Annotated in this window: 55 protein-coding genes (2 of these 55 running past the window's edge); 23 read left to right on the plus strand and 32 right to left on the minus strand. The window is 69.2% G+C overall.

Annotation, left to right across the window (positions count from 1 at the left end; all coding sequences use genetic code 11):
- Positions 1-269, minus strand: partial view of a 30S ribosomal protein S15 gene (gene rpsO, locus F5X71_RS24875; RefSeq protein ID WP_167464201.1) — the 5' portion only. Its footprint begins 1 nt before the window's first position; the window shows 269 of its 270 coding nt (coding positions 1-269); the start codon lies at positions 267-269; only part of the stop codon is in view: it crosses the left edge, with 2 bases visible at positions 1-2.
- A 171-nt stretch (positions 270-440) separates the two neighbouring features.
- Positions 441-1,409 (minus strand): bifunctional riboflavin kinase/FAD synthetase, encoded by a 969-nt coding sequence (locus F5X71_RS24880; protein ID WP_167464202.1) that lies wholly within the window; start codon positions 1,407-1,409, stop codon positions 441-443.
- A gap of 279 nt (positions 1,410-1,688) precedes the next feature.
- On the opposite strand from F5X71_RS24880, the gene F5X71_RS24885 reads away from it, so the two are divergent.
- Complete coding sequence (locus F5X71_RS24885) at positions 1,689-2,357, plus strand: metal-dependent transcriptional regulator (protein ID WP_194250775.1); 669 nt, start codon at positions 1,689-1,691, stop codon at positions 2,355-2,357.
- Positions 2,358-2,363: 6 nt separating this feature from the next.
- On the opposite strand, the gene F5X71_RS24890 is transcribed toward F5X71_RS24885, so the two are convergent.
- Positions 2,364-3,443 carry a tartrate dehydrogenase gene (locus F5X71_RS24890; RefSeq protein ID WP_167464203.1) on the minus strand — a complete coding sequence of 360 codons (1,080 nt, stop codon included), beginning with the start codon at positions 3,441-3,443 and terminating at the stop codon, positions 2,364-2,366.
- On the minus strand, positions 3,440-4,909 hold the full coding sequence (locus tag F5X71_RS24895) for an NAD-dependent succinate-semialdehyde dehydrogenase (protein WP_167464204.1): 1,470 nt from the start codon (positions 4,907-4,909) through the stop codon (positions 3,440-3,442). Before F5X71_RS24895 ends, F5X71_RS24890 begins: the two co-directional genes overlap by 4 nt.
- Positions 4,910-5,055: 146 nt before the next feature.
- Here F5X71_RS24895 and F5X71_RS24900 point away from each other — a divergent pair, with 146 nt between their 5' ends.
- A complete protein-coding gene (locus tag F5X71_RS24900; RefSeq protein ID WP_167464205.1) occupies positions 5,056-6,297 on the plus strand; it encodes an aspartate aminotransferase family protein in 1,242 nt (413 codons plus the stop codon).
- 118 nt (positions 6,298-6,415) lie between these two features.
- Positions 6,416-6,910, plus strand: a complete 495-nt coding sequence (locus tag F5X71_RS24905; RefSeq protein WP_167464206.1) for a DUF3830 family protein — start codon at positions 6,416-6,418, stop codon at positions 6,908-6,910.
- Positions 6,911-6,985: 75 nt separating this feature from the next.
- On the opposite strand, the gene F5X71_RS24910 is transcribed toward F5X71_RS24905, so the two are convergent.
- Together F5X71_RS24910 and F5X71_RS24915 are read right to left on the minus strand one after the other, a co-directional pair.
- A complete protein-coding gene (locus F5X71_RS24910) occupies positions 6,986-8,371 on the minus strand; it encodes an amidase (RefSeq protein ID WP_203218372.1) in 1,386 nt (461 codons plus the stop codon).
- Positions 8,372-8,475: 104 nt separating this feature from the next.
- Positions 8,476-9,441 (minus strand): D-2-hydroxyacid dehydrogenase, encoded by a 966-nt coding sequence (locus F5X71_RS24915; RefSeq protein WP_167464208.1) that lies wholly within the window; start codon positions 9,439-9,441, stop codon positions 8,476-8,478.
- Positions 9,442-9,526: 85 nt separating this feature from the next.
- On the opposite strand from F5X71_RS24915, the gene F5X71_RS24920 reads away from it, so the two are divergent.
- The 3 genes from F5X71_RS24920 to F5X71_RS24930 are packed head-to-tail and all read left to right on the plus strand — an operon-like array spanning position 9,527 to position 11,684.
- The gene (locus F5X71_RS24920; RefSeq protein ID WP_167464209.1) at positions 9,527-10,267 is read left to right on the plus strand and encodes a maleate cis-trans isomerase family protein; all 741 of its coding nucleotides are present in this window, start codon (positions 9,527-9,529) and stop codon (positions 10,265-10,267) included.
- Positions 10,268-10,282: 15 nt separating this feature from the next.
- On the plus strand, positions 10,283-11,014 hold the full coding sequence (locus F5X71_RS24925) for a maleate cis-trans isomerase family protein (RefSeq protein ID WP_167464210.1): 732 nt from the start codon (positions 10,283-10,285) through the stop codon (positions 11,012-11,014).
- A complete protein-coding gene (locus tag F5X71_RS24930; RefSeq protein WP_167464211.1) occupies positions 11,001-11,684 on the plus strand; it encodes a GntR family transcriptional regulator in 684 nt (227 codons plus the stop codon). The genes F5X71_RS24925 and F5X71_RS24930 overlap by 14 nt, the downstream gene beginning before the upstream one ends.
- On the opposite strand, the gene F5X71_RS24935 is transcribed toward F5X71_RS24930, so the two are convergent.
- From F5X71_RS24935 to F5X71_RS24955, 5 genes are all read right to left on the minus strand, one after another.
- Positions 11,669-12,067, minus strand: a complete 399-nt coding sequence (locus tag F5X71_RS24935) for a hypothetical protein (RefSeq protein WP_238815456.1) — start codon at positions 12,065-12,067, stop codon at positions 11,669-11,671. The genes F5X71_RS24930 and F5X71_RS24935 overlap by 16 nt on opposite strands.
- 73 nt (positions 12,068-12,140) lie before the next feature.
- Positions 12,141-13,046, minus strand: a complete 906-nt coding sequence (truB, locus tag F5X71_RS24940) for a tRNA pseudouridine(55) synthase TruB (RefSeq protein ID WP_167464212.1) — start codon at positions 13,044-13,046, stop codon at positions 12,141-12,143.
- Entirely contained in the window at positions 13,046-13,714 is a 669-nt protein-coding gene (gene npt / locus F5X71_RS24945) for a 4'-phosphopantetheinyl transferase Npt (protein WP_167466712.1), read from the minus strand. Before npt ends, truB begins: the two co-directional genes overlap by 1 nt.
- 185 nt (positions 13,715-13,899) lie before the next feature.
- Positions 13,900-14,856: a metallophosphoesterase family protein gene (locus F5X71_RS24950; protein ID WP_167464213.1), complete on the minus strand. Its 957-nt coding sequence runs from the start codon at positions 14,854-14,856 to the stop codon at positions 13,900-13,902.
- A gap of 281 nt (positions 14,857-15,137) precedes the next feature.
- Positions 15,138-15,371, minus strand: a complete 234-nt coding sequence (locus F5X71_RS24955) for a hypothetical protein (RefSeq protein WP_167464214.1) — start codon at positions 15,369-15,371, stop codon at positions 15,138-15,140.
- A gap of 141 nt (positions 15,372-15,512) precedes the next feature.
- On the opposite strand from F5X71_RS24955, the gene F5X71_RS24960 reads away from it, so the two are divergent.
- Genes F5X71_RS24960 through F5X71_RS24975 form a run of 4 tightly spaced genes read left to right on the plus strand, consistent with a single transcriptional unit; the run spans position 15,513 to position 17,960 of the window.
- On the plus strand, positions 15,513-15,872 hold the full coding sequence (locus F5X71_RS24960) for a hypothetical protein (protein ID WP_167464215.1): 360 nt from the start codon (positions 15,513-15,515) through the stop codon (positions 15,870-15,872).
- Positions 15,869-17,371 carry a WXG100 family type VII secretion target gene (locus tag F5X71_RS24965; RefSeq protein ID WP_167464216.1) on the plus strand — a complete coding sequence of 501 codons (1,503 nt, stop codon included), beginning with the start codon at positions 15,869-15,871 and terminating at the stop codon, positions 17,369-17,371. The genes F5X71_RS24960 and F5X71_RS24965 overlap by 4 nt, the downstream gene beginning before the upstream one ends.
- The gene (locus F5X71_RS24970) at positions 17,371-17,673 is read left to right on the plus strand and encodes a hypothetical protein (RefSeq protein WP_167464217.1); all 303 of its coding nucleotides are present in this window, start codon (positions 17,371-17,373) and stop codon (positions 17,671-17,673) included. Before F5X71_RS24965 ends, F5X71_RS24970 begins: the two co-directional genes overlap by 1 nt.
- A complete protein-coding gene (locus tag F5X71_RS24975) occupies positions 17,673-17,960 on the plus strand; it encodes a hypothetical protein (protein WP_167464218.1) in 288 nt (95 codons plus the stop codon). The genes F5X71_RS24970 and F5X71_RS24975 overlap by 1 nt, the downstream gene beginning before the upstream one ends.
- Here the strand turns inward: F5X71_RS24975 and F5X71_RS24980 are convergent.
- Complete coding sequence (locus F5X71_RS24980; RefSeq protein WP_167464219.1) at positions 17,879-18,394, minus strand: hypothetical protein; 516 nt, start codon at positions 18,392-18,394, stop codon at positions 17,879-17,881. The two genes, F5X71_RS24975 and F5X71_RS24980, sit on opposite strands and share 82 nt — an antisense overlap.
- A 361-nt stretch (positions 18,395-18,755) precedes the next feature.
- On the opposite strand from F5X71_RS24980, the gene F5X71_RS24985 reads away from it, so the two are divergent.
- Entirely contained in the window at positions 18,756-19,193 is a 438-nt protein-coding gene (locus tag F5X71_RS24985; RefSeq protein WP_167464220.1) for a hypothetical protein, read from the plus strand.
- Positions 19,194-19,242: 49 nt separating this feature from the next.
- Here the strand turns inward: F5X71_RS24985 and F5X71_RS24990 are convergent, their stop codons facing one another.
- Positions 19,243-20,577 (minus strand): MATE family efflux transporter, encoded by a 1,335-nt coding sequence (locus F5X71_RS24990; RefSeq protein ID WP_167466713.1) that lies wholly within the window; start codon positions 20,575-20,577, stop codon positions 19,243-19,245.
- Between the two features lie 481 nt (positions 20,578-21,058).
- Between F5X71_RS24990 and F5X71_RS24995 the strand changes: the two genes are divergently transcribed.
- Positions 21,059-22,276, plus strand: coding sequence for an IS110 family transposase (locus F5X71_RS24995; RefSeq protein ID WP_167464221.1), 1,218 nt, complete (start codon positions 21,059-21,061; stop codon positions 22,274-22,276).
- Between the two features lie 125 nt (positions 22,277-22,401).
- Here the strand turns inward: F5X71_RS24995 and F5X71_RS25000 are convergent, their stop codons facing one another.
- From F5X71_RS25000 to rimP, 7 genes are all read right to left on the minus strand, one after another.
- A complete protein-coding gene (locus F5X71_RS25000; RefSeq protein ID WP_167464222.1) occupies positions 22,402-23,403 on the minus strand; it encodes a DHH family phosphoesterase in 1,002 nt (333 codons plus the stop codon).
- A 13-nt stretch (positions 23,404-23,416) separates the two neighbouring features.
- Complete coding sequence (rbfA, locus tag F5X71_RS25005; RefSeq protein ID WP_014986910.1) at positions 23,417-23,857, minus strand: 30S ribosome-binding factor RbfA; 441 nt, start codon at positions 23,855-23,857, stop codon at positions 23,417-23,419.
- A 54-nt stretch (positions 23,858-23,911) separates the two neighbouring features.
- Complete coding sequence (locus F5X71_RS25010; RefSeq protein WP_167464223.1) at positions 23,912-24,202, minus strand: DUF503 domain-containing protein; 291 nt, start codon at positions 24,200-24,202, stop codon at positions 23,912-23,914.
- Between the two features lie 72 nt (positions 24,203-24,274).
- Positions 24,275-27,274 carry a translation initiation factor IF-2 gene (infB, locus tag F5X71_RS25015; protein WP_167464224.1) on the minus strand — a complete coding sequence of 1,000 codons (3,000 nt, stop codon included), beginning with the start codon at positions 27,272-27,274 and terminating at the stop codon, positions 24,275-24,277.
- Positions 27,275-27,383: 109 nt separating this feature from the next.
- Positions 27,384-27,743, minus strand: coding sequence for a YlxR family protein (locus F5X71_RS25020; RefSeq protein WP_238816035.1), 360 nt, complete (start codon positions 27,741-27,743; stop codon positions 27,384-27,386).
- 146 nt (positions 27,744-27,889) lie between these two features.
- The gene (nusA, locus tag F5X71_RS25025; RefSeq protein WP_167464225.1) at positions 27,890-28,921 is read right to left on the minus strand and encodes a transcription termination factor NusA; all 1,032 of its coding nucleotides are present in this window, start codon (positions 28,919-28,921) and stop codon (positions 27,890-27,892) included.
- Positions 28,918-29,592, minus strand: a complete 675-nt coding sequence (gene rimP / locus F5X71_RS25030) for a ribosome maturation factor RimP (protein ID WP_167464226.1) — start codon at positions 29,590-29,592, stop codon at positions 28,918-28,920. Before rimP ends, nusA begins: the two co-directional genes overlap by 4 nt.
- A gap of 239 nt (positions 29,593-29,831) precedes the next feature.
- Here rimP and F5X71_RS25035 point away from each other — a divergent pair, with 239 nt between their 5' ends.
- Both F5X71_RS25035 and F5X71_RS25040 read left to right on the plus strand, forming a co-directional pair.
- Positions 29,832-30,437 (plus strand): hypothetical protein, encoded by a 606-nt coding sequence (locus tag F5X71_RS25035; RefSeq protein WP_342803739.1) that lies wholly within the window; start codon positions 29,832-29,834, stop codon positions 30,435-30,437.
- Positions 30,434-30,868 (plus strand): ferritin-like domain-containing protein, encoded by a 435-nt coding sequence (locus F5X71_RS25040; RefSeq protein WP_167464227.1) that lies wholly within the window; start codon positions 30,434-30,436, stop codon positions 30,866-30,868. Before F5X71_RS25035 ends, F5X71_RS25040 begins: the two co-directional genes overlap by 4 nt.
- Before the next feature lie 195 nt (positions 30,869-31,063).
- Here F5X71_RS25040 and F5X71_RS25045 read toward each other — a convergent pair whose 3' ends face one another.
- Both F5X71_RS25045 and F5X71_RS25050 read right to left on the minus strand, forming a co-directional pair.
- Complete coding sequence (locus F5X71_RS25045) at positions 31,064-32,815, minus strand: acyl-CoA dehydrogenase family protein (protein ID WP_167464228.1); 1,752 nt, start codon at positions 32,813-32,815, stop codon at positions 31,064-31,066.
- 159 nt (positions 32,816-32,974) lie between these two features.
- Entirely contained in the window at positions 32,975-34,732 is a 1,758-nt protein-coding gene (locus F5X71_RS25050) for a proline--tRNA ligase (protein ID WP_167464229.1), read from the minus strand.
- A gap of 58 nt (positions 34,733-34,790) precedes the next feature.
- Here F5X71_RS25050 and yaaA point away from each other — a divergent pair, with 58 nt between their 5' ends.
- Positions 34,791-35,534, plus strand: a complete 744-nt coding sequence (gene yaaA, locus F5X71_RS25055) for a peroxide stress protein YaaA (protein WP_167464230.1) — start codon at positions 34,791-34,793, stop codon at positions 35,532-35,534.
- Between the two features lie 243 nt (positions 35,535-35,777).
- Here yaaA and F5X71_RS25060 read toward each other — a convergent pair whose 3' ends face one another.
- A complete protein-coding gene (locus F5X71_RS25060) occupies positions 35,778-36,518 on the minus strand; it encodes an NADPH-dependent F420 reductase (RefSeq protein WP_167464231.1) in 741 nt (246 codons plus the stop codon).
- A 115-nt stretch (positions 36,519-36,633) separates the two neighbouring features.
- On the minus strand, positions 36,634-38,226 hold the full coding sequence (locus F5X71_RS25065; protein ID WP_167464232.1) for a PucR family transcriptional regulator: 1,593 nt from the start codon (positions 38,224-38,226) through the stop codon (positions 36,634-36,636).
- Positions 38,227-38,362: 136 nt separating this feature from the next.
- Between F5X71_RS25065 and F5X71_RS25070 the strand changes: the two genes are divergently transcribed.
- The 3 genes from F5X71_RS25070 (at position 38,363) to F5X71_RS25080 (ending at position 41,780) form a co-directional block, all read left to right on the plus strand.
- Positions 38,363-39,853 (plus strand): CoA-acylating methylmalonate-semialdehyde dehydrogenase, encoded by a 1,491-nt coding sequence (locus F5X71_RS25070; protein WP_167464233.1) that lies wholly within the window; start codon positions 38,363-38,365, stop codon positions 39,851-39,853.
- Positions 39,854-39,908: 55 nt separating this feature from the next.
- A complete protein-coding gene (locus F5X71_RS25075) occupies positions 39,909-41,279 on the plus strand; it encodes an aspartate aminotransferase family protein (protein ID WP_238815457.1) in 1,371 nt (456 codons plus the stop codon).
- A gap of 87 nt (positions 41,280-41,366) precedes the next feature.
- A complete protein-coding gene (locus tag F5X71_RS25080) occupies positions 41,367-41,780 on the plus strand; it encodes a PPOX class F420-dependent oxidoreductase (protein WP_167464235.1) in 414 nt (137 codons plus the stop codon).
- A gap of 16 nt (positions 41,781-41,796) precedes the next feature.
- On the opposite strand, the gene F5X71_RS25085 is transcribed toward F5X71_RS25080, so the two are convergent.
- Entirely contained in the window at positions 41,797-43,281 is a 1,485-nt protein-coding gene (locus tag F5X71_RS25085; protein ID WP_238815458.1) for an MFS transporter, read from the minus strand.
- A gap of 46 nt (positions 43,282-43,327) precedes the next feature.
- Entirely contained in the window at positions 43,328-44,524 is a 1,197-nt protein-coding gene (cobA, locus tag F5X71_RS25090; RefSeq protein WP_167466717.1) for a uroporphyrinogen-III C-methyltransferase, read from the minus strand.
- A 268-nt stretch (positions 44,525-44,792) separates the two neighbouring features.
- On the opposite strand from cobA, the gene F5X71_RS25095 reads away from it, so the two are divergent.
- Complete coding sequence (locus F5X71_RS25095; protein ID WP_167464236.1) at positions 44,793-46,166, plus strand: purine-cytosine permease family protein; 1,374 nt, start codon at positions 44,793-44,795, stop codon at positions 46,164-46,166.
- Positions 46,167-46,336: 170 nt separating this feature from the next.
- Here F5X71_RS25095 and F5X71_RS25100 read toward each other — a convergent pair whose 3' ends face one another.
- Positions 46,337-47,866, minus strand: coding sequence for a PucR family transcriptional regulator (locus tag F5X71_RS25100; protein WP_167464237.1), 1,530 nt, complete (start codon positions 47,864-47,866; stop codon positions 46,337-46,339).
- A gap of 85 nt (positions 47,867-47,951) precedes the next feature.
- Between F5X71_RS25100 and F5X71_RS25105 the strand changes: the two genes are divergently transcribed.
- Positions 47,952-48,425, plus strand: coding sequence for a nucleoside deaminase (locus F5X71_RS25105; protein WP_174817133.1), 474 nt, complete (start codon positions 47,952-47,954; stop codon positions 48,423-48,425).
- Positions 48,422-49,381: an isopenicillin N synthase family dioxygenase gene (locus F5X71_RS25110; RefSeq protein WP_167464238.1), complete on the plus strand. Its 960-nt coding sequence runs from the start codon at positions 48,422-48,424 to the stop codon at positions 49,379-49,381. The genes F5X71_RS25105 and F5X71_RS25110 overlap by 4 nt, the downstream gene beginning before the upstream one ends.
- A 16-nt stretch (positions 49,382-49,397) precedes the next feature.
- Here F5X71_RS25110 and F5X71_RS25115 read toward each other — a convergent pair whose 3' ends face one another.
- Entirely contained in the window at positions 49,398-50,726 is a 1,329-nt protein-coding gene (locus tag F5X71_RS25115; RefSeq protein ID WP_238815459.1) for a DoxX family protein, read from the minus strand.
- Positions 50,727-51,155: 429 nt separating this feature from the next.
- Between F5X71_RS25115 and F5X71_RS25120 the strand changes: the two genes are divergently transcribed.
- Positions 51,156-52,286 (plus strand): phosphotransferase family protein, encoded by a 1,131-nt coding sequence (locus F5X71_RS25120; RefSeq protein ID WP_167464240.1) that lies wholly within the window; start codon positions 51,156-51,158, stop codon positions 52,284-52,286.
- 9 nt (positions 52,287-52,295) lie between these two features.
- Positions 52,296-53,393 (plus strand): DUF7064 domain-containing protein, encoded by a 1,098-nt coding sequence (locus F5X71_RS25125; protein WP_167464241.1) that lies wholly within the window; start codon positions 52,296-52,298, stop codon positions 53,391-53,393.
- Between the two features lie 47 nt (positions 53,394-53,440).
- Here the strand turns inward: F5X71_RS25125 and F5X71_RS25130 are convergent, their stop codons facing one another.
- The 4 genes from F5X71_RS25130 to F5X71_RS25145 all read right to left on the minus strand — a co-directional run.
- Complete coding sequence (locus F5X71_RS25130) at positions 53,441-53,836, minus strand: cobalamin biosynthesis protein (protein ID WP_167464242.1); 396 nt, start codon at positions 53,834-53,836, stop codon at positions 53,441-53,443.
- Positions 53,837-54,198: 362 nt separating this feature from the next.
- Positions 54,199-55,965, minus strand: coding sequence for a cobyrinate a,c-diamide synthase (locus F5X71_RS25135; RefSeq protein WP_167464243.1), 1,767 nt, complete (start codon positions 55,963-55,965; stop codon positions 54,199-54,201).
- Between the two features lie 88 nt (positions 55,966-56,053).
- Entirely contained in the window at positions 56,054-56,668 is a 615-nt protein-coding gene (gene cobO / locus F5X71_RS25140) for a cob(I)yrinic acid a,c-diamide adenosyltransferase (protein ID WP_167464244.1), read from the minus strand.
- 87 nt (positions 56,669-56,755) lie between these two features.
- Positions 56,756-57,671 carry the final stretch of a VWA domain-containing protein gene (locus F5X71_RS25145; RefSeq protein WP_167466719.1) on the minus strand. Its footprint extends 1,076 nt past the window's final position, so 916 of the gene's 1,992 nt are visible here — the last part of the coding sequence; the start codon falls outside the window, past its right edge; its stop codon occupies positions 56,756-56,758.

A 57,671-nucleotide genomic window follows, 5' to 3' on the forward strand; every position in this document is an offset into this window, starting at 1 on the left:
TACCGCCGCAGGCCCAGGCGCTCGATCAGCGAGCGGTAACGCTGGATGTCCTTGGCGGCCAGGTACTTCGAGAGCCGACGGCGACGGCCGATGAGCGCGAGCAGGCCGTGGCGGGTGTGGTGGTCGTGCTTGTGCACCTTGAGGTGCTCGGTGAGATCGGAGATCCGCTTGGACAGCAGCGCGATCTGGGCCTCCGGCGAGCCGGTGTCCTTTTCGTGCAGGCCGTATTCCTTGAGGATGGCCGACTTCTGTTCGGTGGTCAGAGCCATGAGGCATCCACTCCCTTTTTCAGTGCCGCGCTCGAATTTCCGGTTACCCGGGTGCGGGTGCCGCCGCGGACCGCAGCAAACCCGAGGATCTACCCTACCGGACCGGCCTCGGCCGACCGAATCGCGGTCCGCGTGCCCGGTCGGCGCGGGGTTCTGGTCGTGGTCGCCGGTTCATCCGCCTTCGGCGGCGAGGACTTTTCGCGCGTTCTCGACGTCGCGGCCCATTGTTTCGATGAGTTCGTCGACGGAGTCGAATTTGCGTTGGCCGCGGACGTGGTCGACGAAGTCGACGGCGACATGCTGGCCGTAGAGGTCGGCTTCGCCGTCGAGTACATAGGCCTCGACGGTGCGGGCGCGCCCGGAGAAGGTGGGGTTGGTGCCGACCGAGATGGCGGCCATCGCGCGTTCGCCGGGGGTGACGGTGCCGATGGTCGGTCCCGGGCCGAGCACGGTGAACCAGCCCGCGTAGACGCCGTCGGCCGGGATCGCCGCGTGCATGGGCGGTGCGACGTTCGCGGTCGGGAAACCGAGTTGGCGCCCGCGCCCGTCGCCGTGCACGACGACGCCCTCGACGCGGTGCGGGCGGCCGAGCGCTTCGGCGGCGGCGGCCATGTCGCCCGCGTCGACGCAGGCGCGAATGTAGGTGGAGGAGAAGGTGACCGCGTGCTCACCGAGCAGTTTGACGCCGTCGACCTCGAAGCCCCAGCGTTTGCCGAGTTCGCGCATGGTGTCGACGGTGCCAGCGGCCTTCTTGCCGAAGGTGAAGTTGTCGCCGATCACCACCTCGGTCACGTGCAGCCGCTCGACCAGCAGGTCGTGCACGTAGCGGACGGGGGTGAGCTTCATGAAGGCCTGGGTGAAGGGCATCACGCAGAACACGTCGACGCCCAGTTCCTCGGCCAGTTCGGCCCGGCGGGTCAGGGTGGTCAGTTGCGCCGGGTGCGAGCCGGGGCGGACCACCTCCATCGGATGCGGGTCGAAGGTCATCAGCACCGCGGGCACCCCGCGCGCGGCCGCCTTGCGCACCGCTCTGCTGATCAACTGCGCATGTCCGCGGTGCACACCGTCGAACACACCGATAGTCAGTACACAACGGCCCCAATCCGCGGGCACGTCTTCCAGACCTCGCCACCTCTGCACACGCGCAGCTTATATCGCGCACGGAAACCCGGTCCGACCGAAGGCGCGTGCCCGAATCGCGGTGCCAGGCACGACGTACTCACGGGGTGGCTGATGTCACGCGCGGCTTCCGGTGTTGTGTACGGGTGATGAAACCCTGGTTCCACTGTGCGGCGAGCTGTGTCAATCCGGTCTCCTGTGCTTAAGCTCGAGTATGTGCCCGGTAAACGAGACATCGCCACGAGACGCGAGCTGACCGACGCCCCGGTGCCGGGCGAGGCCCGAGGCAGCACCGCGACGATCGCGCCGGTGCTCTCCTCGGTGGCCCAGGACTATCTGAAGGTGATCTGGACCGCGCAGGAGTGGTCGCAGGAGAAGGTGTCGACCAAGCTGCTCGCCGAGCGGATCGGGGTCTCGGCGTCGACGGTGTCCGAGGCGGTGCGCAAGCTCGCCGATCAGGGGTTGGTCGAGCATGCCCGCTACGGGTCGATCACGCTGACCGAGGGCGGCCGCCGCGCCGCGATCGCGATGGTGCGCAGGCACCGGCTGATCGAGACCTTCCTGGTCAACGAGCTCGGCTACGGCTGGGACGAGGTGCACGACGAGGCCGAGGTGCTCGAGCACGCGGTCTCGGAACTGCTGGTGTCGCGCATCGACGCGAAACTCGGCCACCCGGACCGGGATCCGCACGGCGATCCGATCCCGTCGGTGGACGGTGCGGTGCCGACACCGCCGGCCCGCCAGCTCAGCGATTTCCATGCGGGCGAGGCCGGGCGGGTCGCCCGGATCTCCGATTCCGACCCGGAGATGCTGCGCTATTTCGACTCGGTCGGCATCGCCCTGGACACCGCGATCACCGTGGTCGAGCGCCGGGATTTCGCGGGCACCATCGCGATTCGCATCGGCACCGGTGATCTGCCCACCGACCTCGGCCGTCCCGCGGCCGAGGCGATCTGGTTGACCGCCTGAGCGCGATCAGCGCGGTGACCTCGCGGCGACCGACGCGGTGGCACGGTCGGCGATCGCGGCGGTGAGTTCGTCCGTCGTGGCTGTACCGCCGAGGTCCGGCGTCCGCACCTCGCCCTGGGCGAGCACGTCGCAGACGGCCTGGTCCACCGCGGCCGCCGCGGCCGTTTCGCCGAGGTGGTCGAGCAGCATCGCGCCCGCGAGGATCTGCGCGATCGGATCGGCGATGCCCTGGCCCGCGATGTCGGGCGCGCTGCCGTGCACCGCCTCGAACATCGAGGGGGCGGTGCGCTCGGGGTTGATATTGCCCGATGGCGCCAGCCCGAGCCCGCCGGTCACGGCCGCGGCCAGGTCGGAGAGGATGTCGCCGAACAGGTTCGAGCCGACGATCACATCGAGCCGGTCCGGGTGCAGCACGATCTCGGCGGCCAGCGCGTCCACGTGCATCTGCCTGGTCCGCACGTCGGGGTAGTCGACGGCGATCCGCTCGAACACGCTGTCCCAGTACGGCATCGAATGGATGAGGCCGTTGGATTTGGTGGCCGAGCACAACCGGCCGCCGCGCTCGCGGGCCCGTTCGAAGGCGTACCGGATGATCCGTTCGCAGCCGAGCCTGGTGAATACCGATTCCTGGAGCACGAATTCGTCGGCGCGGCCCGGATTGTGCGTGCCGCCGATCTCGGAGTACTCGCCCTCGGAGTTCTCCCGCACGATCAGGATGTCCAGGTCGGCCGCGGTCCGCCCGCGCAACGCCGACTCGGTGCCGGGCAGCAACCGGACCGGGCGCAGGTTGACGTACTGACCGAAGGCGCGCCGCAACGGAATCAGCAGGCCCCACAGCGAAACATGGTCGGGCACACCGGGAAAGCCGACGGCGCCGAGCAGGATCGCGTCGAAACCGGCGAGCAGCTCTGGGCCGTCGGCGGGCATCATCCGGCCGGTGGTCAGATAGTTCGCGCAGGACCAATCGAATTCGGTCCACTCGAGGCCGGGCAGCACGGCGTCGAGCACCGTCACCGCGGCGGCGGTGACGTCGACGCCGATGCCGTCGCCGGGAATGGTCGCGATGCGGTACCTGGGCGCTGTCACAGTCGCACTCCGATGTATTTCGTCTCGAGGAATTCGTCGATGCCGGTGCCGCCGCCCTCGCGGCCGAGCCCGGATTCCTTGACGCCGCCGAACGGCGCGGCCGGGTTGGACACCACGCCCTGGTTGAGCCCGACCATGCCGGTCTCCAACGCCTCACAGACCCGCAGGCCGCGGCGCAGGTGCTCGGTGAAGACGTAACCGACCAGCCCGTAGGGCGTGTTGTTGGCGCGGGCGATCACCTCGTCCTCGGTGTCGAAGACCGCCAATGCCGCGACCGGCCCGAAGATTTCGGTGTGGCACAGCCGCGCGTCGTCGGGCACGCCGGTGAGCACGGTGGCCGGAAAGAAGTTGCCGGGCCCCTCGATCGCCTCGCCACCCGTTCGCACCTGCGCGCCGCGCCCGCGCGCGTCGGCGACCAGCTCGCCGACCTTGGTCACGGCGTCGGCGTCGATCAGCGGCCCGACCACGACCCCCGGCTCGGTGCCCCGGCCCATCGGCAGCGCCGCCATCCGCTCGGTGAGCCGGGCGGCGAACTCCTCGAAGATGCCGCGCTGCACGAAGATCCGGTTCGCCGCGGTGCAGGCCTGCCCGATATTGCGCATCTTCGCCGCGAGCGCGCCCTCGACCGCCTCGTCCAGATCGGCGTCGTCGAAGACGATGAACGCCGCGTTGCCGCCGAGCTCCATCGAGGTGCGCATCACCGTGCGCGCGCATTGCTCGAGCAGGCGTTTGCCGACGGCGGTCGAGCCGGTGAAGGACAGCTTGCGCGAGCGCTCGTCCAGGATCAGCGGTGTCATCAGCGCGCCGGGGTCGGCGGTGGTCACGACGTTGACGACGCCACGCGGCAGCCCGGCCCGATCGAGCAGATCGGCCAGCGCGAGCATCGAAAGCGGGGTCTGCTCAGCGGGTTTCACCACGCAGGTGCAGCCGGCGGCCAGCGCGGGCGCGATCTTGCGGGCGCCCATGGCCATCGGAAAGTTCCACGGCGTGATCAGCAGCGTTGGGCCCACCGGCTGCTTGGTCACCAGGAACCGCGCGCCACCCGTCGGCGCGGGCAGGTAGCCGCCGTCCAGCCGGACGGCCTCCTCGGCGAACCAGCGGAAGAACTCTGCGGCATAAGCGATTTCGCCGCGTGCCTCGGCCAGCGGCTTGCCCATCTCCAGCGTCATGATCAGCGCCAGCCGCTCGGCGTCGTCGAGCAGCGCGTGATGGGCACGCATGAGCAGATCGGCCCGCGCGCGCGGCGGGGTCGCCGCCCATCCGGCCTGGGCGGCGTGCGCCGCGGCCAACGCGTCCAGTCCATCCCCCGGGCTCGCGTCGGCGACCGCGCACAGCCGCGCGCCGGTGGCCGGATCCAGCACGGGCAGTTCGGCATTCGTCGCGCGCCACTGCCCGTCGAGGTACAAACCCGTTGGCACGGTGTCGATTACGGCCCGCTCGGCGGTGGACAAGGTCTCGGTGAGCATCGACGCCGGACTCCTTTCGCTGCCGGATGGCAGCCGCAGGCTATTGCTGCGACCTCCCTCGCCATGTTATGCATATTGTCAACAATCCGACAATAGACAATCTGCGGGCCGCTGCGATCGCACCACTTCCCGGGAGGCGGATCACCATGACCGAACTTTCGCCCGTTCTGCGCCAGGCCACCCCGGTGACCGTCGATCACGGCACGGGCTGCTATCTCTACGACACCGACGGACGCCGCTACCTCGACTTCACCGCGGGCATCGGGGTCACCAGCACCGGCCACTGCCACCCGCACGTGGTCGCGGCGGCCCAGGCCCAGGTCGCCAGCCTGATCCACGGCCAATACACCACCGTCATGCACCAGCCGATGCTGCGACTCGTCGAGCGCCTCGGCACGGTGCTGCCGCCGGGACTGGACTCGCTGTTCTTCGCCAACTCCGGCAGCGAGGCGATCGAGGCCGCGCTGCGGCTGGCCCGCCAGGCGACCGGGCGGCCGAATGTGGTCGTCTTCCATGGCGGTTTCCACGGCCGCACGGTCGCGGCGGCCACCATGACCACCTCGGGCACCCGGTTCTCGGCCGGGTTCAGTCCCCTGATGTCCGGCGTGCACGTCGCCCCCTTCCCCACCGCGTTCCGCTACGGCTGGACCGAGGCGGAGGCGACCGACTTCGCCCTGCGCGAGCTGGACTATCTGCTCGCCACGCTCACCTCGCCCGCCGAGACCGCGGCGTTCGTGGTCGAGCCCATGCTCGGCGAGGGCGGTTACATCCCCGGCAACACCGCCTTCTTCCGCGGTCTGCGCGAACGGGCCGACCGGCACGGCATCCTGCTCGTGCTCGACGAGATCCAGACCGGCTTCGGGCGCACCGGAAAGTTCTTCGGGCACCAGCATTTCGGCGTGCGACCCGACATCATCACCATCGCGAAGGGCCTCGCCAGCGGCTTCCCGCTCTCGGGCATCGCGGCCGCGCGCGAGCTGATGGCCAAGGCCTGGCCCGGCTCGCAGGGCGGCACCTACGGCGGCAACGCGGTGGCCTGCGCCGCCGCGGTGGCGACGCTGGAGGTCATCGAATCCGAGCGGCTGGTGGACAACGCCGCCGCCCGCGGCGACCAGCTGCTGGCCGGGCTGCGCGCGAGCGCCACCAAGGCGATCGGCGACGTGCGCGGCCTCGGCCTGCTGGCCGGATGCGAATTCACCACCGCGACAGGCGAACCCGACACCGAGACGGCAGGCGCGGCGCAGCGGCTCGCGGTCGAGAAGGGGCTGCTGCTGCTCACCTGCGGTGCGCATATGAACGTGGTGCGGATGATCCCGCCGCTGATCGTGACCGCGAGCCAGATCGATGACGCGCTCGCGATCTGGACCGAGGTACTGGCAGAGCTCTGACCCGGCCCGCCGCCACGGCGCGTGCACCCGGCCCGCGGCGGCGATAGCCTCGGGGCAGCCGAACAGACGCCCTGTGAGTCCCGCACATCGACCCGCGCGACAACAGAAAGCAGACCCTATGGCTCGCTACATCAGCATCACCCTGACCAAGGCCGGCGTCACCTGCCGCGCCCGGCTGCTCGACGCCGAGGCACCGCACACCTGCGCCGCCGTGTGGGACGCGCTGCCGCAGGAGGGCGATGCCTTCCACGCCAAGTACGCCCGCAACGAGGTGTACACCCTGGTGCCCCGGATCAGCGCGGCCCCACACCGGGAGAATCCGACAGTCACCCCCATTCCTGGCGATGTCTGCCTGTTCGACTTCGAGGCGTGGGAGATCGGCAACCCGGCCTACGGCTACGAGCCGGGCTCGACCGCGCATCACGATCAGGGCGCGACCGATCTGGCGATCTTCTACGGCCGCAACAACTTGCTGATCAACGGCGACATGGGCTGGGTGCCCGGCAACGTCTTCGCGACGATCGAGGACGGCCTGGCCGAGATCGCCGCGGCCTGCAACGACCTCTGGCTGCACGGCGTCGCCGGCGAGACGCTGGCCTTCGCCCGCACCTGAATCCAACTGTCGCGCACAATAATTCGCACGTAGTCACGAGATGCGCGCCGGTCGCCACCGCGGCCGGCGCGCATGTCACTGTGCCAGGACGTATTCGGCGTAGCGGGCCACGGCCAGCACCAGGTCGTCGGAGTGCCGCGGGCCGACGATCTGCAGCCCGACCGGCAGCCCGGCCGCGGTGCTGCCGACCGGGATGCTGATCGCGGGTTGCTGAGTCATGTTGAACGGGTACGTGAACGGCGTCCACTGCGGCCAGCTGGTCAGCCCGCTGCCCGGCGGCACATCGTGTCCCGCCTCGAACGCGGTGATCGGCATCGTCGGGGTGATCAACACGTCGTAGGCGGTGTGGAAGGTACCCATGGTGATGCCGAGTTGGGCCGCCTCGTTGCGGGCGTCGAGGTAGTCCACCGCGCGCACGGCATCGCCCTGCGCCCAGACCTCGCCCAGGGCCGGATCGACCCGCTCACGTGACCCCTCGGGGAACTTCGAGAGCATGGTGGCCGCACCGGCCGCCCACAGCAGCTCGAACGCCTCGCGGGGGTCGGCGAAGCCGGGATCGGCCGTGGCGACCCGCAATTCGGCCTCGCCGAGCTTGCCGACCGCGGCGTCGACGAGCGCGGCGACCTCCGGATCGACCCGCGCGTAGCCCAGCGTCGGCGAGTAGGCGACGGTGAGTCCACGCACGTCGCGCGCCACCTGACCGCGGAAGGTGGTCAGCGTGGGCGCGAGGCCGGTCGGGTCGCGCGGGTCGGGCAGCGAGAGGATGTCCATCAGCAGCGCCGCGTCCTCGACCGTGCGGGTCATCGGGCCCGCATGCGCCAGCGGACCGAACGGGCTCGCCGGATAGAGCGGAATCCGCCCGTGCGTCGGCTTGAAACCGACGATGCCGCAGAACGCCGCCGGGATGCGGATGCTGCCCCCGCCGTCGGTGCCGACCGAGACCGGTCCCATGCCGCCCGCGACGGCCGCCGCGCTGCCCCCGGACGAGCCGCCCGCCGTCGTCGCCGGGTCGACCGGGTTGCGGGTGATGCCGGTCAGCGGGCTGTCGGTGACGGCCTTCCACGCGATCTCGGGCGTCGTCGTCTTGCCGAGGAACACCATGCCGTCCTCGCGCAGCCGGGCCGCGACCGGGCTGTCCACCGTCCACGGACCGGCCGGGTCCACCGAGGTGGAGCCGCGCCGGGTGGGCCAGCCGTCGGTGAGGAAGATGTCCTTGATCGAGATCGGCACGCCGTCGAGCAGCCCGCGCGCGTGCCCGGAGTGCCAGCGCGCCTCGGAGTCCTTGGCCTGCACGAGCGCACGATCGGGATCGACCAGGCAGTACGCGTTCACCTGCGGGTCGCGCTCGGCGATGGCGGCCAGCACGGCCTCGGTCGCCTCGACCGGGGACAGCGCGCCCGCGGCATAGGCCGAGACCAACTGGACGGCGGTCATCGCCGCGGGCTCGGTCGGAATGTTGATGTCGGGATAGCTCATGGCCGCACCTCGCAGGCGCTCGGTCGCGCCAGGCGCACGGCACGCTGGCACACGATTCGCTCACGGCGTTCGCTCATGTTCGGGCTCCTTCAGCCGGGCACGTACCCCAGCTCTTTGTCGACCACGTTGCGCAGTGGCCGGCCGGCGATCCAGTTGTCGAAGTTCTCGGCGAACACGGTGACGATCTCGGTCCGCCAGCCGCTGAAATCGCCCGAGTTGTGCGGTGTGATCGACACGTTCGGTAGATCCCACAGCGGATGGTCGGGTGGCAGTGGCTCGGGGTGGACCACATCGAGCGCCGCCCCGGCGATCGACCCGGCGGCGAGGGCGGCCACCAGATCGTCGGTAACTACGAGTTCCCCGCGGCCCACGTTGACAAACCTCGCATGTGGTTTCATCGCGGCGAATTCCCTGGCGCCGAACATGTTCCGGGTCTGCGCGGTCAGCGGGGCGATCGCCACCACGTAGTCGGCCCCCGGCAACTCGGCGTGCAGGTCGGTGCCGACCGCGCCGAAATCCGGGTCCGCCGCGCGCATCCGCCTGCCCACCGCCCGAATATTCATCCCGGCCGCGCGCAACAGCCGCGCGATGGCACGGCCGATCGAGCCGGTGCCGACGATCAGCACGGTGGCGCCCGCGACCCGTTCGTTCTCGCGGTGCTCCCACTCGTGGCGCAGCTGCCTGCGCAGCGATCCGGGCAGGTCCTTGGCGAAACCCAGGATCTGCCCGAGCACGTATTCGGCGATGGCGGTGTCGAACAGCCCGCGCGTATTGGTGACCACCACCTCACTGGCCCGCAGCTCCGGGAACATCGCCGGGTCCACCCCGGTCGATCCCATGTGCAGCCAGCGCAGCCGGTCGGCGGCGTGCCACGCGCCGGGGATGGCCGTGGTCAGGAAGTCGTAGACGAACAGCACGTCGGCACCGCGCAACGCGGTCGCGAGACCGGCGGCCTCGGTGTAGCGCACAGTGACCCGCGCCGACACGGCGGCCATCAGCTCCGCCTCGGGCACGCGGTCACTGTGCAGGACGGTGACAATGGGGCCCGTTTCCACATTGACACACTAAGATCGCATCGTATGATTGTCAACAATCCGATCGCGTTCGGAGGTCTATCCAGCTGAGTGCGAGAGGGGCCGTATGGAACTCAGCTTCCCGGATATCGAGGGCCCTGTCGCACAGCGGGGCATCGGTATCATCGCGCCGTTCGACCTCGCGCTCGAGCGCGAGCTCTGGCGCTGGGCGCCGATGGAGGTCAGCCTCCATCTGGCCCGCACGCCGTACGAACCGGTCCCGGTCTCCTTGGCGATGGCCGAGCTGGTCTCGAATCCAGCGCATCTGACCACCGCCACGCGCGACGTGCTGCACGTCGAGCCGGAAGTGGTTGCCTACCTGTGCACCTCGGGCAGCTTCATCAAGGGAATCGACTACGAACGATCACTACGGGAAACCATCTGCGCGGCAGGCGCGCTGGACGCGGTGACCACCTCCGGCGCGCTGCTCGAGGCGATCCGGCACCTGGACATCACCCGGCTCTCGGTGCTCACCCCGTACGACGAGATCCTCACCAACAAACTGCACGACTTCCTCGGTGAGGCCGGGTGCACCGTCATCCGCTCCGACCACCTCGGCCTCGGCGGCGGTATCTGGAAGGTCAACTACCGCACCATCGCCGAGCGCATCGTCGGCGCGGACGACCCGAGGGCCCAGGCCATCTTCGTCAGCTGCACCAACCTGCCCACCTACGACGTGATCGAGCCACTGGAACAGGCACTCGGCAAACCCGTGCTCACCGCCAACCAGCTCACCATGTGGGCCTGTCTCGGCCGGATGAAGCTGCCGATGATGGGTCCGGGCAAATGGCTACTGAACGTCTTCTGATCGGGAGAACAGCACATGCACACCACCACAATCGGATTCATCTACCCCGATCACGCGGCCGAGGACGACTACCCGCGCGCCGCCGCCGCACTCGGCGTCGAACTGCCGGTGGCCCACATCTACGGCACCGACCTGCACGCCGTGCCCGAACTGCTCGACCTCGGCAGCCCGGACAAGCTGCGCCACGGCGCCGAACTGCTCGCACCGCACCGCCCGCACGCCGTCGTCTGGGCTTGCACCTCGGGCAGTTTCGTCTACGGCCCGCGCGGCGCCCGTGACCAGGTCGCGGCGCTGGCCACGGCCGCGGGCGTGCCCGCGACCAGCACCAGCCTCGCCTTCGTCGACGCGGTGCACGCGCTCGGCCTGCGCACCGTCGCCGTCGCCGCCAGCTACCCCGACGACGTCGCGCGGCTGTTCGTCGAATTCCTCGCCGACGCCGACATTCACGTCGTCTCGATGCGCAGCGCGGGCATCGACACCGCCGCCGAGGTAGGCACGCTCGACGCCGGGCAGGTCCGGCGGCTGGCCGAGGCCAACGATCATCCCGATGCCCAGGCGCTGCTCATCCCCGACACGGCCATGCATACCCTTGCCGTGCTGCCGGAGCTGGAAGCCGCCCTCGGCAAGCCCGTGCTGACCGCCAATCAGGTCACTATCTGGGCGGGGCTGCGACTGGCGGGCCGCGCCGCGACCTGCCCAGCCCTCGGCACCCTGTTCACAGAAAGGCATGCCCATGTCGCTCGTTGACATCGAGCCGGTCAACAGACAGTCCACGGCCGAGGTGATCGCCGATCGACTGCGCGAAGCGATCATGCGCGGCAGCTTCGCGCCCGGCGACCAACTCGGCGAGGCCGACCTCGCTGCCCGCTTCGACGTGTCCCGCGGTCCGGTCCGCGAGGCGATGCAGCGCCTCGTCTCCGAGGGCCTGCTGCACAGCATCCGGCATCGCGGCATCTTCGTCATCGACCTCACCCTCGACGATGTCGCCGACATCTACCACGCCAGGACCGCGATCGAGGGTGGCGCGCTGGAGCTGATCCTCGACGGCCGCAGGGAGATCGCCTACACGGCGCTCGGCGAGAGCGTCGAGCGGATGTGCGCGGCCGCCGAAAACGGTGACGCCGCAGCACTTTCCGATGCCGACCAAGCTTTTCACGTCGCGCTGGTCGACAGCGCGGGCAGCCCGCGGCTGGCCCGTGCGGCCCGCACGCTGCTGATCGAGACCCGAATGTGCTTGGGCGCCTTGCAGACCACCAACCCGGACCTGCGCGAGCAGGCCCGCGAGCACGTCGAACTGCGGGAGGCGATCGGCGCGGGCCCCGCCGTCCGCGCCCGCGAACTGCTGATCGAGCACATGCGGGGCGCCGTCCGGGCGATCGCCGCCGACCGCACCGGACAGATTCAGCAGGCGAAATAGTGCTTCAGGCCGGCGGGAACGCCGTCGGCGGCGGCCTTCGCCCAGCATTGGTCGTGCGGGAACGCCAAGTAGGTGGCCCAGCCGCCGGTGCCACTGCGAACAATGCGCTGGCTGTCGCCGGGGGCATCCCAGACGATGACGGCCCATGCGCCGTCGCAATAGTTCACGCTCGCCGAATGCTCGGTGAGCCTGCCGATGTCGTCGAGGTCGCGCGCGATCGCGCCAGGCGAGCATTGCGGCTGCTGGGTGTCCTCGAAGCGCAGCAGGCCTTCGCCCGTTTCGCCCGCGCGGACCAGGAACAGTTGGTGCATCCCCTCCGGGACCGGCTTCGTGCCCGGCGGCGGGGTGCCCATGCCGAACTGGTAACAGCCGAGCGGCACCACGAAGGTGGCCGATCCCGAGCGTGGTATCGAGCCGGATCTCGGCGGTGCCGCGGCACGCCGGAAAGACAGCCGACTACAGGTTGGACGGGCGCACGACCATCACCGACGCCGCGCGCTTACCGCTTTCCTGCAGCAGCGCGATCGCCCGGCCCGCCGGATCGATCGCCGCGTACACACCGCGCAGGCCGATCGGCTCGAGCCACCGGCCGTTGCGCAGGTCCTCGGCTTGGCTCTCGTCGATCTCGCGGTGCGGGAAGGCGGTGCGCACGGCCTCGTCCATGTCGAGGCTGAGCAGGTCGGCGTCCGACTCGGCGGCGGTCGCCAATTCGTCCAGGGTGCGGGCATGGTCGAGGGTGAACGGGCCGACCCTGGTGCGTCGCAACGCCGTCAGGTGCCCGCCGACACCGAGCCCGGCGCCAAGATCACGGGCCAGCGCCCGGATATAAGTGCCAGAGGAACATTCGACGACCACGTCGAGATCGACGAACTCCCCCTCCGGCACGTCCTTACGACCGAGAATGTCGAAGCGCGACACCGTGACCGGGCGGGCGGCCAACTGCACGTCCTCGCCCGCGCGATGCCGGGCATAGGCGCGTTCGCCGTCCACCTTGATCGCGCTCACCGTGGCGGGCACCTGCTCGATATCCCCGGTGAGTTTCGCGATGTGCGCGGCGATTTCGGCATCGGCGAGGTGCAGGGCGGGCGTGCTCGCGAGCACTTCGCCCTCGGCGTCGTCGGTGCTGGTGGCCCGACCGAGCCGGATGGTGGCGGTGTAGGCCTTGGTGGTGAGGGTGAGCAGGCCGAGCAGCTTGGTCGCCCGGTCCACCCCGAGCACCAGCACCCCGGTCGCCATCGGGTCCAGCGTGCCCGCGTGCCCGACCTTCTTGGTGCGCAACAGTTTCCGGCACTTCGCGACGACATCGTGACTGGTCCAGCCGCCGTCCTTGTCGACGATCAGCAGCCCGCCGAGACCGGCCATCAGACGTGCACGATCGCGGTCAGAATGAACCCGTCGACGATCTGCCACCTGCCGTCGAACGACGCCAGGGGCGTGCCGCCGTCGTTGGTCTGGCCGGGTACCAGGATCTTGCTGTGGAAGGTGCCGCGCCCGGCCCCGACCGAGTTGTCCTCGAGCTCGAAGGTGATGTGCGCGTCCTCGAAACCGAGCCAGCGCAGGGTGAGCGGCCACCACGCCTTGAACGTCGCCTCCTTCGCGCAGAAGATCAGCCGATCCAGGTGCAGCGGAGAGTCGGTGTCGCGCAACCACTCTCGCTCCGGCGCCAGCGTGACCGAATCGAGCACGCCCTCGGGCAGCTCGGCATGCGGCTCGGCGTCGATCCCGATCGAACGGAAGCGCAGCTTGTGCCCGAGCGCCGCGGCGCGGTACCCGTCACAGTGGGTGAGGCTGCCGACGATCCCGCGCGGCCAGATCGGCGCGCCCCGCTCGCCCTTGCCGATCGCCACCGGCGGCTCGCCGAGCTCGGCCAGCGCCAGGCGGGCGCAGTGCCGGGCGCCGATGAAGTCCCGGCGCCGCTTCTCCACAGCCTTCGCGATCAGATGTTCTTCGGCCGGATATGCCGTCAGATCCGGCGGATACTTCAGCAGCTCGGCCGAGGCGACACCCGCGGGCAGAATGTTCTCGATCAGCTCGTCCGCCTCCCCGCGAATTCAGGCCGGACTCGGGTGCCACGCTGCTTCGGCGGGCGTCCGGCGGTAGACACGTTGCAGAGTTCGCCGGTAACCGACGAGTTACTCATATACCCACCAAATCAGTAGTTGCGTCGGGAATCAAATCGCCGTGACGGGCACCGTTCCGCCGCGGCGGAACGGACTCACATTCCCCGGCGGCGCTGGGCCTTGGCGCGCATCTCGGCGGCGGCCGCTTCCATCTCCGGGGTGACCTTGAAGTGGCCGCCCCACTCGTTCAGCGTGCCCGGCGGGTACTCCGGGGCGGGCAGGATCTGACGGAGCAGGCGGTCGGGCAGGCCGCGGCGCTGCCACTCCCGCGGATAGCCCAGCGACACCTCTTCGAAGCGCACGCCGTCGTAGTGCGAGGTGCGCGGGATGTGCAGATGGCCGTAGACCGAGCAGACCACGTTGTAGCGGGTGTGCCAGTCAGCGGTCTGGTCGGTGCCGCACCAGAGCGCGAACTCCGGGTAGAACAGCACGTCCGTCGGCTGGCGGACCAGCGGGAAATGGTTGATCAGCACCAGCGGCGTGCCCTCGGGCATGGCGTCCAGCTTGCGCTTGGTGACCTGCACGCGGGCATTGCACCACGCGTCCCTGGTCAGATACGGGTCCGGGGAGAGCAGGTATTCGTCGGTGGCGACCACGTTGCGGTCCCGGGCGATCGCCAGGCCCTCGGCCTTGGTGGTCGCGCCCTCGGGGAGCCAGGTGTAGTCGTAGAGCACGAACATCGGCGCCAGCGTCACCGATCCGCCGTGCTTTTCCGATCCCGCGCCCGTCCACACCGGGAAGGGATCCTCGGGGGTCACCACGTCGAGGTCGCGGCAGATCGACACCAGGTAGTCGTAGCGGGCGGCACCGGTCATCTGCACCGGGTCCTTCGCCGTGGTCCAGAGCTCGTGGTTGCCCGGCACCCAGATCACCTTGGCGAAGCGGCCGCGCAGCAACTCCAGCGCCCACCGGATGTCGTCGGTCTTCTCCCCCACGTCCCCGGCCACGATCAGCCAGTCCTCCGGCGAGTCGGCCCGAATCTGCTCGACAACCGGCCGATTCCCCTGGTGCCCGACATGAATGTCGCTCACCGCCATCAACTTGGGTATCACCACACCCACCTTAAGCACACCCACCCCCACCCCGCCGCCCACCCCGCGCCCCGCGCGCGTGTCTTTTCGACAGACACGCGCGCGGGACCACAGGCCTGCGCGGCGTCGGCTAAACGCGACGTGGGTGCGAGCCGCGCCCGCTTCGCCCGACAGCACCGCAGGGAGGCTGTCGAAGGCGCTGTCCGACAACGCAGCTCGACATGTGCCCCGCCACCCGTCAACCGGGGACGAAGGAGTGGACGCGGACACGGCGATCGATCGGCCGGGCACAGGGTCGAGGGCTAGAGGATCCCGGATTCGCGCAGCTCGCCGATGCGTTTCCAGATCATGTCATCGGTGGTGAACGAGCGATCGGCGCCACGTGGCTGCTCCACGTCGTGGGGCTTTTCTCCGGTACCCCGAAGCCTGCCGACCACTTCCTTCAACCGCAGCACCATGTCTGGGTGCTCGGACCAGTAGCTTTCCGGGACTCGCAATGTCGCGACCAGCAGATCTCCCTTGCACGACCTGATCAACCACACCAGGCTCTCGGAGTATCTGCCGCCCCCTCAGCACTGCGAACTGACGAACGGGACCAGCCTGTTGGGTGGGCAGCGGGTCAGAGCGGATGCTGATGGACAACTGCACTGTTCCTGGTGCGGCGTTACCGACAGGTTATGGTCCTTGTCAGCTCAACGCTGACCGTGAAGGGGGACCTCGTGGCACTACTCCAAGCCGATATCGACAGACTCAATACGCTGGCCACGGCCATGGAGGACATCGCTAAACAGGTTGATGATATCGACGTCCGCACCTCCGCCAAGGAGATAGCCGCTGCATTGTCCGGCACGCCTATCGGTTCCGCCTGCGAGCTGGCCACCGAATATACCGAGGGAGCATGGCTGCGGGTGTCATGGCGGGTCGGGCAAGTCGCCTCGGCGATCCGGCAGACCGCCAACGATCTGGCCACCACCGATGAGAGCTTCGCGGCTCGTCTCGACGAGTTCGATTACCGGGTCGCGCAGGGGCCTCGATGAGCGGCTGGGACCTGACCCGAACCAACGTCACCAACTGGAACACCAGCCAGTTGGCCACCCTCGCTATCAAGCTCGCGACCAGCAACAACACCTTCGCTTATCAGATCGACCGCATGCCGCAGGAGTTCTCCAACTTCGGTGCCGACTGGGTAGGACGCGCCCACGACGCGGCCTATGGGCGGATCAGCGAGGATCACCTGCAAGCGCGCAAGATCAAGGAAGAGACCGGCGACCTGGTCACTGTCCTCGGCCAAGCCGCCGACGGCTTGTACTGGACGCGCGATGCCCTGCTGAAGAAGGTCTCCGACGCCGAGGCCCCGAACGCCGCCGGTGAAGGCGCGACCATGAAGGTCGAGAACAACTGGTCGGTCACGCTCACCATCGCCGATACGGTCCCGAGCGACAAGCACGCCGACATCCGCGCTGCCGCTCAGGACCATCAAGACCTGATCGCGAAAGCGTTCACGGAATTGCGTACTGCCGCCGAAGAGACCGACCGGCTCATCCGCGAAGCGGGTTGGCAGATTCGCTACGCCGGGAACCACTTCGGCGACGGCATCGATGCCCCGACCACCCCAGGGACTGCCGACCCCGGCGACTCTGTGTATCAACGGCAGCAGGCACCGGGCACCGAGGGGTTCAGCGAGGAACGCACCCAAGCCGCCGCGGCCGCATTCGAGGCGGTGTTCGGCCGACCACCGACCTCGCCGACCGACTGGCAGACCGCGCATATCCTGAACCCGAACAGCTACACACCCAAGTTCCAGGGCGTGGCACCGGTGATCCAGGTGGTCAAGATCGACAAGGTTCCTGGCCAAGGTGTGGTGCGTGCAGCACAGTACATCGAGCAGCGAGATGTCAGCAGTTGGCCTCCACCGAAACGAGATCTGGGCGATAACCGGACCGCCGACCCGCACTTCGATCCGGAGCATGCCAAGGTCAGCACCTATATCGACTATGAGAACGGGATAGTCGTTCTCCGGCAGAACCCGTCGGTTCGGCAGAACCCTGACGGTAGCCCGGGAGAGGTACAGATCGGTATTCCCCAGGGCGAGGTCTGGCAGGCCAACGACGGCTCGGTGCGCATCAAGTACGACGCAGGCAACCCGTTCGCCCCGGACTGGACCGCCAACGCGCCCGGCGACACCAAACTCGATCAGCACGGGGTCACGGTCAACGGGGATCTGGTCTTCAAGCCGGGGGCCAACGGTGTCGAAGTGCATGGCACCCGTACGGATTATCCCTCGCTCGAGGTGTATCAGGATGACCCGCAAGGCAATACGCGGACCGTTGTGCTCGATCCGGCTGTGAGCGGACGGTCATGGGGGCCGAGCGTGAACCTCCCGTTCCACCACGACATCGGACTCGGTGAAACGGCTACTCGCCCATTCCAGGAGTGGAACTCCACCTACGACGTCCCGGGGCCGGACAAGCCGTCGACCCCTATCGGGCCGACCACGAACCCACCACATGTTCCGCTTCCGAAAGGAACTGTTTGATGGCACAGGGCAGACTGGGCTCTCCGTACTGGGTCGGGGCCACCGCCGCCCTCGCGGTGGCGTGCGTTGTCGAGCTTTCGATGGTGGCGTTCATCCTGCGACTGCGTGATCCCGAATATCTTCGAATGCCAGCCATCGCCTTCCTGATTCCGGTGGGGATCGGACTGGCGGTCGCCGCGGTGTTGCGAAAGTCGGCGTCGAATACCGCGCGAGGATGTGCGCGCGGCGCGTTGGCCGTCTCGGTGATGATCGCCATTACCGGCCTGCTGGCTGGACTGCTGTATCGCGGAGGATGGATCTGATGGCTGACTTCGCCTCTCACAGTGCACAGCCGACCCCCGACCAGCAGTGGTTCGGCCCTTCCACGTTCACCGCTGCCGCAACCGCGATGTCGGTCAACATCGTTCCGGTACTGGTGATCCCGTATTTGTGGGTGCTGTACCTGGTCGTCATTCCCGTCGAGATCCTGACCGGTGGCCTCCTGCTTCTTCGGCCGGGGGCGGGCCGTCAAGCCGGGGCGGGCATCCTTACCGGCGTCCTGGCTTCCGCGGCGGCCACCGGTCTCGGCCTTCTGATCTTCAACGCGTAGCGCACGGAGGCGCTCATCGCAACGTGAAGTCGGGAGACCTGGTCTATCAACGCGTCGTCAAGCGAAATCGTCGCAGTAACCACACTCGACCTCGATATGCCGCTCACACCCGCCCCTTCGATCTCGACCAGTCTTCGATGCGCCTCTTTGACCGGCTGGCTGGGCTCGATCATGGTGTCGGTGTTGTCGGCCTCCTCGAGGTCGAGGATCTGCTCTCGTTCGACGAGTTCGCCCGGCAGCACGTAGTGCCGCAGTTCGGCCATCCCCGCAGCAACCTCTGCCTCGGTCAACCGGTATATCTCCGATCGTGGCCGGTGCTTGCGGTCGGCCCACAGGCGTATGAGGAACTGCTCCCCTTCGAGCGGGTGCTCGGTTTCGACGGAGTCGTGTAACTGCAGTTTGTCCTTGTTTCCGGTCACGGCGTCGGACCCCACACCGCGGCCCACCTAGAAGTCGGCATCCACCCCGAAATGGCTGGCTGGTTTGGCGATGTGCCGATGGCGACGCTGAAAGCTCGCCAAAGCGATTCACGCCCTCCAAATCCGCGAACTCGAAACCACAGATTTCGAGACTCTAGCGTGTCCAGGACGCAAGGTAGATACACCGATAGCCCCATTTGACACCCCTGGTCGCGCCTTCGGACGCAGACTGAGCCGATCTCGCTGGCCCTCAACCCGCGACAGTCCGCTCGCATACCCCGACGCTGACAGTCCCAGTCGAGCAACCACCACCATCACCGCCACGAGATTTGCGAAACTTTCGAATCGAAGCATCGGGCACGGTAGGTTGCGGGGCATGATCGCACGCAACACAATTCGAGGGTTTGTCGTAGCGTCATCGGCCGCGGCGGCCATCACCGCCGCTCCCGGTTTCGCCGGGGCGGCCATCACCATCCCGCCGAGCAGCGCGACCTTACTAGTCGAGGGCAGTGCCGTCACTGCCGCGTTGACCACGATCAGTTCCGATCTGCCCGACGCGCAGGTGCAGTGCACCCTGCTGATCGACGGCGATCCACAGCAGAACACGTTGTCCGAGCGTGCCGCCGCCCCGGCGGACTTCACGCTGCGCCGGGAGGTGGGTGCCGGCGACCATCTGGCCGTCACCTACTGCGCCGACTTCGCGGGCGACTCGCAGACACCCGGCACGTACCCGACCCTGGCCTGTGCCAAGGTATCGATGCCTGCGGCAACGATCGAGTCGTTACCGGTCGATCGCTGCTTCCTGCCCAGCTGAGCTACCGCACGGAACGCGAAACCCCGGGCCTTGCCCGGGGTTTCGTCCGTCAACGGGCCGGAACCTCCGCACCGACCCGCGCCCAGCGACCGGAAGCCGCCCGCCAGGACACCGCGCCGAGGCGCAGCACCATGAAGGCCACAAGCCCGGCCCAGATTCCGGCGATACCCCAGTCGAAGGCCAGCGAGAGCCAGATGGCGGGCAGGAAGCCGAGCATCGCCGACCCGAGGGTGCTGGTCCGCAGGTAGGCCGCGTCCCCCGCGCCGAGCAGCACCCCGTCCAGGGCGAACACGATGCCCGCGACCGGGATGATGCCGACGAAGAACCACCACGCCACGTGCGTGCGATCCAGCACCGCGGGATCGTCGGTGAACAGCTTCGGGATCAGCACGACGCCCGCGGCGAAGCAGGCGGCCAGCCCCAGTGAGAAGATCTCCGACCACCGGGTGACCCGCCGGGCCAGCGTGCGCGCGCCCGCCGCGTCGTGCGCGCCGAGGGCGGCGCCGACCAGCGTCTGCGCCGCGATCGCGAGCGAATCCAAGGTCAGCGCAAGGAAATTCCAGAGCTGCAGCACCAGTTGATGAGCCGCGACCGAGGCCGCGCCGAAGCGGGACGCGACCGCCGCGGCCGAGACGAAACAGGCCTGGAAGGCCAGGCTGCGCACGATCAGATCGCGCCCGAGCACCAGCTGGGCCCGCATCACCGACCAGTGCGGCGCGAGCGGAACCCGCGTGCGGACAAGCGTATTCACGAACAGCGCCGCCATCACCAGCTGGCCGATCACGTTCGCGACCGCCGACCCGGCCAGCTCCAGTCGCGGCGCGCCCAGCAGCCCATGCACCAGCACCGGACACAGCACGCCCGAAACCGCAAGCCCGGCAATCACATAGAGCAGCGGCCTGCGTGTTTCCTGGATACCGCGCAGCCATCCGTTGCCCGCCATGGAGATCAGGATGAGCGGCACCCCGAACAGCGCGATCCGTAGCCACGGCAGCGCCTCGCCCGCGATCTCCCCGCCACCGGAGATCGCGTTCGCCAGCGGCACCGCACCCACCTGGACCAGCACCAGGATCAACAGTCCGACCCCGATCGCCAGCCAGGTCGCCTGCACCCCTTCGGCCACCGCACCACGCTCGTCCCCCGCGCCGTGCCTGCGCGCCGCCCGCGCCGTCGTCCCGTAGGACAGGAAGGTCAGCTGCGAACTCACCTGCGCCAGAATCAATCCGCCGATCGCGAGCCCGGCCAGCGCGAGCGCGCCCAACCGCCCGACCACGGCGAGGTCGAACAGCAGATAGATCGGCTCGGCGACGAGCACACCGAGCGTGGGGATCGCCAGACCGAGAATCCGGCGCGGACCGGCTTGCGCCGCGGTCTCGGCGGGCACCGCCGCGGCACCCACAGCCGACGGCGCGGCACCTTCAGCCGGATCGTCCTCGACCGACGATTCACGTCCGCCGCTCACGCACGCACCTCGCCGACGCCCCACAGTAAGGCACGCGATGGCACGCGATGCCCACCCCGCACAGCCCCTTGCACGACTGATCGGACGGTACTTCGCCCGCTCATGCCTCCGCCTCGCCGACGCTCAGCTCCACCATGCGCGAAGACGCACTGCCACATGATTCGCTCACTACGTTCGCTCATGGGATCTCCATAAGGTTGTAGGTGTTCAGGACACGAGGTTCTGGATGCCCGGGACGACGGGGTGTGGCTGATGGGTTCTTGCCGTTTGGTGGTTCCGAAGGAGTAGCCGCCTCGCCGTTCTGGACGCCCTGGCTGCTGATTGAAATCTGCGGGTTGTCGCTGTTTATGGAGCTGCTGGCGGGTCGTCTTCGGGGTTGTAGGCGTGGGAGAGGACGAACCGCGTGGCGGTGCGTGAAAAAGTTTGGGTGGGAATCGATGTCGGCAAGGCCGCCCATCACGCGTGTGTGGTCGACCCTGCGGGCAAGGTGGTGTTCTCGCAGAAGGTTCCCAACACCCAGATCAAGATCGAGCAGTTGATCGCCCGGGTCGCGAAGGTCTCCGCCGATGTGGTGTGGGCCGTGGACATGACCTCCGGGGTGGCCGGGCTGTTGCTGATGTTGTTGACCGGGACCGGTCAGCCGGTGCTGTATGTGCCCGGTCGGGTGGTCAACCGGATGGCCGATGCGTTTCCCGGCGAGGCCAAGACCGATGCGCGTGATGCGCGCACGATCGCTGAAACAGCGCGTCTGCGTAGCGATCTCACCCCGATCACCAATCCGGATGTCGTCGTGACCGATCTGCAAGTCCTGACCGCGCGGCGCGAGGACCTGATGGCCGACTGGGTGCGCGGGGTCAACCGGCTGCGTGAGTTGCTGACATCGATCTTTCCTGCACTGGAAGCCGCCTTCGACTACACCGCTCGCTCGCCGCTGATCCTGCTCACCGGTTTCTGTACCCCCGAAGCGATACGCACCGCCGGCGCCACAGGAGTGGCCGAGTACCTCCATGCCCACGGCGCATGGACCAAAGGCATTGCGGGGATGGCGGATACGGCGCTGGGTGCGGCCCGCACGCAGACCCTCGCGGTGCCCGCCGAGGCCGTCACCGCGCCGCTGATCACGCGGCTGGCCCGTCAACTGCTGGACCTGGACCGCGAGATCAAAGACCTCGACAAGCAGCTCACCGGCCGATTCGCCGACCACCCCGCCGCCGAGTCGATCACCAGCATCGACGGGTTCGGTCCGATCCTGGGCGCCCAGCTCATCGCCGATACCGGCGGCGACATGATCACCGCGTTCGGCACCTCGGCCCGGCTCGCCGCTTACGCCGGGTTGGCGCCGGTGCCCCGCGATTCCGGCCGCGTACGCGGCAACCTGCACCGACCCATCCGCTACCACCGCGGCCTGCGCCGGGTGTTCTACCTGGCCGCTCTTTCCAGCATCAGACGTCCCGACGGCCCATCGCGCATCTTCTATCAGCGCAAACGATCCGAAGGCAAAATCCACACCCAAGCCTTGATCGCACTGGCTCGACGCTTGGTCGACCTCGTATGGGCCTTGATCCGCGACAACCGCACCTTCACCGCCGAGGCGCCGACCCCGATCACTGCTGCGGCTTGACACGGTCATTGAAACTCCCTCACCACAACACCTTCGGCTACCCGCGTCGTGCGCGGACCGAACACGCGCTTCACCCTGCCAGGCGGCACCGACAAACCGCGGTCCCGAGGGCGGCGCGTGCGCACTCACTCCAGCGCGGCCAGCAGTGTGGCGACGAGCTCATCGGCGGTACCGAACGCGGTGTATCCGGCGGCGAAGCGATGGCCGCCACCGCCGAGTCCGCTCGCGATCTCGGCAACGTCCACCCCGTCCTGCGCGCCCGGACTGCTGTCGCGGGAACGCAGCGACACCGTCCACCGATCGGCGACGGTGCGAGACTGCTTGAATACCGCGGCGATTCCCGCTTCGGCGGTGGTGCGGACGATGTCGATGACGCTTTCGGCCTCTTCGGAACTGACCTCGGCGATGTCGTCGCGCCGCACGAAGGCGTACACCAGCCCGATTCCGCCGCGGGCCTGCGGCACCAGCACGGTGGTGGCCAGCACCTTCGAGAGCATGGTCAGCCAGCCGAAAGGGTGGGTGTCCAACAGGGTTCGGGCGATCTCGCCGCCATCGATGCCGGTGGCGAGCAGCCGCTCGGCGAGCACGTGCGTCCCGGGACGCACCCAGCGAAACGATCCGGTGTCGGTCACCAATCCGGCGTAAAGACAGTGCGCCACTTCGGAATCGATCGGGATGCCCCAGGTGTCGAGCACCCGCGCGATCAGGCTGGTGGTCGATTCGGCACCGGGATCGATCACATTGATCGTGCCGAACCTGGTATTGGAGCGATGATGGTCGAGCACCAGAACCGTTGCGGCCCCGGCCATTCGGTCGGCGAGCGCACCGAGACGCCCGGCGCTGCCGCAGTCGACCGCGATCAGCAGATCGACCTCGGCGGGCACCTCGGCCGGCGGCACCAGATGCTGAACACCCGGCAGCGAACGCATCGACTCCGGCAGTTCGGCGGGCTCGGCGAACGACACCCGCACCGGGATCCCGCGCCGGTGCAACACCAGCGCCAGCGCGAGACCACTGCCGACGGTGTCGGCATCCGGTTGCACATGACAGACGACGGTGACCGAGCGGGCGGCTTTCATCGCCTCGACAGCCGGTTCGAGGTCGACTGCTTCCCGCATCGTCGTCATCGCCTACCGCATGTCACTCGTCGTCGCGTTCGACCTTGTAGGGGTCGGCGTCACCGGCGTGCCTGGCCGTGGCCGCGACCTTGGCCACCGCCTCGTCCGCCGCCCGTGCCTTGGCCAGCAGCGCTTCCATGTCCGCCGCGACCTCGGGCACCTTGTCCAGGACGAAAGCCAGCGTCGGCGTGAACTTCACGCCGGTGCCCGCGCCGACCTTCGAGCGCAGCACGCCCTTGGCCTTCTCCAGGCCCTGCGCCGCACCCTCGTAGTCCGGTTCGGCGTCCAAGGTTTCACCGAGCACGGTGTAGTACACCGTCGCCTCGCGCAGATCGCCGGTGACCTTGGCGTCGGTGATGGTCACGAAACCCAACCGCGGATCTTTGATCTCGTATTCGATCGCGGTCGCCACGATCGAGGAAATCCGCTTCGCGAGTCGGCGTGCCCTGGCTTGATCCACCATGGCTGAACCCTCCTCTTTCACTGGTGACCGGAGTAAACGGGCCTCCAGCCACGGTCAATCTTCGGGTCCGAAGATCCTGCGGCGCACTGCCAGCAACTGTAACTCCGGACGTGCCGCGACGTGCCGCTCGCAACGATCGAGTACCTCGGTCAGATGATCCATACCGGAACTGACGAAGGCGACCCCGAGCAGCGAGCGACGATGGCGGTCATGCTCCCCACCCTCGGCGGCACTCACCCCGAAACGCTGCAACTCGGCCAGGATCGGCCGGATCACCGAGCGCTTCTCCTTCAGTGAATGCACATCGCCGAGGAGGAGGTCGAACTCCAGTGCACCCAGGTACACCCATCCACCTCACATCGGTCTGGAACAAGGCCGGACCGTGCGCCACGCCGGGCGTGGCGCACGGTCCAGAGCTCAGTCGCGCGGCTTCTCGCGCAGCTCGTAGGCCTCGACGATGTCGCCTTCCTTGATGTCGTTGTAGGTCAACGTCAAACCGCATTCGAAGCCCTCGCGGACCTCGGTGACGTCGTCCTTTTCCCGCTTCAAGGAGGAGATCGTGACGGTCTCGGCGATCACCACGTTGTCCCGGAGCAGGCGCGCCTTGGCGTTGCGCTTGACCGAACCCGAGGTGACCATGCAACCGGCGATGTTGCCGACCTTCGACGAACGGAAGATCGCGCGGATCTCCGCCCGGCCCAGCTCGACCTCTTCGTAGATCGGCTTGAGCATGCCCTTGAGGGCCTTCTCGATCTCGTCGATGGCCTGGTAGATCACCGAGTAGTACCGGATGTCCACGCCTTCGCGGTTGGCCAGCTCGGTCGCCTTGCCCTCGGCCCGGACGTTGAACCCGATGATGATCGCGTTCGAGGCCGAGGCCAGGTTGACGTTGGTCTCGGTGACGCCACCGACACCACGGTCGATGACCCGCAGCCGCACCTCGTCGTCGATCTGGATCCCGAGCAGCGCCTCTTCGAGGGCCTCGACGGTACCGGAGTTGTCGCCCTTGAGGATCAGGTTGAGCTCCGAGGTCTCCTTCAGCGCGGCATCCAGATCTTCCAGGCTGATCCGCTTGCGGCTGCGCGCGGCCAGTGCGTTGCGCTTGCGCGCGTTGCGCCGGTCGGCGATCTGGCGCGCGATCCGGTCCTCGTCGACCACGAGCAGGTTGTCACCGGCGCCCGGCACCGACGTGAAGCCGATGACCTGGACCGGCCGCGACGGCAACGCCTCGGTGACGTCGTCGCCGTGCTCGTCGACCATGCGCCGGACGCGACCGTAGGCGTCGCCCGCCACGATCGAATCGCCGACGCGCAGCGTGCCGCGCTGGATCAGCACGGTCGCCACCGGGCCGCGGCCACGGTCGAGGTGCGCCTCGATGGCGACACCCTGCGCGTCCATGTCCGGGTTGGCCCGCAGGTCCAGCGCCGCGTCCGCGGTGAGCAGGACCGCCTCGAGCAGCTGGTCGATATTGGTGCCCTGGCGCGCCGAGATGTTGACGAACATGGTGTCGCCACCGTATTCCTCGGCCACCAGGTTGTATTCGGTCAGCTGCTGACGAACCTTGTCCGGGTTCGCGCCTTCCTTGTCGATCTTGTTGACCGCCACCACGATCGGCACGTCGGCCGCCTGCGCGTGGTTGATCGCCTCCACCGTCTGCGGCATGACGCCGTCGTCGGCGGCGACCACCAGGATCGCGATGTCGGTGGCCTTCGCACCACGGGCACGCATGGCGGTGAACGCCTCGTGACCCGGGGTGTCGATGAAGGTGATGAGCCGGTCCTGCTCGCCGAGGTGGGTGAGCACCTGGTAGGCGCCGATGTGCTGGGTGATGCCACCGGCCTCGCCCTCACGGACGTTGGCCTTGCGGATCGTGTCCAGCAGTCGGGTCTTACCGTGGTCGACGTGACCCATCACGGTCACGACCGGCGGACGCTGCTCGAGGTCCTCTTCGCCGCCCTCGTCCTCGCCGTAGGTCAGGTCGAACGATTCCAGCAGCTCGCGGTCCTCGTCCTCGGGACTGACCACGTGCACGACGTAGTTCATCTCGCTGCCGAGCAGCTCGAGCGTCTCGTCGTTCACCGACTGGGTCGCGGTGACCATCTCGCCGAGGTTGAACAACGCCTGCACCAGAGCGGCCGGGTTCGCGTCGATCTTCTCCGCGAAGTCCGACAGCGAGGCGCCACGGGCGAGCCGGATGATCTCGCCGTTGCCGCGCGGCAGCCGCACGCCGCCGACGGCGGGCGCCTGCATGCTCTCGTACTCGGCGCGTTTCGCCCGCTTCGACTTGCGGCCACGACGCGGGGCGCCACCGGGACGACCGAACGCGCCCGCGGCACCGCCACGACCGCCGGGACCACCCGGACGACCGCCACCGCCACCGGGACGACCACGGAAACCACCCGCGGCGCCACCGGCACCGGGCGCACCGGCGCCCGCACCGCCGCCACCGGGCGCACCGCCGCGGTAGCCACCGCCACCGCCGCCGGGACGACCGGCGCCGCCGCCGGGACCGCCACCGGGACGACCCGGACGACCGGCACCCGGGCCGCCCGCACCACCCGGACGTGCCGCACGCGACGGCATGGCGCCGGGGTTGGGCCGCGGCGGCATCGAGCCGGGGCTCGGCCGCGGGCCACCCGGACGGGGACCGCCCTGGCCGGGAGCCGGACGCGCGCCGCCACCCTGAGCGGGTGCGCCGGGACGCGGGGCGCCCTGGGCCGGGCCGGGACGCGGACCGCCCTGAGCCGGGCCCGGACGCGGACCGCCCTGGCCCGGAGCCGGACGCGGCGCGGGACGCTCAGGCGCGGAAGAATACGGATTGTTGCCGACCCGAGGCGTTTTCGGGCCGGGACGCGGACCGGAACCACCGGGACGCGGGGCACCCGGGGTGGGTGCGCCGGGACGCTGCTGCTGACCCGGACGCGCGGCGTTCGGGGTCGGGCGCGGGCCGGCCGGCGCCGCGCTGGTCTCGGCGGCGGCCGAGGCGGCCGGTGCCGCAGGCGCGGATTCGCGGGCCGCGGCGGGCTTCGGCGCGGGCACCGGGCCGGGACGGGCGGCGGGGCCCGGCTTCACGGCCGGTCCCTCGGTACGCGCCGGGCTCGCTTCACGGACGGTTTCCTGAGCGGCCTGGGCGGGCGCGGGGGCCGCGGGGCGCGGGCCCGGGCGGGGACCGTTTCCTGCGGGCTTCGCGGCCGGACGGGCCGAGGAGGACGGGCCGGGGCGTGAACCCGACTTGGTGCCGTTCGACGGGGCTGATTTCGATGCGAACGACTCACGCAGCCTGCGCGCGACGGGAGCTTCCACCGTTGACGACGCGGACTTCACGAACTCGCCCTGCTCCTTGAGCGTTGCGAGTAGTTCCTTGCTGGTGACACCGAGTTCTTTGGCCAACTCGTGCACGCGGGCCTTGCCTGCCACTGCTCTCCTCACTGAGAGGTCGAGCAGTGCACCCGTTGTTCAGGGACGGGGCCCGCACGACCTCGGGTTATCTCCGATGGACGTTCATCGTTGGTGCTTCACGGTGTGCTCATGAGTGCTCGTGCCTGTTCTCGAGGTACTGCTCCAGGGCTGAGATATCCAGATTTCCGGACACTCTTAGTGCTCTGCCGAATGCTCGGCGCCGCTCTGCCGCGTTCAGACAAGCCGAGACGGGGTGCAACCAGGCACCCCGTCCGGGAAGTCTGCGCCGCGGATCGGGAACGATCATGACAGCGGGGACACCGTTTCCGGTATCCGATTTCCGCGCCACGATCCGTAACAGACCGGCGGCCAACTCGCGCTTCCGGCATCCGATACAGGTCCGAATCGGTTGCGCGTGCTGAACCTCTGTCCACTCTACCGCTGCACCGGTCGGATCACCGAACCGCTCCCCTGCGGAAGTTACCAACATGTCATCCCGATGGTCCGAAGCACGGCAAACGGTGTTGAATTCGCGGTGCTCCCGGCGCCCTGCGTGGTTACGCTCCGCTACCTCCTCCGGGCACGTCGCTCGCACCGCGGCATCCAACGCGCGGTGCGTCGCGTCGGTTCCGGTCAACTGCGGTGCGCCTCCGTCCGCACCGTGCCGCCGCCCATGTCAGGGGCCGCGTCGCTGCGGATATCGATCCGCCACCCGGTCAGCCGGGCGGCCAGGCGAGCGTTCTGGCCCTCCTTGCCGATGGCCAGCGACAACTGGAAGTCCGGCACCACGACGCGCGCGGCCCTGGCCTCGGCGTCGACAATGGTGACCGACACCACTTTCGACGGCGAGAGCGCATTGCCGACGAAGGTCGCCGAATCCTCGGCGAAGTCGATGATGTCGATCTTCTCCCCGGCCAGCTCGCTCATCACGTTGCGCACCCGCTGCCCCATCGGGCCGATGCACGCGCCCTTGGCGTTGACCCCGGACACCGTGCTGCGCACCGCGATCTTCGAGCGGTGCCCGGCCTCCCTGGCCACCGCGACGATCTCGACCGAGCCGTCCGCGATCTCGGGCACCTCGAGCGCGAACAGCCGGCGCACCAGGTTCGGGTGCGTGCGCGAGAGCGTGATCTGCGGGCCGCGCGGGCCACGCGAGACACCGACGACGTAACACTTGATCCGGTCGCCGTGCTCGTAGGTCTCGCCCGGTACCTGTTCGGCGGGCGGGATCAGCCCCTCCGCGCCGTGCAGTTCGCTGCCGATGCGCACCACGATGGTGCCGCGGGCGTTGGCGCGCGCGTCGCGCTGCACCACACCGCCGACGATGTCGCCCTCGTGGGTGGAGAACTCGCCGAAGGACTTCTCGTTCTCGGCGTCGCGCAGCCGCTGCAGCACCACCTGGCGCGCCGTGGTCGCCGCGATCCGGCCGAAACCCTCAGGGGTGTCGTCCCATTCGGAGATCACGTTGCCGTCGGCGTCGAGCTCGCGCGCCATCACCCGGACCGTGCCGGTCTTCTGGTTGATGTCGATGCGCGCGTTGGGCTGGTGGCCCTCGGTGTGGCGGTACGCGGTGAGCAGCGCCGACTCGATCGCGGAGATCACGGTCTCGATCGAGATCCCCTTGTCGGCGACGATCGCGCGCAGGGCTTCGATTTCGATGTTCATTCCACGATCCCTTCGGTCGGCGAATCGGACGCTGTTACTGATCCGGGTAGTGCATTCGTTGTTCCTGATACATCCGCGGCGTCGACCGCCGGCACATCATCTTCCTGGCCGGGCACCGGGCGCCCTGGCGCCACGCCGCCGGCGAGTTCCATTTCCCGCGGCCCCGGCTTGCCGAACTCGACCTGCACCACCGCTTCGGCGATGTCGGCCAGTGGCACGTGCACCCGATGCGGCTTGTGCCTGCCCCCGAGCACCAGCGCGACGGTGTCGCCGTCGAGCGCACCCACCCTGGCCTCGAATTTCCGGGCGCCTCCCGCGTCGGGCATGGGGGCGCCCTCGCGTAGGTGCACGAGCACCTTGCGACCGCGGGCCCGGCGCCAGTGCCGATCCTCGGTGAGCGGACGATCGATCCCCGGGGTGGTGACCTCGAGCAGATACGGCGTCTCCCCGAAATCGCCTGCCTCGTCCAGCAACTCCGAGACCGCGGCGCTGAGCACCGCGATCGCGTCGAGATCGGACGGACCCTCGCTGTCGACGGTCACCTGCACCCGAGCCTGCGCGTCCGCATGCTTGCCCGCGGTCGAGATCTCGACCCGTTCGAGGTCGAATCCTCGGCGTTCGACGAGTCCAGCGATGAGCTGGCTCAGCCTTTCCTCGGTCGGCATCGGCATCTGGGGCGGCTCCTGGTTCAGTTGTGACGGCGGTGGGGAAATTACTTCAACCGAAGGTCTAGCGTAACGCGCTCAGAGAGTGTAAAGGACCATCGGGCAGGCGGTACGCGCGCCACTCGTGCTGGTCGACGGCTCGGCGGCGGCAGCGAAGCGTACCCAGGCGAGGGCCGTCGCGTCGAACTCCGAGGATGGGCGACGCCTGGTCCGAGGCACCCCGGTGAATCTGGCACGATGGTGCCGTGCCCATCCGCCCTTCCGTGCAGCCGAGCGCCGCACGCTCTTCCGGCTGCCCGCCCGACCGGCACGATTCCCGGTTCCCGATGGACCGCCGCACCGCATTACGGCTCGCCGGTGGCGGCGCGGTCGGCGTGCTCGCGCTCGGCGCGGCCGTCGGCTGCGCGACCGAAGACACCGTGCACGAGCCGGATCCCCTTGCCGCCCAAGAGGTCAAGGCGCGCACGGACGCCGCGGCGGCCACCGCCGCGATCGCGCTCGCGCCGCACAAGCACGCCGCGCTCACCGCGATCGCGACCGAAAGGACCGCGCACGCAGACGCTTTGCGCGCCGAGATCGCCCGGGTGATCGGCGTCTACGGCGACGGCACCACGCCGGCGCACCGCACCAGGGCGAGCGCGCCCGGCCCGGCGGCAGGCTCGGCCGCGGTGGCCTCCGGTACGGCGGTGCCGCCCGTCGCGGCGCCGAGCCTGGACACCCTGCGCGCGCAACTGACCGAGTCCAGACAGTCCGCCGCCGCCCTCGCGAGCAGCCAGTCCGGCTACCGGGCCGGGCTGCTCGCCTCGATCAGCGCGGCCTGTGCCGCCGAGGCTGGAGTACTGCTCGCATGACCGACGCCGAACGTCAGGCGCTGCTGGACGCGTTGCGCGCCGAATACGGCGCCGTCTACGCCTACGGCGTGGTCGCCGCGTACGCCTCGCGGGAACGCTATCGCCTCGTCGGCGAGCACACCGCGAGCCATCGCGCCCGCCGCGACGCCACCGTCGACGCGCTCACCGCGGCCGGCGTGAGCGCCCCGCCGCCGGATGCCGCCTACACGATGCCGTTCCCGGTGAACGACCCGATTCCCGCCGCGCGCCTGGCCGCGACCGTCGAGTCCGACACCGCGGTGGCGTGGCGGGCCGTCGTCGAGCACGGCACGTCCGAGTCGCTGCGCCGGATGGGCATCGACGCGCTCACCGAATGCGCCGTGCGCCTTGCCACATGGCAGGCCATCCTGGGCGCCGATCCGCCGACGACCCCGTTCCCAGGCAAGGTCTGAACCCGGGGCCGAGCCGAAATATACTGTGCGCCAAGTCACTTCGAAAATCCGGCGCGCGGCGTTTCACGACCGGCGCGCCGGGTACCCGGCACTCGTAATGGGTGCGCGGTTCGTCCGACCGTGAGGTACGGGTGAGCTCGCACGAAAGGGCCGACCCCACAAGGCTTGCGGGGTCGGCCTTTTCGGTCTCCGTGGCTACGGACGCATCTCGTAGGCGCCGTCATAGGAGGCCACCTCGGCCCACACCCGGTCGAAGCGCGCCCGATCGGCCACCGGCGGACGCAGCGCCGAGGCCGCCCATGCCTGCTGGTCGGGGCTGGCCGACGGCTTGCCGTAGAGCGTGGTCGCGTAGGTGTTGAAGTCACGGACCTGGAAGTCGAAGATCTGGTCGATCAGATCCCGATCGAGGCCGGTGATCGCCGCCTGCTCCAGGATCAGCTGGCCGTACACCACCAGCGAGAACAGGTGACCGATGGTCAGCATGAAGTCGAGATCCTTCTGCTGGTCCGCATCGGGGGCCGCGGTGCTCAGCAGCGTGCGCAGCGCCTGCGCCTGCTCATAGAAGCGACCGACGTTCGGGATATCCGAGTGCTGCTCGTACACCGGGGTCCAATCGGCGAACTGCACCTTGCCCGCGCCCCGGGCGGGGCCCTGCTGCCAGAAGAACTCGTCGTCGGCCGCGTCGAGGCGGGTGCCGATCGCCGGGTATTCCTTGGGGTTGAACAGGTAGTTCGGCATGAACTTCAGGATCTGCCCCACGTTGACGTGCACCGTGCCCTCGAGCCGGGGCAGCGTGTTGATCAGGCGCGCCACCTCGGCGAAGTAGGTGTTCTTCTCGAATCCCTTGGCCGCCAGCACATCCAGCAGCAAGGTCATCACCGTCTCGCCCTCCGAGGTCACCTTCGACTTCGTCATCGGGTTGAACAGCAGGTAGCGGCGATCCTCGAGGCTCGCGCTGCGGAAGTAGTCGACGGCGCGATCGCTGAACTGCTTCATCGCGACGATCCTGGCGTAGGCGTCGACGAAATTGCTGCGCACGTGCGGGAAGTCGGTGACCGGGTTGCCGTAGAGGATGCGGTTGTTCGCGTGCGTGATCGCCTCGTAGAACGAGTGCTCGACCATGCCGATGCCGCCGTGGCACAGGTTGAACTTGCCCACGTTGACGGTGTTCAGCGCGGCGGAGAAGGCCTCGGGACCGGTGTGCAGGATGTCCTCGGCCCGCACCGGGTAGTTCTCCAGCCGGAAGGTGCTGACGTACATCTGCTGGTGCACGACATTGCCGAGCAGGTGGTAGTTCTCGTGCCTGCTGTCCGCGGCGAACCAGACGTAGCCGTCGGCGCCCTCGACATCGGCGCGGCGGGAGAACACCGAAACCATGCTCGCCACATTGCCGTTGCCGATGTAGTACTTCTCGCCGTTGGCGCGGAACAGGATGCCCGCCTGTTCGTCCGCGCTGCCCGGCTCGCTCGGGGTCAGCACCAGGTCGGTGTTGTAGATGTCGGCGCCGTGCTCACGCTCGGACAGTCCGAACGCCATCACCTGTCCCGCGGCCAGGTCGGCGGCCGCGCGCTGCTTGGCTTCCTTGTTCTCGCTCTGCCAGATCGGGCCGAGGCCAAGGATGGTCACCTGCTCGGCGTACCAGTAGGCAAGTCCGTAGAAGCCGAAGATCTCCGACAGCGCCGCATTGCGCGCGGCGTCCCAGCGCCGGTTCTCGTCGCCGTCGGCGAACGCCGCGGGGGTCAGGAAGGTCGCGAACAGCTTCTCCTTCGCGACGAACTCGAGGAACTCGGCGGTCCAGACCGCGTCCGCGTCGTCGGCCAGCAGCTGCCGCTTGCCCCGCGACTCGAACCACTCGATGGTGGCGCGCAGCAGGCGCCGGGTCTCGGCGTCGAAGTGCTGCGGGTCGTAGGTCGCGGGGTTGAACAACAGCGGATCGGTGCTCGTCATGCCGTTAACTTACCAGCGGGTAACAGCAGTCCGAAGCCACTCCACCCCACGTCACACTGCAAATCCAGGCTACGGTCGCGTAGGTCGCGCCGAGGCGCCCGGCCGCAGACGCGCGACGGCCCCGATGGCGATCCATCGGGGCCGTCGCGAACGCCGGAATCAGCCGCGCACCCTGGCGACCACCGCCTCGACCGCGGCATCCGCCGGGAGTTCGCTCGCCTCGCCGGTGAAGCGGTCGCGCAGCTCCACCTTGCCCTCGGCCCAGCCCCGGCCGATGACGAGAACCAAAGGCATGCCGAGCAATTCGGCGTCCTTGAACTTGACGCCGGGCGAGGCCGTGCGGTCGTCGAAGAGCACGTCCAAGCCCTTGGCGTGCAACCCGGCGACGACCTGCTCGGCGCCCGCGCGGGCCGCCTCGTCCTTGTTCGCGATGACCACGTGCACGTCGTACGGCGCGATCTCGGCGGGCCAGCGCAGGCCCTTCTCGTCGTGCTGCTGCTCGGCGATCACCGCGACCATGCGCGAGACACCGACGCCGTAGGAGCCCATGGTGAGCCGGACCGGCTTGCCGTTCTCGCCGAGCACGTCGACATCGAAGGCGTTGGTGTATTTCTGGCCGAGCTGGAAGATGTGCCCGATCTCGATGCCGCGCGAGGCCACCAACACGCCACGACCGTCCGGCGAGGGATCACCGTCGCGAACCTCGGCGGCCTCGATGGTGCCGTCCGGGATGAAGTCGCGGCCCGCCACCAAGCCGACCACGTGCTTGCCCGGCGCGTCCGCGCCGGTGATCCACACGGTGCCGGTGCCGACCCTGGGATCGACGAGGTAGCGAACACCGTTGGCCTGCAATGCCTTCGGGCCGATGTAGCCCTTCACCAGGAACGGGTTGGCCGCGAAATCGGCCTCGGTGAGCAATTCGACCTCGGCCGGCTCCACCGAGGCGCCGAGCCGCTTGTCGTCGACCTCGCGATCGCCCGGCACGCCGATGCCGACGATCTCGGACTTGCCGTCGGGGTGGCGCAGCTTCACCATCACGTTCTTGAGCGTGTCCGCCGCGGTGACAGGGCGGCCGAATTGTTCGGCGATGCCCGCGCCGTTGGCCCAGTCGACCAGCGTCGCGATCGTCGGCGCGTCCGGGGTGTCGTGCACGACCGCCTCGGCCAGGCCCTCGATCGGCAGCGGCGCGGGCGCGGGGGTGACCACGGCCTCCACGTTGGCCGCGTAACCCGACTCGACACAGCGCACGTAGGTGTCCTCACCGACCGGGCTGTCGGCCAAGAACTCCTCCGACGCACTGCCGCCCATCGCGCCGGAGGTGGCGGCCACGATGACATACTTCACGCTCAACCGATCGAAGATCCGCTGATAGGCCTCGCGGTGCGCGGCGTAGCTGGCCTTCAGACCGTCCTCGTCCAGGTCGAACGAGTACGAGTCCTTCATGATGAACTCGCGGCCACGCAGGATGCCGGCGCGCGGACGCTCCTCGTCGCGGTATTTGGTCTGGATCTGGTACAGGGTGACCGGCAGGTCCTTGTACGAGTTGTATTCGCCCTTCACGGTGAGCGCGAACAGTTCCTCGTGCGTCGGGCCGAGCAGGTAGTCCGCGCCCTTGCGGTCCTTGAGCCGGAACAGGCCGTCGCCGTATTCGGTCCACCGGTTGGTGGTCTCGTACGGGTCGCGCGGCAGCAGCGCTGGCAGCGAGATCTCCTGCGCGCCGATCGCGTCCATCTCCTGGCGCACCACGTCCTCGACCTTGCGCAGCACCCGCAGCCCCAGCGGCAACCACGAGTACACGCCCGGCGCGATGCGCCGCACGTAACCGGCGCGAACGAGAAGTTTGTGGCTGGGCACCTCGGCGTCGGCGGGATCGTCACGCAGGGTACGCAGGAATAAGCGGGAGAGGCGGGTGATCACGGATGCACAGGGTAGTCGCTGCTCGCGCGATGCTCGCAACGCATTACCGTATTCGTTCGTGCTGGTGCTGCTGCCTCCCTCCGAAACCAAGTCCGACGGCGGTGCCGACGCGCCGCTTGCCCTGGACGCACTGTCGATGCCGCAGCTCAACGCGGTGCGCGACCAGTTGATCGACGAGCTCACCAAGCTCGCCACCGACCCGGACGCCAGCCGCGCGGTGCTCGGCCTCGGCAAGGGGGCCGACGCCGAGATCGCCCGCAACGCCGCCCTGCGCACCGCCCCCACCCGGCCCGCGCTCGAGCGCTACACCGGCGTGCTCTACGACGCGCTCGACGCCCGCTCGTTCACCAAGGCGCAGCGCGCCAAGGCTTATGCGCGTCTCGGCATCGGGTCCGCGTTGTTCGGCGCGGTGCGCGCGAGCGACCCGATCCCGGCCTACCGGCTCTCCGGTGGCGCCAAACTGCCCGGCCTGCCCACGCTTTCGGCCATCTGGCGCGATTCGCTGACCGAGGCGCTGCTCGCCGAAGCCGCGGGCGATCTGGTGGTCGACCTGCGCTCGGGTACCTACCAGCAACTCGGACGCGTCCCCGGCGCGGTCACCGCCAACGTGCTCACCGAACATCCCGACGGCTCCCGCACGGTGGTGAGCCACTTCAACAAACACCACAAAGGCCTGCTCGCCCGCGCCCTCGTCGGCACCCGCGCCGAGCCCACCGACATCCGCGCCCTCGCCAAGGTGGCCACCAAAGCCGGCCTCAAAACCGAAATAGCCTCCCCCACAGAACTACTGATCCTCACCTGACCCCGAATCGGCGATCACCGCAGCCAACTCCCGATCCAGATCCAGGCAGAGGCAACCGTGTCGATCTCAGACTCTCGCTCCAGCATGAGTATTCGCCGCCGAACACCGACGGTACGAGGAAGGGACACGCACGCGACGAGACGCCGGTTCGACTCCGGCCTTCCCCGCCATGGGGAAGAGGTCCAAAGGCACGACACGCCGTGAATCTCAGCCCCATCCCTACCCCGCACCGGGGTGGGCGAATTAGGCGGCACCAGGGAACCCGGGGGCGGGCCAAGCTCCCGGCTTCCGCGCTGTCAGCGGCGTGCGGCGGCGTGCGGCGGCGAGCAGTGTGCGAATCTTCGTGCCGTCGGCGGGCTCAGGGCCGTTCTCCCAGAACGGCGGCTTCCCCGCGTAGGCCTCGGCATAGGCAGGCGTGTCGGGTTGGAAGCGCCAGCTCTCGCTCAGCGGACCGACATCGACGGTGTCGTAGCCGAGCGCGTCGATCAGTTGTGCCGCAGCGGCTTTCGCGCCGGTGTCGTTGCCCGCGATGGGCAGCGCGCTGCGATCGACGGTGCCCGCGGGGCGGGCGAGTGCCGCCAGATGCACGAAATAGATGTTGTTGAACGCCTTGACCACTTTCGAGGTCGGAAGGTGTTTCTGCAGCAGTTCGCTGCTGGTCACGCTGCCGTCCGCGAGCTCGGGGAAGGTCCCGTCGCGGTCCGGGTAGTAGTTGTTGGTGTCGATGACGACCTTGCCCGCCAAGGGCGCGACCGGCACCTGCTGGTAGTTGCGCAGTGGCACGGTCACCACCACGATGTCCCCCGCCGCGGCCGCCGCGTCGGCGGTCGCCGCTCGGGCCCGTGGGCCGAGCTCCGCGACAAGATCGGTCAGGGTCTCGGGGCCACGCGAGTTGCTGAGCACCACGTCGAGTCCTGCGGCGATGGCCAAGCGCGCCAGGGTGGCGCCGATATTTCCGCTGCCGATCAATCCTAGAGTGGTCATACGGCGTACAACCACGCGCGGACCTGCGATGTTCCCGGCGCGAGCCGCTGATCGAGGCGGGTGTGAGCCACGCCATGGACACGGTTGATCGCGCCCGCCAAGCGCCCGAGCCTGCTCAGCGCGCGTGCGCCGTCAGATCCCGGATCAGCAGCGCCGCGTGCAACGACGTGCGCGATTCCCCATCCGCCAGATCGACGGCGAGGATGCGTTCGATCCGGGCCAGCCGCTCGTACAGCGCGGGTCTGCTGATGTTGAGCCGGCGCGCGAGTTCGGTCTTGTTGCCCGCCAGCTCGAGGAACTGGCGCAGCGTGCGGGTCAGCTGCGCGCCGTGGCGAATGTCGTAGCGCAGCAACGCACTCAGCTCGGTTTCGGCGAACCGCTGCACCCCGGGTTCGTTGCGGATCAGCGAGAGCAGCCCGCGCAGGCGCACGTCACCGCTGCGATAGAACGGCCGCGGCGCCGCCGTCTCGAGCGAGAGCGCCACCTGCGCGACGTGCGCCGCGTGCGGCAGCTCGTGGGCGGTGTCGAGCAGCGAATCCGCTTCGGCGCCAACGCCGATCACGACCCGTTCGACCCCGTCGACCCGGCGCACTTCCCCCGCGATCGTCGCGCAGGCCGCGCTCAGGTGATCGTCGAGCGCGCCGGTGCGCGGCAGGGCCAGGATCATCCCGACCCGGTCGCCCTGGTCGGCGGCGGCGAGCGCGGTCACCTTGGCCAGGCCCAGCCCGTGCGTCACGGCGTCGAGAATGCCCGCGGCGCGGCGCTGACGGGCGACCGGATCGGTCTCGGCGACGGCGGCGACATCGATGGCCAGCGGCACGTAGGCGGCGCGGCGGGCCAGACCGAGCGCGGCCGCCCTGGCCACCGCGTCGCGCTCGTCCACCACCCGGCCGTTGACCATGTCGTCGATGAGGCCGGTCTGGGCCTGACGGTGCAGGCCGAAGCGGTCCTTCTCGATCATCCGGTGCAGGGTGAGCGTCTGGGCCGCCCGTTCCAGCACCATCGTGGCGCGCGCGGTCGGCACCGCGCCGTCGCGCAGGATCAACCGCCCCCAGCGCTGGGTGTGCGGGCCGACGGCCACCGCGTTACCGCCGTCGGGCAGCAGCCGCGAGGTGTGCTCCCAGTCCTCGAGCAGCGTCGATGTGCTCGCGTGCTTGGCGGTGAACGCGAGCACCCGGTGCGCGAGATCCTCCAGCACCACCGACGAATCCAGCAGGTCCGCAGCCGTTTTCACGATCTCGGCGAGGGAGGCGCGGCGCACGCTGAGATCGGTGAAGGTCTCGTGCACGCTGCGCGCGAACTCCACCTCGGCATACTGATCGGCCACGATGACCCGGTGCACCGCCTCGGTGATCTCCACGAATCGGGTCACCCGGTGCAGCGCGATCACCGGCAACCCGAGTTCGTCGGCGGTGCGCGCGACGGTCGGCGGCAATCGCGGCACGTACGCGCCGAGCTCGACCACCAGCCCGGATACCCCCGCGGCGGCGAGCGCGCTCAGGTAGTCGGCGGTCGCGGCGTCGCCGTGACTCATCGGCTGCCCGGTGGTCAGGATCAGCTCCCCGCCCGCCAGCAGCTGCGCCACCTCCGCGACCTCGCTGACATGCACCCAGCGCACCGGTCGTTCCAGCGAGCCGCCGCCGACGACCTCGGGCTCCCCGGCCCGCACCACCGGCATGGCCAGCACATCGGACACGGAGGGAAGCACCGACGAATCGTAATATGAAGGACCGAATCGCGTACAGATCGTCGGGCGATATCGCAGGGTTGATGCCGGAGAGTAGTAGCAGGGAGGCGTCCATCCGCCGCCGCACCGCGACGCTCACGGATCGAAACGAGGAAATATGCAGACAATCGCGCACTGGCTCGACGGCAAGGCCTTCGCTGGCACCAGCGAGGCGACGGCGGCGGTGACCAATCCGGCGACGGGCGTGGTGACCGGACAGGTGGCGCTGGCGAACGTGGCCGACACCCGCGCGGCGATCGACTCGGCCGCCGACGCGTTCCCAGCCTGGCGCGACACCTCGCTGGCGCGCCGCACCCAGATCCTGTTCCGCTTCCGTGAGCTGCTCAACAGCCGCAAAGCCGAACTGGCGCAGCTGATCACCGCCGAGCACGGCAAGGTGCTCGCCGACGCCATGGGCGAGGTGAGCCGCGGCCTCGAGGTCGTCGAATTCGCCTGTGGCGTCCCGCATCTGCTGAAGGGCGGCTACACCGAGAACGCCTCGACGAAGGTGGACATCTTCTCCATCCGCCAGCCGCTCGGCCCGGTCGCGGTGATCTCGCCGTTCAATTTCCCGGCGATGGTGCCGATGTGGTTCTTCCCGCTGGCCATCGCCGCGGGCAACACCGTGGTGCTCAAGCCGAGCGAGAAGGATCCGTCGTCCTCGCTGTGGATGGCCGAGCTGTGGGCCGAAGCCGGTTTGCCCGCAGGCGTTTTCAACGTCGTGCAGGGCGACAAGGTCGCGGTGGACGAGCTGCTCGACCACCCGAAGATCAAGGCCGTCTCGTTCGTCGGCTCGACCCCGATCGCGCAGTACGTGTATCAGCGTGGCACCGCGGCGGGCAAGCGGGTGCAGGCGCTCGGCGGGGCGAAGAACCACATGGTGGTGCTGCCCGACGCCGACCTCGACCTGGCGGCCGACGCGGCAGTGAACGCCGGATTCGGTTCCGCCGGTGAGCGTTGCATGGCGATCAGCGTGGTCGTCGCGGTGGGCGGCACCGCCGATGCGCTGGTCGCGAAGATCACCGAGCGCGCCACCACCATCAAGACCGGCGACGGCACCCGCGAGACCGATATGGGCCCGCTGGTCACCAAGGCACACCGCGATCGCGTCGCCGACTACATCGCGGCGGGCGAATCCGCGGGCGCCCGAGTCGTACTCGACGGTCGCGGCATCGCGGCCGACGGCGAAGCGGACGGATTCTGGCTCGGCCCGACGATTCTCGACCACGTCGGCACCGAGATGAGCGTCTACACCGACGAGATCTTCGGCCCGGTCCTGTCGGTGGTGCGGGTGGACAGCTACGACGACGCGCTCGCCCTGATCAACGCCAACCCGTACGGCAACGGCACGGCCATCTTCACCAACGACGGCGGCGCGGCCCGGCGCTTCCACAACGAGGTCGAGGTGGGCATGGTCGGCATCAACGTGCCGATCCCGGTGCCCATGTCCTACTACAGCTTCGGCGGCTGGAAGAACTCGCTGTTCGGTGACTCGCACGCGCACGGCACCGAGGGCGTGCACTTCTTCACCAGGGCCAAGGCGGTCACCACCCGCTGGCTGGATCCGAGCCACGGCGGGCTCAACCTCGGTTTCCCCGAGAACAAGTAGTCCGGAGCCGGGCAGCAGGTAGCCGTACGCACAAGTGACGCAGGAGAACTCGACGATGACCCTCCCGAACGGATTGACCACAGCGGCCGCCCGTGCGGCGGCGGCGCGGGCCTACGAGCTCGATCGTCGCCACGTCTTCCACTCCTGGTCCGCCCAGGCGCACCTGGATCCGATGACCATCAGCGCCACCCAGGGCTGTTATGTCTGGGACGGCGCGGGCAATCGGCTGCTCGACTTCTCCTCCCAGCTGGTGAACACCAATATCGGACACCAGCATCCGAAGGTCGTCGCGGCGGTGCAGCAGCAGGCGGCCAAGCTGTGCACCGTCGCTCCGCAGCACGTCAACGACGCGCGCTCGGAGGCGGCCCGGTTGATCGCCGAGCGCACGCCCGGTGAGCTGAACAAGGTCTTCTTCACCAACGGCGGCGCCGAGGCGGTCGAGCACGCGGTGCGGATGGCCCGGCTGCACACCGGCCGCTACAAGGTGCTCACCCGCTACCGCTCGTATCACGGCGGCACGGAGACCGCGATCAACCTGACCGGCGATCCGCGGCGCTGGCCCAACGATCACGGCAACAGCGGGGTCGTGCACTTCTTCGGTCCGTTCCTCTATCGCACGCAGTTCCATTCGAGCGATGAAACCGAGGAAACCGCACGGGCTTTGGCGCATCTGGAACAGACCATAGTGTTCGAGGGCCCGAGCACCATCGCGGCGATCGTGCTCGAATCCATCCCGGGCACAGCGGGAATCATGATCCCGCCGCCCGGGTACCTGGCCGGGGTGCGCGAGCTGTGCGACCGGTACGGCATCGTCTTCATCGCCGACGAGGTGATGTCGGGCTTCGGCCGGACCGGGAAGTGGTTCGCGATAGAGCATTTCGACGGCGTGGTGCCCGACCTGCTGACCTTCGCCAAGGGCGTCAATTCCGGATACGTGCCGCTGGGCGGTGTCGCGATCAGCCCGGCGATCGCCGCGTCCTTCGACGAGCGCCCCTACCCCGGCGGGCTGACCTACTCGGGCCATCCGCTGGCGACCGCGGCCGCCGTCGCGACCATCACCGCGATGGCCGAGGAGGGCATCGTCGAGCACGCCGCCGACATCGGTGCGCGGGTGCTCGGTCCCGGCCTGCGCGAGCTCGCCGAACGGCATCCCAGCATCGGCGACGTGCGCGGCGCCGGGGTGTTCTGGGCGCTCGAACTGGTCCGGGACCGGACGACCCGGGAACCGCTGGCCCCCTACGGCGGGACCAGCGCGGCGATGACCGAGGTGGTCGCCGCCTGCCGCGCGGCCGGGCTGCTGATGTTCGTGAACTTCAACCGCCTGCACGTGGTCCCGCCGTGCATCGTCAGCGAGGCCGAGGCCAAGGAGGGGCTGGCCATCCTCGACAACGCGCTGACCGTCGCCGACCGGCACGCGCAGAGCTGAGCTGAGCACGCGGTCCGTGCCGCGCCCCACCCGCACGGTGGGGCGCGGCACGGAATGTCTCGCGGACGCGCCGTGTTTCAAACAGGCATGAGCGAAACGGGCGTGCTTTCCACGGAACTGAAGAAGCATCTTGACGAGTCGAAGGTGTTCGCCACCGCGGCCACGATCGGGCCGAACGGCCAACCGCACCTCACCGTCATCTGGCTCGAGCGCGACGGCGACGACCTGTTGTTCTCCACCACCACCGATCGCCAGCAGGGCAAGAACCTGGCCCGCGACCCGCGCGTCACCATCATGATCAATCCGCCGGAGCGTCCCTACGTCTACGCGGAGATCCGCGGCACCGCGACGCTCACCCCGGACCCGGACAAGACGCTGCCGGACACGTTGTCCGCCAAGTACACCGGGCAGAAGTACCTGGATTTCAACCCCGCCTCGGTGCATGACGGTCCGCGGGTCATCGTGCGCGTGACCCCGCGCAAGGTGGTCGGCCGCCTCTGAGCGCGACGCCCGGGCACTAGGACTGCTGGGCTTCTTCCTGCGCGTGCTGGGCCTGGGCGACCTGCGTCGCCGTGTAGCGGATGGCGAGCGCGATCAGCAGCGTCAGCAGCACACCGACGCCGCACAGGAAGAGCGCGAGGGTGTAACCGCTGCTCAGCGCGTCGAGCTGCACCGTGTTCATGGCGCTGGGTTTGACGGTGTTGCTGCCACCCAGCGCGAGGCTGCGCGAGACCACGACCGGGCCGAGAAAGCCGAGCGCCAGGGCGGGCCCGAACGCCAGCAGCATCTGTCCGACCGCGCTCAGCGGGCCGATCTCGGTGGGCTCGACGCCCACGATCAGGCACAGGGGCACGATGACCAGCACGATGCCCACGCCGGTGCCGATCACCAGGAACAGCACCAGCAGCGTGGGCAGATCGGCGGTGCGGTCCAGGGTCGAGCCGAACAGCAGGGCCAGCGCCGCCAGGCCGCCGCCCGCGCCGATCAGGACCCGCGGGGCCACCCGCATGACCAGCTTGGAGGTCACCGCACCGCCGGCGCCCATGCCGATGGTGAACGGGATGAAGATCAATCCGGCCTGTAAAGCGCTGTAGCCCAGTACGTTCTGCACGTACTGCGCGCCGAAGACGGAGATGCCGCCCATCACGCCGCTGGCCAGCAGCACCGCGAGGAAGGTCGCGACCCGGTCCTGGCTGCTGAACAACGACCACGGTAAGAGCGGATTGTCCACGTTGCGCTCGGTGACGACGAAGGTGACCAGCAGAACGCCGCCCGCCACCAGCGAGCCGATGATCGCCGGATGACCCCAGCCCAGCGCGGGGCCCTCCATGCCGCCGAACACCAGCGTGGCGACGCCGATCGTGGCCAGCACGGCCCCGCGCACGTCGAGGGACAGACGGTGGTGTTCGGTGTCGCGCAGACAGCGCAGCGCACCCACGAAGACCAGCAGGCCAATCGGCACATTGATCAGGAAGATGCCGCGCCACCAGACATCGGCGAGCGCACCGCCGACCACCAGACCACCGACCGAACCGACCCCGACCATGGCGCCGAAGATCGCGATCGCTTGATTGCGCGCCTTACCCGGCGCGAACGTGGTGGCGACCAGAGCCAAGGCGGTCGGTGAGGCGAACGCCGCGCCGACGCCCTGCAGGGCGCGCATGCCGATCAGCATGCCGCCGTTGATCGCCAGCCCGCACAGCAGCGAGGAGAAGGTGAACAGGCCGACGCCGAGCAGGAACATCTTCTTGCGGCCGAACGCGTCGCCGACCCGCCCGCCGAGCAGCATGAGGCCCGCGTAGGTGAGCGCGTAGGCGGTGATCACCCAGTTCGCGCTGGACGCCGACATCCCGAAATCCGCCTGCAACCGCGGGACCACCAGGATCATGACCGTGCCGTCGAGCACGCTCATCAGCTGCATCCCGCTGAGAACGAGAATCGCGAGCCCGAACGCCCGCTCTTTCACTGGATACTGCATCGGCGCAGCGGGATTCTCGAGCACAGAGAGCCACTGTAGACGACCTGGGCCACCGTGCCGCCCCGGCCGATCAGTCGGCGACCGGCACCGAGAAGGCCGCGGTCGGGCCGATCACGACGATCGCGGGCGGACGGATGCCCTCGGCGCGCACCCGCTCGGCGACCGTGCCGAGGTCCGCGCGCAGCACCCGCTGCGTGCGCAGCGTGCCCTCCTGAATGACCGTGGCGGGACTGTCCGCGGGACGGCCGCCCTCGATCAGCGCGTTCGCGAACTGCTCGATCCGCTCCACCGCCATCATCAGCACCAGGGTGCCGCGCAGCCGGGCCAGCGCGGGCCAATCCACCAGGGAATCCGGATGATCCGGCGCGACGTGCCCGCTGACCACCACGAATTCGTGCGTCACCCCGCGATGGGTCACCGGGATGCCCGCCGCGGCGGGCACCGAGATCGGACTCGTGATGCCCGGCACCACGGTCACCGGAATGCCCGCCGCGACGCACGCCTCGAGTTCCTCGAATCCGCGGCCGAACACGTATGGGTCGCCGCCCTTGAGCCGCACCACGAACTTGCCCGCCTTGGCGCCGTCGATCAGCGCGGCGTTGATCGCGTCCTGCGCCATCGCCCGGCCGTACGGGATCTTCGCCGCGTCGATCACCTCGACATCGGGTCCGAGCTCGGCCAGCAGTTCCGGTGGCGCGAGCCGATCCGCGACCACCAGGTTCGCTCGGCCGAGCAGCCGCCGACCGCGCACCGTGATCAGATCCGGATCGCCGGGGCCGCCGCCGACCAGTGCCACGCCCGGGGTGATCGGCGTCGAATCATCGGTCACCACACCGGATTGCAGCGCCTCGAGCAGCGCGTTGCGCACCGCGGCGGAGCGCCGGTGCTGGCCGCCGGCCAGCACACCGAGGGTCATGCCGTCGTAGCGGGCGGTCGCCGGGGTGACCGCGGTGCCGAGCCTGGCGTTGTCGGCGCGCACACAGAAGATCCGCCGCCTAGTGGCCTCGGCGAGCACCGCCGCGTTGGTCTCCGGCTCGTCGGTGCAGGCGATCGCGTACCAGGCGCCGTCCAGATCGCCGTCGGCGTAGGCGCGCAACGTCACCGTGAGCTGACCGGAGGTGGCCATCCCCTCGACGGCCGGGGTGACCTCGCGGCTCACCACGTGCACGTCCGCGCCCGAGGCGATCAGCAGCCCGAGCCTGCGCTGGGCGACCGTGCCGCCGCCGACCACGACGACGCGGCGGCCGTCGAGATCGAGTCCGACCAGATAGTTCGGGTCGCCCTCGTGCGGCGCGGCTTGGGATACCGCCTGGTCATCGGTGGGGTCTGGCGTGTTCGGCACAGTTTTCGAGCCTACGGCCTGCCCGTGAACCGACGGCAATCGCCTCGCCGGGTCGGCGGTCGGTCCGCGTCGTGGCACTGCGTCGAGCCGATCGTCGCTCGCACCTCGGGTGGGCGAAGTGTCGGCCGATCGGCACCGACGTACGTACGAACCGTCCGTTGTCTGCCGCCCCGCGGCCGAGGAGTGTTCAGGCATGGCTTTGACCGAGGACCCGCCCCCGGCGTCGGAGTACGCCGACCGCGTCATCGCGGTGGAACCGGGCGGCAACGAATACATCCCCGACGCCGCCAGGCACGGCCGCCCGCGCGGACTGTTCTGGACCTGGATGTCGCCGAATCTGGAATTCGCCACCATCTTCATCGGCGTGCTCTCGGTCACCGCCTTCGGGATGAGCTTCTGGCAGGCGGGGCTGGCCCTCACCGTCGGCATCGGGCTCGCCGCCGCCGCGCACTATGTGCTCTCGGCGCGCGGTCCGGCACATGGTGTCCCGCAAATGGTGCTGGGGCGCGCGGCTTTCGGCTATCGCGGCAACGCGTTGCCCGCCGCGTTCATGTCGATCATGTGCGGGGTGGGCTGGTTCGCCACCAACAGCGTCAGCGGCGCGTTCGCGTTGAGCACGCTCACCGGCATGCCGAAGCTCACGGCGCTGGCGCTGATCGTGGTGGTGCAGACGGGTTTCGGCGCGTTCGGGCACAACCTGGTGCACGCCTTCGAACGCCTCGTCTTTCCGGTATTGGCCATCGTCTTCGTCGTGGTGACGATCGCGATCCTCGGCAAAGCCGATCTCGGCGCGGCCGCACCGGCGGGCGGGGTCGGCGGGATCGGCGGCTTCCTGCTGACCGTCGGCACCGCGTTCGGCTACGCGGGCGGCTGGAATCCCTACGCGGCGGACTACTCTCGCTATCTGCCGCGCACCGTGTCCCGTGCCGCCACCGGCGGCTACGCGGCGGCCGGGCTGTTCGTATCGTGCCTGTGGCTGTCGTTGCTCGGCGCGGCCTCGGCGACCATCGTCGGCACCGCGACGGGCAGCCCCACCGACGTATTCACCGCCAATCTGCCCGGGGCACTGGCGAATCTGGCGTTGCTCGCCATCGCCCTCGGCGCCGTCGCGGCCAACGCGCTGAACGTCTATTCCGGGGCAATGGCTTTCGTGACGATCGGCATCACCCTTCCGATGCGCACCCAGCGGGCGGTCGTCTCGCTCGGTTTCGGCGCCGTCGGCTTCCTCGTCGCGTGGTGGGCGCTGCCGGACGCGGCGGCGAGCTACGAGGCGTTCCTGTTGATCGTCGCGTACTGGATCGGCCCGTGGCTCGGCGTGATGTTCGTCGACCAGTACCTGCGCCGGGGCGCGTCCCTGGACAACGTCCTGTACAACCGCGCGTACTCGAATCATCCCGGGGTGGCGGCATTTCTGACCGGCTTGGCGGTGTCGGTGCTGCTGTTCTCCCATCAGGCGAAGTTCACCGGCTACCTCGTACGCGAGTTTCCGGCACTCGGCGATATCACCGTCTTCGTCGGCTTCCTCGTCGCCGGCGCGACCTACGCGGCACTGTCGCGGCGACACTGACCGTTCCCGCTCGAGCGCGGGAGCACCGAACGCGGGCGCGAGGTCCGGCCGGATGCCGCCGCGGTTCAGCTCATCGCCCGGCGGGGACGAGCAGGAGCCGATACCCGGGTCGGACCGGTGACGACAACGCGGCCAGATGGCACGCAGAACCGCGGGCCTTCGAGGCAGACCTAATCGCGCAGGCGGTGCGCGCACAGCGCGAGCAGCAGCGTGCCAGCCAAAGCGGGCGCGGCCGGGTCGTAGCCGAGCAGGTCGCGGATGCGTTCCAGGCGCTGATACAGCGACTGCCTGCCGATGTGCAGGGCCGCCGCGCACCGGGTCGCACTACCGCCGTGCCGCAGGTAGACCTCCAACGTGCGGGTCAGCTCGCTGTGATGCGTTGTGTCCCAGGCGATCAGCGGTGCGATGGTGGTGCCGATCAGCCGGTCGCGCTCGGCGACCGGCAGCGCCTCTACGACGAGTTCGGTGGCCAGCTCGCGACACGTCGAGAGCGGGCTGCCCGCGAGCCAGTCCCGGCGATACCGGGTGGCCAGGCGCAACGCCGAGCGCGTCGCCTCCAGCGAACCGGTCAGTGCCGCGGCGGTGAACTCGCACGGATCGCCCACCACCACGGTCACCCCCTCGACCGCGTTGGTGGCGAAGGCGTTTCGCAGCAGGCGCGCCGCCTCCCCCACCGGGTCCGGCACCGCCGGGTCCAGGGCAAGCACGCCGTAACCGGTCGCGTGCACCTCTGCCACGAGGGCGGTCCTACCGAGTTCCTTTGCCGCGGTATCGATCAGGCGGGTCGCGATGCGCGCGTCGGGCGCGTCGGCGGCCACCGGCACCAGCGCGCGCCCGCCCAGAACCGGAACACCGGCCGCGGTGGCGCGGACTTTCAGATCCGCCTGCCGAATCGTCTTGCCGTCCAGCAGGTCCGCGAGCAGCGTGCTCGCCGCGAGCTGCGGGCGACCGGTCGGTGAGCCGGAATGGGCGAGCGCCAGACCGAGACTCGGCGCGGACTGCGCCAGCACCGCACCGAGCGTGGCGTCGTCCAGCACCGAGCCGGGGCCGGCCGTGAGCGTCCCCCAGGTGTTCTCCTTGGCCCGGATCACCGCGGTCGCGGTCGCGGATTCCACCGCGGCCCAGGCCGATCGGTCGTCGTCCACGCCGTGCGCGGCGATCAACGCGCCGTTACCGCTGGTCACGATCAGGGCGCACCCTGTGGCCGCGCCCACGCGGGTCAGCAACTGCGCGAGCCCGTTACCCGCCGCGAGTTCCTCGGTGAGATCCCGCGCGAGCGCGTTGAGCAGCCGCAGCGAGCCCACCTCGCGCGAGACGATCTCGGTGTTCGCGGCCCGGCACAGCTCGATGAACGGCACCACCGCCCGCAGCGCGATCAGCGGCAGACTGTGGCGCGAGGCCTCCTCGACCATGTCGGGCGGCACGGCGTCGAAGGTGCGGCCGAGTTCGACGGCCACCCCCGCCACGGCGCGACCGGCGATCTCGCGCAGATAGTGCCGTCGCGTCCCCGCGTCCACCCCGGACAGGCCGAGCCCGGTGGTGAGCAACAGCTCGCCGCCCGACAGCAGCGGGCTGATCTCGTAGATCTCGCTCGAGTGCACCCAGCGCACCGGTCGCCGCAGAGCGCTGTGACCTGCGAGGACGAGCGGATTCGCCGGGGCGAACGGGCCGTCGAGCACGTCGCGCAGGGAGGGCAGCATACGGTCATCTTGTCATTGCGGCAGCCTTCTCGCCCGGACGATCTGTACGTTGCGGCGGGGCCGCTCGCCTTGGAGGCTGGAGGCCATGACGCACGCGACACCGGCACGACAACTGCTCGAGGTGGCCTACCAGGAGGCACTGCTCGGACGCGCCGAGGGCGGCATCCCGATCGGGGCGGCGCTGTTCGACGCGGACGGGACGCTGCTCGGTCGCGGCCACAACCGCCGCGTGCAATCCGGCGATCCCAGCATGCACGCCGAAACCGACGCCTTCCGGGCCGCGGGGCGCAGACGCGACTACGGCCCGACGATCATGGTGACCACACTGTCGCCGTGCTGGTACTGCAGCGGCCTGGTCCGCCAGTTCGGCATCGGCACGGTCATCATCGGCGAATCCCGCACCTTCCACGGCGGCCACGACTGGCTGGCCGAGCACGGCGTCGCGGTGACCGTGCTCGACGACGAGCGGTGCGTGGAGATGATGACCACGTTCATCGCCGACCATCCGGCGCTCTGGCACGAGGACATCGGCGTCGCCGACGAGGCGGCGGCGCAATGAGCGCCATCGCGTCGATCGACCTGGCGCGCTGGCGGGCCGGCGGCGCGGCGGCTGAGCAGGTGGAACGCGAGGTCGACGCGGGGTTGCGGCGCGCCGGGTTCCTGCTGGTGTACGGCCACGGCGTGCCGCAGGAGCTGGCCGCGGCGGTGCGGGCCGCCGCGCGGCGCTTCTTCGCCCTGCCGGACGCGGTGAAGCAGCGCTATGCCGTGACGGTCGGCGAGCGCGGCTGGATCGGGCCGGGCAAGGAGGCCAACGGGTACGCCGAAGGCACCCCGACACCACCCGATCTCAAGGAGACCTTCGCGGTCGGCGCGGACACCGCGACCGGCGATCCGCGCGTCGACGACGTCTGGTTCCTGCCCAACATCTGGCCCGACGAGGTGCGCGAGCTGCGGGAGTCGCTGACCGCCTACACCACGGCGGCGCACGCCCTCTCGGACGAGTTGCTGGCCCTTTGCGCGGCGGCATTGCGCCTGCCCGACAACCCTTTCCGCACGCTGGCCGCCCGGCCGACGTGGACCTGCAACATCAACCACTACCCACCGATGACGACGGTCGGCCGACCGCGACCCGGCCAGTTCCGCATCGGCCCGCACACCGACTTCGGCACGGTCACCGTGCTGGACCGCGAGCCCGGCGCGGGCGGGCTCCAGGTGTACACCGAGGCCGAGGGCTGGGCCGACGCACCCTATGACCCGGCCGCCCTGACGGTGAACATCGGTGACCTGCTTGCCTATTGGAGCGCCGACCGCTGGCCGTCGGGTCGCCATCGCGTGCTGCCGCCGCAGGAGCGAGCGCCCGAGGAAGACCTCGTGTCCCTCATCTACTTCTACGAACTCGATCACGACGCGGTGGTCACGCCGCTTGCCCCGCCGATCGGCCGCACCACCGGCTTGCCGCCGGTGGTCTCCGCCGAATTCCTGCGCACCAGACTGGATGCCATCACCCTCGGCTGACCCACCGCGGCCGCGGTCAGCTGAAGTGCGGCTGATCCTGGACCCACTTGAACGGAGTGCTGCGCAGTTTGAAGGAGTTCAGATCCACCTGCTCCAGCGACACCGTCACCGGATGGCCGTTGAACTCGCCCTCGAGTCGCAAGCGGTCCGGGGCGGTCTGGGTGAAGGTGAACGTACCGAGCCGGTCCGCGTTCGCCTCGGCGACCAGCCCAGGTGCGCTCGGCGCGGTGGTATCGGACACGGTGATGGTGTGCGCTGCCGGGTCGACCGCGCCGACCACGGGCACCAGCGTGCCGTCCATCTTCTGGTATGCCATGCCGGTCACGTCGAAAATCACCCGCTGCCACCGATTCTGGTCCGTCGTCAGAGGCGGGAGCGGCTGACCATCGCGGGTGAACTCCGCGACCGACCAGATGCCATACAACTCGGGTTTTGTTGCGCCCCCGCCGGTCTCGTTCCAGATGACCCGGGCCTGGTGCGTGATTCCGGCCAGCACCCACAGCCCCAACGCGACCTGCACCACCACCGCGATGGTGCGCGCTCGCTTGCCGCGCAACGGCTCCGGCTGCGTGGCGGGCGCCGACGGCCGTTGCAGCACAAGCACATCGGCCAGCCGACGCGCCTGCGGAGCCAGCAGCACGAACGAGATCAGCAGCAGGTGGCCGGACAGGATCTTCACCGGCACGTCGAAGGTCATGTTCAAGATGAACACCTGCGCCATGCTGATCAGGCTGATCAGCGCGCCCAGCGTCGCGGTCCGCGGCCAGAACAGCAGCAGGCCGCCGAGCACCTCCGCGCTGCCGAGCAGGATCTCATAGACCGGCGCGGAACCGACCTGCATCCACAGCACCGCGGCGGGCGTGAAGTCGCCGTACTGGGAGAGCAACGCCACCAGCGGCGGCTCCGGCATCTGCGTAGGAACGACCTTCGCCATCCCGTAGAACAGCATCTGGCCGCCCAGGCACAGCCGCAGGAAGAGCAGGAACCAGGCGTTGAGGCGCTGATAGTGCGGGCGGCGTCGATCGAGTACGGACCACACCACCGTGACCGCCATGGCCACGACCAGGACACAGAACACGAAGATCCAGATGATCCGCTGGTCACCACTGCCCGAACTCATGTCGAGCTCGGCGTCCATCCCGAACACGGTCCGGCCCGCCCAGTTCCAGATCGGGCTCAGCGGGTCCAGCAAGCCATTGATGGCCCGCTCCGGCAGCTTGTCCCAGAACAGCCCGCTGTAGACGAACAGGAACTGCGGGAAGATCACGCAGAACAACCCGAAGTAGGTGAAGCAGAACCGGAACGCTATGCGCGTCAACGGATTCCAGCTCCGACCGGCGGCCATGGCGGCACCGGTAACCTCCGTGCCTCCCCGCTCGATCGACTGTGTACTCGACGCGTTCACCGCTGACCCCTCCTCCGAAACTTGCACAGTGCACGAACGGTATCGAGCCACCCGATATGTAAGCCTCCAGGAAATCCCCGGTTTTTCTCTCGGTAGGAAGTCGTACGTGCCAGCCGCCGAAGTCGTACGTGCCAGCTACACCATGACCGGGCGACGGCAGGTCCGATGCGGCCGCGTGAAGGCCCGGCGCAGGCCGAGTACTCGCATGTCAAGGGCTGGTTCCGGCCAGTGAGCCGGTTCGTCCACCTCGATCGCTTTCCACCCGCGCGCCGACTGCAACGCGTTACTGTCGCGTATCGCGGCGCACCGCCGGCGATGTGGGCTGCGTTCAAGCGCGCGGCCGCGCTTCATGGTGTCAGGAGGACAACGATGGCCGATGATCCGGATCCCGCCGAGCGGCAGCAACTGACCGTCAGCGAACGCGATCTCGACGTGCTCGCCGAGGATCTCGCGCGCTGGCTGGATTCGAAAGTCGCCGCCGATCATCGGCCGCGCGTTTCCGGTTTGTCGCGACCGCAGGCGGGCGGCATGTCGAGCACGACCATCCTCTTCGACGCCGAATGGAGTGTGGACGGTCGGCACGAGCGTGGCTCATTCGTCGCGCGGATGGCGCCGGAGGCCGGGTCCTTTCCGGTATTCGAGACCTACGACCTGGTCACCCAATACCAGGTGATGTCCGGGGTGGCCGAGCACACGACCGTGCCCGTGCCCGGCCTGTGCTGGCTCGAGGAAGACGAAACCGCGCTCGGTGCACCGTTTTTCGTGATGAAGCGGGTCGACGGCCGGGTGCCGACGGACAACCCGCCGTATGTGTTCGTCGGCTGGTTGTTCGACGCCACCCCCGAACAGCGCGCAGAGCTCACCGCGAACACCGTCGAGGTGATCGCGAAGATCCATCAGATCCCGGACCCGGCACTGCGATTCCCAGCGCTGCGCGGCGCGGGCCAGTCGCTGCGCAGGCACTTCGAGGCCCAAAAAGCTTGGTACCGCTGGGCCTTGGCCGACGACGGCTACGAGATCCCGTTGCTCGAGCGCAGTTTCGACTGGCTCGAAGCGAACTGGCCGAGCGATCCCGGACCTGACGTGCTCAGCTGGGGCGACGCCCGGCCGGGCAACATCATCTTCGACGAGTTCCGGCCCGCCGCGGTTTTGGACTGGGAGATGGCCGCGCTGGGGCCGCGCGAACTCGACGTCGCGTGGGTGATCTTCATCCACCGGTTCTTCCAGGACATCGCCACCCGCTTCGCTCAGCCGGGCCTGCCGGACTTCCTGCGTCGAGCCAATGTGGTCGCGAAATACGAAGAGCTGACCGGATATACGGTGCGTGACCTGGATTGGCACCTCGTCTACGCCGCGCTGCGGCACGGCATCGTGATGGCCAGGGTAAAGCGCCGGATGATCCATTTCGGCGAGGACACCGACACTCCCGACCGGGACGACTATGTGATGCATCGGGCCTGCCTGGAACGGCTGCTCGATGGTACCTACGAATGGGATTGAGAGAGCACCATGGCAGTTCCCTTGGACGAATACCCGATCCACCAGATCGCGCTGTCACTGGCCCGGGTGGCGAGTTCGGACCGAAACTTCTACGACCGCAGCTACTTCAACGGCCACGACCGTGACGGCGGCAGCTTCTTCATCACCGGGTTCGGGGTATACCCGAACCTCGGCGTGACCGACGCCTACGCCTGCCTGCGCCGGGGCGACGTCCAGCGCGCGGTGCGCTTCTCCGACGCGCTCGAGGAACGCGGCCTGGAACAGCGGGTCGGCGGCTACCGGATCGAGGTGGTGCAACCGCTGCAACGGATCAGGGTGGTCTGCGAGCACGACGACCTGTCGTTCGACCTCACCTGGGAGGGCGCCTTCCCCACCGTGCAGGAGCAGCCGCACCTGATCCTGAGCGGCAACCGGCCGATCATCCAGGCCACCCGGTTCGCGCAGGTCGGTTCGTGGGCGGGCACGTTGCACGTCGACGGGCAGGACATCACCGTCGACCCCGCGGTGTGGACCGGCACCCGGGATCGATCCTGGGGCATCCGGCCGGTCGGCGAGTCCGAGCCGCCGGGGCGGGCTGCCGGCGAACCGTCCGGCGGTTTCTGGTGGTTGTACGTGCCGCTGCGGTTCGACGACTTCGCCGTGGTGATCATCGTGCAGGAGGAGCCGGACGGCACCCGCACGCTCAACGACGCGGTACGGATCTGGCCGGACGGGCGCGTCGAGCAGCTCGGCTGGCCCCGCATCGCCATCGACTACCGTTCCGGCACAAGGCATCCCCTCGGTGCCAGGCTCGAGCTGACCACGCCCGACGGCAAGCCGCTGGAGATCGAGGTGACCACCGGCACCAACGTGCCGCTGCACGTCGGCTGCGGCTACGGCGGCGACCCGGACTGGCTGCACGGGCAGTGGAAGGGCCGCGACTGGTCCCTGTCCAGCCGCTACGACCTGACCGACCCCGCCATCGTCGCCCGCGCCCCCTACGGCGTCATCGACCACGTCGCCCACGCCCGCTGCAACGGCGCCGAAGGCTGGGGCCTGTTCGAACACGCCAGCATGGGCCGCCACGACCCCACCGGCTTCCCCGACTGGCCCGCCGTCGCCCCCTAGGTGCGCAATCCACACCAGTTCTCGGGATCCACACCAACTCCGGGACTCTAGAACTGGTGTGGATCCCTGAAACTGGTGTGGATGTCAGCTTCGGCTATGGCGAGGACTAGGCCGGTGGTGGTGTGTTTCGGGAGGAGGAGGGGGAGGGGGGTGCCTGCGGCCAGGAGGGCTGCGGCTTCGGCGACGCTTGGGGTGCCGATCGCGGTGGCGGTGCGCGACGTAGGGTTCGGTACGGTTACTTTGGCGAGTTCTGTCGCCGTGAACGCGCGGATCGGCACGCCCAACTCGGCGGCCGCTGCTCGCACGCTGGCTTCTGCCGCTCGCCGATCCAGTGTTGCCAAGCAGTTGATCGTGTTCTCGCCCACTATCTCCCGCACCACCCGCACGATGAGGTCGGCGGGAGTGCCGGGACGTAGACCGAGGCCGACCACCAGTTCACTCATCGTTCTGGCACCCGATCACCGGCTCACCGCCCGTCCTGCGCCGCCGCGAGAACCCCGACGCACCCGCAGCGAGAAGGTCGGCCACCACAAGACCCGGCCGAGGACCGAACCCCAACCCACGCCACACACCACGACGAAACCTCACGCCCCGAGCAAGGCCGCAGGCCAACGCATTCCGTGTCACCGGCCGACATGGCACCTCACGCCCTCCGCTGCGGCTACGACGGAACAAGTCGCCGCCGTCACCGGCCGACGTGATTCCTCACGCATTGCACCACCACTGCGACCACGAGCCACCGCCATCACCGGCCGACATGAGAACTCGCACACTGCACCACCACTGCGACCACGAGCCACCGCCATCACCGGCCGACACGAGAACTCGCGTACTCCGCCGCGGCGGTGACGAAACGGGTTGTCGCTTCGGGGTTTCCGGCGGGGTGGGTGTGGAGGTAGGAGGCGTGGACCCGGTGGACGAGGGCGCCTTCCGTGGCGCGCGTCCCGTCACTGCCGCGCCAACCCCATGCGGGAGCGGCGGTGCCGGGGACGTGCAGGCGGGTGCGGTGGAATTCGTGGCCGCGTACTCGTTCACCCGCCCGCCAGAGTGTGGAATCGGCAAGTGCCACGGCGTCTCGGTAGCCGAGGGTCAGTCGCGGGCCGAATTCGGCGTCGGCGTCGAGCACGCCCGCCATGGGATGGCCGTCCAGGGAACGCGTGAGATACAGCAGGCCCGCGCATTCCGCGTGCACCGGCATTCCCTGCGCGGCCAGCGCGCCGACCGCAGCGAGCAGGCCAGTGTTCGCGGCCAGCTCCGCCGCGTGCTCCTCGGGAAACCCGCCCGGCAGCACCAAACCCGCTGTCCCCTCGGGCAATTCGTCCCGCAACGGATCGAACACCCGCACCTGCGCGCCCGCCGCGCGCAACAGTTCCCGATGCTCGGCGTACCCGAACGTGAACGCCGGCCCACCCGCCATCGCGATCACCGGCGCCCCGTCGGCACCGCGGCCCCCAACCGCACTGCCACCGGCCCCCGCCTGCGCGACAACCGCCTCTGACGCCCCATCGGCACGACCACCCCCAACCGCACTGCCACCAGCCCGCGCCCGCGCGACAACCACCTCTGACGCCCCATCGGCACCGCGGCCCCCGACCTCGCTGTCACCGGCCCCCGCCCGCGCGACAACCACCTCTGACGCCCCATCGGCACCGCGGCCCCCAACCGCACTACCACCAGCCCGCACCTGCGCGACAACCACCTCTGACGCCCCATCGGCACGACCACCCCCAACCGCACTGCCACCAGCCCCCGCCCGCGCGACAACCACCTCTGACGCCCCACCGGCACCGCGGCCCCCAACCGCACTGCCACCAGCCCGCACCTGCGCGACGACCACCTCTGGCGCCCACGCCGCGCCGGTGACGGTCGAGCGGGCCAGCGCCGCGATCGCGGGCAGGTCCAGGTGGGCGGCGACGAGGTCGGTCATGGCCGAGACCGCGGCGGTGGCGGCGGAGCCGTGTTCGACGGCCGGGATGAGGCCGAGATGCCGTGAGGGCACCTCCAATTCGGTCATCCGGGGCAGGCTGCCGAGGACCGGGAGGCCGACCCGGTCGCAGGCGGCGCGCAGCACCTGATCGTGCCGTTCGCTGCCGACGCGGTTCAGAATCACGCCGCCGAGCCGTATTCCGCTGTCGAAGGTAGCGAAGCCGTGCAGCAGCGCGGCGAGGCTCTGGCTGTGTCCCCGCGCGTCGACCACCAAAATCACCGGCGCACCGAGCAATCCGGCGACCTGCGCGGTGGACCCCTCGGCGACCGGGCCCGCATGGTGTTCGTCGATGCGACCGTCGAACAGCCCCATCACTCCCTCGACCACCGCGAGGTCACATCCCCGCGCCCCGTGCTGGTACAGCGGCACCACGCGTTCCGCACCGACCAGCACCGGATCGAGGTTGCGTCCGGGCCGCCCCGCCGCCAAGCCGTGGTACCCGGGATCGATGTAGTCGGGCCCCACCTTGAACGGCGCCACCTTGTGCCCCGCCCGCCCGAGCGCCCCGATCAACCCCGTCGCCACGGTCGTCTTCCCACTCCCCGACGCCGGCGCCGCGACCACCACCGCGGGCACACCCCCCATCACCGCCACCCCCGCGCGCGGCGGCCGAGGGGGAACTGACGGCGGCAAAGCCCGAGAGGGCTCCGCCACCAGTTCCCCCTCGACGCACTCACCACTCGATGCCGCGCTGGCCTTTACGGCCCGCGTCCATCGGGTGCTTGACCTTGGTCATCTCGGTGACCAGGTCCGCGGCCTCGAGCAGGGCCGGTGGCGCGTCGCGGCCGGTGATGACGACGTGCTGGTTGCCGGGGCGAGTGCGCAGCGTCTCGACGACCTCCGCGACGTCGACCCAGCCCCACTTGAGCGGGTAGGTGAATTCGTCGAGCACGTAGAAGCGGTGCTGTTCGTCGCGCAGCCTGCGGGCGATCTCCTGCCAGCCGGCCAGCGCGGCGGCGGCGTGGTCCTCGTCGGAGCCCTGCTTGCGCGTCCAGGACCAGCCTTCGCCCATCTTGTGCCATTCGACCGGACCGCCCGCGCCGGTCTGCTCGTGCAGGGTGCCGAGGGTGCGAAAGGCCGCCTCCTCCCCCACTTTCCACTTGGCGCTCTTCACGAATTGGAACACCGCGACATCGAAGCCCTGGTTCCAGGCGCGCAACGCCATGCCGAACGCCGCGGTCGACTTACCCTTGCCCGGCCCGGTGTGCACCGCGAGCACCGGCTGATTGCGCCGCTGCCGCGTGGTGAGCCCGTCGTCGGGCACGGTCTCCGGAACGCCTTTGGGCATCGAATCTCCTTGTCAGTTCACGACTCGTCGCTGAGCCGTCCAGCACACGTCCCCGCGACCTCGTCTCGGAAGTCGCGGGTCAGCCGGTCAAGCGGCGCGTGAGCCGCCCGGCCGACCGGACCCGGCGCGCACGATGTCGGCGACCGAATCACCGGTCAGCTCAGCCAGTCTCAGGTATCCGGCGCGCAGTGCGCGGGCGAGTTCGGCGGCGAGGCCGAGACGGATCATGCCGCGTTCGCAGTCGACCACAATCGAGGCGATGCCGTCCTGCGCGAGCAGCGCCGCCGCGGCACGGGCGCGCGGCACCGGTTCGATCCCGCCGGTGGCGCGACCGTCGGTGAGCAGCACCAGCATCGGGCGCCTGCGCGGGTCGCGGACGCGTTCGCGCCGGACGATCTCGCGCGCCTTCAGCAGACCCGCCGCCAGCGGCGTCTTACCGCCGGTGCGCATCCCGGCCAGCCGCCGGACCGCGATGTCGACCGAGGAGGTGGGCGGCAGCACCAGCTCGGCGTCCTGACCGCGCACCGTGATCACGGCGACCTTGTCGCGGCGCTGGTAGGCGTCGCGCAACAGCGTGACGACCGCGCCGGTGACGGCGGACAACCGGTCCCTGGCCGCCATGGATCCGGACGCGTCGACCACGAAGACGACCAGATTCCCTTCGCGCCCTTCGCGATACGCGCCACGCAGGTCCTCGGCGGCCAGCCTCAGCGGGCCCGCACCGCGACCACGCGCGTGCTGCCGCGGCGCGGCGGCGAAGATGGTGCCGAGCAGGTGCAGGCCGGTGCCGGTGTCGGAACTGGAACGAACGACCCGGCCGTGCCGGGATTCGGCGCGGGAGCGGCGGCCGGGCGCACCTTCGCCGATCCCGGGCACCTCGAAGCGGGGTGGCTTGGCCGCGGCGGAACCCGGTGCGCCACTGCGACCTTCGCGCGGAGACCGCCCGCTGCCCGGACCGTCCGGCGGCGAGTCGGGATCGTCGTCGGGATCGGGGCCCTCGGCG

The organism is Nocardia brasiliensis, assembly GCF_011801125.1.
In the GTDB taxonomy this organism is placed as follows: domain Bacteria; phylum Actinomycetota; class Actinomycetes; order Mycobacteriales; family Mycobacteriaceae; genus Nocardia; species Nocardia brasiliensis_C.

Coding starts and splice junctions, on each gene's coding strand:
- F5X71_RS24975 (WP_167464218.1), top strand. CDS start 17,673: ATGGCTGACTTCGCCTCTCACAGTGCACAGCCGACCCCCGACCAGCAG.
- rbfA (WP_014986910.1), bottom strand. CDS start 23,857: ATGGTGGATCAAGCCAGGGCACGCCGACTCGCGAAGCGGATTTCCTCG.
- F5X71_RS25040 (WP_167464227.1), top strand. CDS start 30,434: ATGACCGACGCCGAACGTCAGGCGCTGCTGGACGCGTTGCGCGCCGAA.
- nusA (WP_167464225.1), bottom strand. CDS start 28,921: ATGAACATCGAAATCGAAGCCCTGCGCGCGATCGTCGCCGACAAGGGG.
- F5X71_RS25070 (WP_167464233.1), top strand. CDS start 38,363: ATGCAGACAATCGCGCACTGGCTCGACGGCAAGGCCTTCGCTGGCACC.
- F5X71_RS25125 (WP_167464241.1), top strand. CDS start 52,296: ATGGCAGTTCCCTTGGACGAATACCCGATCCACCAGATCGCGCTGTCA.
- F5X71_RS25060 (WP_167464231.1), bottom strand. CDS start 36,518: ATGACCACTCTAGGATTGATCGGCAGCGGAAATATCGGCGCCACCCTG.
- F5X71_RS24905 (WP_167464206.1), top strand. CDS start 6,416: ATGGCTCGCTACATCAGCATCACCCTGACCAAGGCCGGCGTCACCTGC.
- F5X71_RS24970 (WP_167464217.1), top strand. CDS start 17,371: ATGGCACAGGGCAGACTGGGCTCTCCGTACTGGGTCGGGGCCACCGCC.
- F5X71_RS25110 (WP_167464238.1), top strand. CDS start 48,422: ATGAGCGCCATCGCGTCGATCGACCTGGCGCGCTGGCGGGCCGGCGGC.
- F5X71_RS24900 (WP_167464205.1), top strand. CDS start 5,056: ATGACCGAACTTTCGCCCGTTCTGCGCCAGGCCACCCCGGTGACCGTC.
- F5X71_RS24960 (WP_167464215.1), top strand. CDS start 15,513: ATGGTCCTTGTCAGCTCAACGCTGACCGTGAAGGGGGACCTCGTGGCA.
- F5X71_RS25130 (WP_167464242.1), bottom strand. CDS start 53,836: ATGAGTGAACTGGTGGTCGGCCTCGGTCTACGTCCCGGCACTCCCGCC.
- F5X71_RS24930 (WP_167464211.1), top strand. CDS start 11,001: ATGTCGCTCGTTGACATCGAGCCGGTCAACAGACAGTCCACGGCCGAG.
- rimP (WP_167464226.1), bottom strand. CDS start 29,592: ATGCCGATGCCGACCGAGGAAAGGCTGAGCCAGCTCATCGCTGGACTC.
- F5X71_RS25080 (WP_167464235.1), top strand. CDS start 41,367: ATGAGCGAAACGGGCGTGCTTTCCACGGAACTGAAGAAGCATCTTGAC.
- F5X71_RS25095 (WP_167464236.1), top strand. CDS start 44,793: ATGGCTTTGACCGAGGACCCGCCCCCGGCGTCGGAGTACGCCGACCGC.
- F5X71_RS25120 (WP_167464240.1), top strand. CDS start 51,156: ATGGCCGATGATCCGGATCCCGCCGAGCGGCAGCAACTGACCGTCAGC.
- F5X71_RS25075 (WP_238815457.1), top strand. CDS start 39,909: ATGACCCTCCCGAACGGATTGACCACAGCGGCCGCCCGTGCGGCGGCG.
- F5X71_RS24920 (WP_167464209.1), top strand. CDS start 9,527: ATGGAACTCAGCTTCCCGGATATCGAGGGCCCTGTCGCACAGCGGGGC.
- F5X71_RS25000 (WP_167464222.1), bottom strand. CDS start 23,403: ATGACGACGATGCGGGAAGCAGTCGACCTCGAACCGGCTGTCGAGGCG.
- F5X71_RS25115 (WP_238815459.1), bottom strand. CDS start 50,726: ATGGCCGCCGGTCGGAGCTGGAATCCGTTGACGCGCATAGCGTTCCGG.
- F5X71_RS24985 (WP_167464220.1), top strand. CDS start 18,756: ATGATCGCACGCAACACAATTCGAGGGTTTGTCGTAGCGTCATCGGCC.
- F5X71_RS25045 (WP_167464228.1), bottom strand. CDS start 32,815: ATGACGAGCACCGATCCGCTGTTGTTCAACCCCGCGACCTACGACCCG.
- F5X71_RS24965 (WP_167464216.1), top strand. CDS start 15,869: ATGAGCGGCTGGGACCTGACCCGAACCAACGTCACCAACTGGAACACC.
- truB (WP_167464212.1), bottom strand. CDS start 13,046: ATGGCCGGTCTCGGCGGGCTGCTGATCGTCGACAAGGACGGCGGCTGG.
- F5X71_RS24895 (WP_167464204.1), bottom strand. CDS start 4,909: ATGCTCACCGAGACCTTGTCCACCGCCGAGCGGGCCGTAATCGACACC.
- F5X71_RS25135 (WP_167464243.1), bottom strand. CDS start 55,965: ATGGGGGGTGTGCCCGCGGTGGTGGTCGCGGCGCCGGCGTCGGGGAGT.
- F5X71_RS25105 (WP_174817133.1), top strand. CDS start 47,952: ATGACGCACGCGACACCGGCACGACAACTGCTCGAGGTGGCCTACCAG.
- F5X71_RS24925 (WP_167464210.1), top strand. CDS start 10,283: ATGCACACCACCACAATCGGATTCATCTACCCCGATCACGCGGCCGAG.
- cobO (WP_167464244.1), bottom strand. CDS start 56,668: ATGCCCAAAGGCGTTCCGGAGACCGTGCCCGACGACGGGCTCACCACG.
- F5X71_RS25100 (WP_167464237.1), bottom strand. CDS start 47,866: ATGCTGCCCTCCCTGCGCGACGTGCTCGACGGCCCGTTCGCCCCGGCG.